Source organism: Burkholderia sp. LMU1-1-1.1, assembly GCF_040675865.1.
Classification (GTDB): domain Bacteria; phylum Pseudomonadota; class Gammaproteobacteria; order Burkholderiales; family Burkholderiaceae_D; genus Rugamonas.
Map to the genome: position 1 here is coordinate 516,509 of NZ_JBEGHG010000001.1, position 57,671 is coordinate 574,179.

General features: G+C 62.7%; 47 protein-coding genes and 1 pseudogene (2 of these 48 running past the window's edge). 29 read left to right on the forward strand and 19 right to left on the reverse strand.

Annotated elements, in window-relative coordinates:
• The 6 genes from nirK to MRBLMU1_RS02080 all read left to right on the forward strand — a co-directional run.
• Positions 1-1,305, forward strand: the 3' portion of a protein-coding gene (nirK, locus tag MRBLMU1_RS02055; protein WP_363496247.1) for a copper-containing nitrite reductase. It extends 171 nt beyond the left edge of the window; only the last 1,305 of its 1,476 coding nucleotides appear in the window; its start codon lies beyond the left edge, outside the window; the stop codon is at positions 1,303-1,305.
• 2 nt (positions 1,306-1,307) lie between these two features.
• Positions 1,308-2,129, forward strand: a complete 822-nt coding sequence (locus MRBLMU1_RS02060; protein WP_363496250.1) for a formylglycine-generating enzyme family protein — start codon at positions 1,308-1,310, stop codon at positions 2,127-2,129.
• The gene (locus tag MRBLMU1_RS02065) at positions 2,126-2,767 is read left to right on the forward strand and encodes an SCO family protein (RefSeq protein ID WP_363496252.1); all 642 of its coding nucleotides are present in this window, start codon (positions 2,126-2,128) and stop codon (positions 2,765-2,767) included. Before MRBLMU1_RS02060 ends, MRBLMU1_RS02065 begins: the two co-directional genes overlap by 4 nt.
• Before the next feature lie 78 nt (positions 2,768-2,845).
• Positions 2,846-4,864 (forward strand): ribonucleoside triphosphate reductase, encoded by a 2,019-nt coding sequence (locus MRBLMU1_RS02070; protein ID WP_363496255.1) that lies wholly within the window; start codon positions 2,846-2,848, stop codon positions 4,862-4,864.
• 128 nt (positions 4,865-4,992) lie between these two features.
• Positions 4,993-5,169: an anaerobic ribonucleoside-triphosphate reductase gene (nrdD, locus tag MRBLMU1_RS02075; RefSeq protein ID WP_363496258.1), complete on the forward strand. Its 177-nt coding sequence runs from the start codon at positions 4,993-4,995 to the stop codon at positions 5,167-5,169.
• A 1-nt stretch (position 5,170) separates the two neighbouring features.
• Complete coding sequence (locus MRBLMU1_RS02080; protein ID WP_363496261.1) at positions 5,171-5,878, forward strand: anaerobic ribonucleoside-triphosphate reductase activating protein; 708 nt, start codon at positions 5,171-5,173, stop codon at positions 5,876-5,878.
• Between the two features lie 153 nt (positions 5,879-6,031).
• Here the strand turns inward: MRBLMU1_RS02080 and ubiT are convergent, their stop codons facing one another.
• The 3 genes from ubiT to ubiU are packed head-to-tail and all read right to left on the reverse strand — an operon-like array spanning position 6,032 to position 8,494.
• Positions 6,032-6,538 (reverse strand): ubiquinone anaerobic biosynthesis accessory factor UbiT, encoded by a 507-nt coding sequence (gene ubiT / locus MRBLMU1_RS02085; RefSeq protein WP_363496264.1) that lies wholly within the window; start codon positions 6,536-6,538, stop codon positions 6,032-6,034.
• On the reverse strand, positions 6,535-7,437 hold the full coding sequence (locus MRBLMU1_RS02090) for a U32 family peptidase (protein ID WP_363496267.1): 903 nt from the start codon (positions 7,435-7,437) through the stop codon (positions 6,535-6,537). The genes ubiT and MRBLMU1_RS02090 overlap by 4 nt, the downstream gene beginning before the upstream one ends.
• Before the next feature lie 22 nt (positions 7,438-7,459).
• On the reverse strand, positions 7,460-8,494 hold the full coding sequence (ubiU, locus tag MRBLMU1_RS02095) for a ubiquinone anaerobic biosynthesis protein UbiU (RefSeq protein WP_363496270.1): 1,035 nt from the start codon (positions 8,492-8,494) through the stop codon (positions 7,460-7,462).
• A 145-nt stretch (positions 8,495-8,639) separates the two neighbouring features.
• On the opposite strand from ubiU, the gene MRBLMU1_RS02100 reads away from it, so the two are divergent.
• From MRBLMU1_RS02100 to MRBLMU1_RS02110, 3 genes are all read left to right on the forward strand, one after another.
• A complete protein-coding gene (locus MRBLMU1_RS02100; RefSeq protein ID WP_363496273.1) occupies positions 8,640-8,891 on the forward strand; it encodes a DUF2249 domain-containing protein in 252 nt (83 codons plus the stop codon).
• On the forward strand, positions 8,888-10,189 hold the full coding sequence (locus MRBLMU1_RS02105) for a permease (RefSeq protein ID WP_363496276.1): 1,302 nt from the start codon (positions 8,888-8,890) through the stop codon (positions 10,187-10,189). The genes MRBLMU1_RS02100 and MRBLMU1_RS02105 overlap by 4 nt, the downstream gene beginning before the upstream one ends.
• Positions 10,190-10,406: 217 nt before the next feature.
• Positions 10,407-10,598, forward strand: a complete 192-nt coding sequence (locus tag MRBLMU1_RS02110; protein WP_363496279.1) for a hypothetical protein — start codon at positions 10,407-10,409, stop codon at positions 10,596-10,598.
• Between the two features lies 1 nt (position 10,599).
• Here the strand turns inward: MRBLMU1_RS02110 and MRBLMU1_RS02115 are convergent, their stop codons facing one another.
• From MRBLMU1_RS02115 to MRBLMU1_RS02130, 4 genes are read right to left on the reverse strand one after another with little or no spacing between them, the layout of a single operon-like run.
• Positions 10,600-12,588, reverse strand: a complete 1,989-nt coding sequence (locus tag MRBLMU1_RS02115; protein WP_363496282.1) for an LTA synthase family protein — start codon at positions 12,586-12,588, stop codon at positions 10,600-10,602.
• A 20-nt stretch (positions 12,589-12,608) separates the two neighbouring features.
• A complete protein-coding gene (locus MRBLMU1_RS02120; protein WP_363496285.1) occupies positions 12,609-13,451 on the reverse strand; it encodes a hypothetical protein in 843 nt (280 codons plus the stop codon).
• Between the two features lie 18 nt (positions 13,452-13,469).
• A complete protein-coding gene (locus tag MRBLMU1_RS02125) occupies positions 13,470-14,255 on the reverse strand; it encodes a hypothetical protein (protein WP_363496288.1) in 786 nt (261 codons plus the stop codon).
• Positions 14,252-15,421, reverse strand: a complete 1,170-nt coding sequence (locus tag MRBLMU1_RS02130; RefSeq protein ID WP_363496291.1) for a sialidase family protein — start codon at positions 15,419-15,421, stop codon at positions 14,252-14,254. The genes MRBLMU1_RS02125 and MRBLMU1_RS02130 overlap by 4 nt, the downstream gene beginning before the upstream one ends.
• A gap of 364 nt (positions 15,422-15,785) precedes the next feature.
• Here MRBLMU1_RS02130 and MRBLMU1_RS02135 point away from each other — a divergent pair, with 364 nt between their 5' ends.
• The 8 genes and pseudogenes from MRBLMU1_RS02135 (at position 15,786) to MRBLMU1_RS02170 (ending at position 23,714) form a co-directional block, all read left to right on the forward strand.
• Positions 15,786-16,526 (forward strand): hypothetical protein, encoded by a 741-nt coding sequence (locus MRBLMU1_RS02135; protein ID WP_363496294.1) that lies wholly within the window; start codon positions 15,786-15,788, stop codon positions 16,524-16,526.
• Between the two features lie 129 nt (positions 16,527-16,655).
• Entirely contained in the window at positions 16,656-19,670 is a 3,015-nt protein-coding gene (locus MRBLMU1_RS02140) for a type VI secretion system Vgr family protein (protein ID WP_363496297.1), read from the forward strand.
• A 21-nt stretch (positions 19,671-19,691) separates the two neighbouring features.
• Complete coding sequence (locus tag MRBLMU1_RS02145) at positions 19,692-20,213, forward strand: hypothetical protein (RefSeq protein ID WP_363496300.1); 522 nt, start codon at positions 19,692-19,694, stop codon at positions 20,211-20,213.
• A 10-nt stretch (positions 20,214-20,223) separates the two neighbouring features.
• Positions 20,224-22,062, forward strand: coding sequence for a LysM peptidoglycan-binding domain-containing M23 family metallopeptidase (locus tag MRBLMU1_RS02150; protein WP_363496303.1), 1,839 nt, complete (start codon positions 20,224-20,226; stop codon positions 22,060-22,062).
• 2 nt (positions 22,063-22,064) lie between these two features.
• Positions 22,065-22,631: a hypothetical protein gene (locus MRBLMU1_RS02155; protein ID WP_363496306.1), complete on the forward strand. Its 567-nt coding sequence runs from the start codon at positions 22,065-22,067 to the stop codon at positions 22,629-22,631.
• Between the two features lie 90 nt (positions 22,632-22,721).
• Positions 22,722-22,934, forward strand: a complete 213-nt coding sequence (locus MRBLMU1_RS02160; RefSeq protein WP_363496309.1) for a contractile injection system protein, VgrG/Pvc8 family — start codon at positions 22,722-22,724, stop codon at positions 22,932-22,934.
• Between the two features lie 45 nt (positions 22,935-22,979).
• Positions 22,980-23,295: pseudogene (locus tag MRBLMU1_RS02165) on the forward strand (transposase).
• A gap of 182 nt (positions 23,296-23,477) precedes the next feature.
• The gene (locus MRBLMU1_RS02170) at positions 23,478-23,714 is read left to right on the forward strand and encodes an integrase core domain-containing protein (RefSeq protein ID WP_363496312.1); all 237 of its coding nucleotides are present in this window, start codon (positions 23,478-23,480) and stop codon (positions 23,712-23,714) included.
• A gap of 240 nt (positions 23,715-23,954) precedes the next feature.
• Here MRBLMU1_RS02170 and MRBLMU1_RS02175 read toward each other — a convergent pair whose 3' ends face one another.
• The 4 genes from MRBLMU1_RS02175 to MRBLMU1_RS02190 are packed head-to-tail and all read right to left on the reverse strand — an operon-like array spanning position 23,955 to position 31,572.
• Positions 23,955-25,040 (reverse strand): T6SS immunity protein Tli4 family protein, encoded by a 1,086-nt coding sequence (locus MRBLMU1_RS02175; protein ID WP_363496315.1) that lies wholly within the window; start codon positions 25,038-25,040, stop codon positions 23,955-23,957.
• Complete coding sequence (locus MRBLMU1_RS02180; protein ID WP_363496318.1) at positions 25,037-27,511, reverse strand: phospholipase D-like domain-containing protein; 2,475 nt, start codon at positions 27,509-27,511, stop codon at positions 25,037-25,039. The genes MRBLMU1_RS02175 and MRBLMU1_RS02180 overlap by 4 nt, the downstream gene beginning before the upstream one ends.
• Entirely contained in the window at positions 27,512-30,766 is a 3,255-nt protein-coding gene (locus MRBLMU1_RS02185) for a type VI secretion system Vgr family protein (protein ID WP_363496321.1), read from the reverse strand.
• Entirely contained in the window at positions 30,763-31,572 is an 810-nt protein-coding gene (locus MRBLMU1_RS02190) for a hypothetical protein (RefSeq protein ID WP_363496324.1), read from the reverse strand. The genes MRBLMU1_RS02185 and MRBLMU1_RS02190 overlap by 4 nt, the downstream gene beginning before the upstream one ends.
• Positions 31,573-31,805: 233 nt before the next feature.
• Between MRBLMU1_RS02190 and MRBLMU1_RS02195 the strand changes: the two genes are divergently transcribed.
• The 7 genes from MRBLMU1_RS02195 to tssA are packed head-to-tail and all read left to right on the forward strand — an operon-like array spanning position 31,806 to position 41,254.
• Positions 31,806-32,651 (forward strand): M15 family metallopeptidase, encoded by an 846-nt coding sequence (locus tag MRBLMU1_RS02195; protein WP_363496327.1) that lies wholly within the window; start codon positions 31,806-31,808, stop codon positions 32,649-32,651.
• A gap of 9 nt (positions 32,652-32,660) precedes the next feature.
• Positions 32,661-32,930, forward strand: coding sequence for a PAAR domain-containing protein (locus tag MRBLMU1_RS02200; protein WP_363496330.1), 270 nt, complete (start codon positions 32,661-32,663; stop codon positions 32,928-32,930).
• Positions 32,931-32,966: 36 nt separating this feature from the next.
• A complete protein-coding gene (locus MRBLMU1_RS02205) occupies positions 32,967-34,403 on the forward strand; it encodes a hypothetical protein (protein WP_363496333.1) in 1,437 nt (478 codons plus the stop codon).
• Positions 34,404-34,452: 49 nt separating this feature from the next.
• Positions 34,453-38,382 carry a type VI secretion system membrane subunit TssM gene (gene tssM / locus MRBLMU1_RS02210; RefSeq protein WP_363496467.1) on the forward strand — a complete coding sequence of 1,310 codons (3,930 nt, stop codon included), beginning with the start codon at positions 34,453-34,455 and terminating at the stop codon, positions 38,380-38,382.
• Positions 38,379-39,362 carry a type VI secretion system-associated protein TagF gene (gene tagF / locus MRBLMU1_RS02215; RefSeq protein ID WP_363496336.1) on the forward strand — a complete coding sequence of 328 codons (984 nt, stop codon included), beginning with the start codon at positions 38,379-38,381 and terminating at the stop codon, positions 39,360-39,362. The genes tssM and tagF overlap by 4 nt, the downstream gene beginning before the upstream one ends.
• Positions 39,363-39,397: 35 nt before the next feature.
• Entirely contained in the window at positions 39,398-40,165 is a 768-nt protein-coding gene (locus MRBLMU1_RS02220; RefSeq protein WP_363496339.1) for an OmpA family protein, read from the forward strand.
• Positions 40,166-40,192: 27 nt separating this feature from the next.
• Positions 40,193-41,254 (forward strand): type VI secretion system protein TssA, encoded by a 1,062-nt coding sequence (gene tssA / locus MRBLMU1_RS02225; RefSeq protein WP_363496342.1) that lies wholly within the window; start codon positions 40,193-40,195, stop codon positions 41,252-41,254.
• 135 nt (positions 41,255-41,389) lie between these two features.
• Here tssA and tssH read toward each other — a convergent pair whose 3' ends face one another.
• From tssH to MRBLMU1_RS02265, 8 genes are all read right to left on the reverse strand, one after another.
• Positions 41,390-44,059 (reverse strand): type VI secretion system ATPase TssH, encoded by a 2,670-nt coding sequence (gene tssH, locus MRBLMU1_RS02230; RefSeq protein ID WP_363496345.1) that lies wholly within the window; start codon positions 44,057-44,059, stop codon positions 41,390-41,392.
• A gap of 48 nt (positions 44,060-44,107) precedes the next feature.
• Entirely contained in the window at positions 44,108-45,190 is a 1,083-nt protein-coding gene (gene tssG / locus MRBLMU1_RS02235) for a type VI secretion system baseplate subunit TssG (protein ID WP_363496348.1), read from the reverse strand.
• A complete protein-coding gene (gene tssF, locus MRBLMU1_RS02240) occupies positions 45,154-46,998 on the reverse strand; it encodes a type VI secretion system baseplate subunit TssF (protein WP_363496351.1) in 1,845 nt (614 codons plus the stop codon). Before tssF ends, tssG begins: the two co-directional genes overlap by 37 nt.
• 1 nt (position 46,999) lies before the next feature.
• Positions 47,000-47,491 carry a type VI secretion system baseplate subunit TssE gene (tssE, locus tag MRBLMU1_RS02245; RefSeq protein ID WP_363496354.1) on the reverse strand — a complete coding sequence of 164 codons (492 nt, stop codon included), beginning with the start codon at positions 47,489-47,491 and terminating at the stop codon, positions 47,000-47,002.
• A 264-nt stretch (positions 47,492-47,755) separates the two neighbouring features.
• Positions 47,756-48,247, reverse strand: coding sequence for an Hcp family type VI secretion system effector (locus MRBLMU1_RS02250; protein WP_363496357.1), 492 nt, complete (start codon positions 48,245-48,247; stop codon positions 47,756-47,758).
• 31 nt (positions 48,248-48,278) lie between these two features.
• Positions 48,279-49,763 carry a type VI secretion system contractile sheath large subunit gene (gene tssC, locus MRBLMU1_RS02255; protein WP_363496360.1) on the reverse strand — a complete coding sequence of 495 codons (1,485 nt, stop codon included), beginning with the start codon at positions 49,761-49,763 and terminating at the stop codon, positions 48,279-48,281.
• Positions 49,764-49,766: 3 nt separating this feature from the next.
• Positions 49,767-50,276 carry a type VI secretion system contractile sheath small subunit gene (tssB, locus tag MRBLMU1_RS02260; protein WP_363496363.1) on the reverse strand — a complete coding sequence of 170 codons (510 nt, stop codon included), beginning with the start codon at positions 50,274-50,276 and terminating at the stop codon, positions 49,767-49,769.
• A gap of 85 nt (positions 50,277-50,361) precedes the next feature.
• Entirely contained in the window at positions 50,362-50,946 is a 585-nt protein-coding gene (locus MRBLMU1_RS02265; RefSeq protein WP_363496366.1) for a tetratricopeptide repeat protein, read from the reverse strand.
• A gap of 270 nt (positions 50,947-51,216) precedes the next feature.
• Here MRBLMU1_RS02265 and tssK point away from each other — a divergent pair, with 270 nt between their 5' ends.
• The 5 genes in view from tssK to MRBLMU1_RS02290 are tightly spaced (at most 56 nt apart) and all read left to right on the forward strand, a layout consistent with a single transcriptional unit that may run on beyond the window.
• Positions 51,217-52,563: a type VI secretion system baseplate subunit TssK gene (tssK, locus tag MRBLMU1_RS02270; protein WP_363496369.1), complete on the forward strand. Its 1,347-nt coding sequence runs from the start codon at positions 51,217-51,219 to the stop codon at positions 52,561-52,563.
• A 10-nt stretch (positions 52,564-52,573) separates the two neighbouring features.
• Entirely contained in the window at positions 52,574-53,356 is a 783-nt protein-coding gene (gene icmH, locus MRBLMU1_RS02275) for a type IVB secretion system protein IcmH/DotU (RefSeq protein WP_363496372.1), read from the forward strand.
• On the forward strand, positions 53,356-57,111 hold the full coding sequence (locus MRBLMU1_RS02280) for a type VI secretion system Vgr family protein (RefSeq protein ID WP_363496375.1): 3,756 nt from the start codon (positions 53,356-53,358) through the stop codon (positions 57,109-57,111). Before icmH ends, MRBLMU1_RS02280 begins: the two co-directional genes overlap by 1 nt.
• 56 nt (positions 57,112-57,167) lie before the next feature.
• Positions 57,168-57,620: a hypothetical protein gene (locus tag MRBLMU1_RS02285; RefSeq protein ID WP_363496378.1), complete on the forward strand. Its 453-nt coding sequence runs from the start codon at positions 57,168-57,170 to the stop codon at positions 57,618-57,620.
• A 50-nt stretch (positions 57,621-57,670) separates the two neighbouring features.
• Position 57,671, forward strand: partial view of an MFS transporter gene (locus MRBLMU1_RS02290; protein WP_363496381.1) — a 1-nt sliver only. Its footprint extends 1,355 nt past the window's final position; just 1 of its 1,356 coding nucleotides falls inside the window; only part of the start codon is in view: it crosses the right edge, with 1 base visible at position 57,671; its stop codon lies beyond the right edge, outside the window.

The window sequence follows — 57,671 nt, forward strand, 5'->3', positions numbered from 1 at the left end:
CCCGCGCGCGTGGTGGTCAACCTGACGGTGGAGGAAGTCGAACGCGAGATCGCGCCGGGCACCCGCTACACCTTCTGGACCTTCGGCGGCACCGTGCCGGGCAAGATGATCCGCGTGCGCGAAGGCGACACCGTCGAGCTGCACCTGCAGAACCTCGCGGACAACAAGCTGCCCCACAATATCGACCTGCACGCGGTCTCCGGCCCCGGAGGCGGCGCCGGCCAAACGCTGATCGCGCCCGGCAACGAGGCCAGCTTCACCTTCAAGGCGCTGGCGCCGGGCCTGTACGTGTACCACTGCGCCACCGCGCCGGTCGGCATGCACGTGGCCAACGGCATGTACGGCATGATCCTGGTCGAGCCGAAAGAAGGCATGACGCCGGTCGACCGCGAATACTACGTGATGCAGGGCGATTTCTACACCAACGGCATCTACCGCGCGCCCGGCCTGCAGAACTTCGACATGCAAAAGGCCATCGACGAGAAGCCGACATATATCCTGTTCAACGGCGCCGACGGCGCGCTGACCGGCGCCAACGCGCTGGCCGCCAAGGCCGACGAAAAGGTGCGCCTGTTCTTCGGCGTCGGCGGGCCGAACATCACGTCGAGCTTCCACGTCATCGGCGCCATCTTCGACCGCGTCTACACCGAGGGCGGCACTCATTTCCAGGAAAACGTGCAGACCACGATGGTGCCGGCCGGCGGCTCGACCATTGTTGAATTCGTGCCCCGCGTGCCCGGCAACCTGACCCTGGTCGACCATTCGCTCACACGCGCCTTCAACAAGGGCGCCATCGGCCTGATGGCGGTCAGTGGACCGGAGCGGCCTGCCATCTACGGCAAAGGCATCAAGACGCCGCTGACCGCCACTGTCGCCGGAACAAGCGCGCCATCGCCGGCGCCGGCCGTCGCAAAAAACGCAGGCAAGGCCGCCACCAGGACGGTCGCAAAGGCCGGCGCCCCCGCCGACGGCGGACACGCCCAGCAAGTGCGCGGCAAGGCCGTCTACGACAGCAGTTGCGCCGCCTGCCACCAGCCCGACGGCAAGGGCGTGGCCGGCGTGTTCCCGCCGCTGGCGGACTCGGACTTCTTCCAGCAACGGCCCTACGAGATGGCGCACATCGTGCTCAACGGGCGCAGCGGCGAGATGGTGGTCAACGGCGAGCACTACAACGGCGTGATGCCACCGCAGGACCTCAGCGACGAGGATATCGCCGCCGTGATCAACTATGTCAGCGTTGATCTGAACAAGGGCAAGGCGGTGCTCACGCCCGCCCAGGTGCGCGACATGCGCAAGAGCCGCTAGCCGTGCGTGCGCGCCTGCTGTCCGCGCTGGCGCCGGCCGTGGCGGCGCTGGCTGCCATCGCCGCGCCCCCGGGTGCCGCCGCCGAAGGTGGCGCCCAATACCTCGCCATCCAGGGCGGCACGCTGCGCAGCGTGCTGCCGGCCGACGGCGTCGCCGCCGACGCCACCGTCGCGCCCTATCTGCTGCGCAGCCGCCTGGTCACCAATGCCGAATTCGCTGCCTTTGTGACACGCCATCCAGCCTGGCGGCGCGACCGGGCGCCGGCGCTGTTCGCCGCCCCCACCTATCTCTCCGGCTGGGGCGCTGCCACCGATCCAGCGCCGCTGGCGGGCGACGCGCCGGTGGTCCGCGTCGGCTGGTATGCCGCCCAGGCCTATTGTGCCAGCGAGCGGGCCCGCCTGCCGCGCTGGTATGAATGGGAGCTGGCGGCGGCCGCCGACGCCACCCGCGCCGACGCGCGCGACGACGCCGCCTGGCTCGCCGGCATACTCAATTGGTACGCCGACGCCGGCAAGTCGGCGCCCGGCACGGTCGCCGGCGGCACGCCCAATTACTACGGCATCCACGACCTGCACGGCCTGGTGTGGGAATGGGTCGAAGATTACGGCGGCCTGTTCGTCAACGCCGACAGCCGCGCCAAAGGGGAACAGAAACTGCTCGACTACTGCGGCGGCGCAGCCGTCTCGCTGGCCGACCGCCGCAATTACGCCATCCTGATGCGCCTGGCGCTGCTGTCCGCCATGGACGGCATGCAGGACGGCGCCAACCTGGGCTTCCGCTGCGCGCGCGACGCCCCTCCATCCAATCACGAAAGCACACCATGAAACATCTAAACTCCCTGCGCCGCGCCATGCTGGCCTCCGCTGTATTGACCGCTCTCGCACTCTCGCCGATCAACGCCACGGTCGCCGCCACGGTGGCCATGCCGATGCCCGGAGCCTCGCTCCACCAACTCGACACCGTCCTCACCGACGGCGCGGGCAAGCACTTCACGCTGCGCGACATGGCCGGTGCGCCGGTGCTGGTGACGATGTTCTACGGCGACTGCCACGCCGCCTGCCCGGTCATCATAGAGAACCTCAAACGCACCGTGGCCGCGCTGGGCACGGATGCCGGGCCGCTGCGTGTCCTCCTCATCAGCCTGGATCCGGAACACGACACTCCGGATTCGCTGGCTATGCTCGCCCGCAAGAACAGACTGGACCCGGCGCGCTTCCGGCTGGCCGTCGCCCGAGACGACAGCGCCACGCGCACGCTGGCGGCCACGCTCAACATCAAGTTCCGCCGCCTGGACAACGGCGAGATCAACCACACCACACGCGTGGCCCTGCTCGACGCGGCAGGGAGCACGCGCGCCACCAGCTCGCGGCTCGACGTGACACCCGACACCACGTTCGTCGGGCAGATCGCCGCGCTGCTGAAATCGACAAAAACGGGGTCAGATCAAGGAATCGCAAAGTAGCGGGAAATTCCATTGACGACCACCACATACGGTATCTATGCTAACCGAACCAACTACATATAGTATCAAGGAGAGAGTGTGGAAGAGGAATTCACAAGCACGACGGTCGCCAAACGCGACGGCGGCGCCCAGCCGTTCAGGCGCGAGAAAATCGAGGCCGCGCTGCTGCTGGCCGGCCGCGCCAGCGGCGAGTTCGACCTGCGCGAAGCGCGCCAGCTGACCGATTGCGCGCTGCTGCACCTGGCCTCCGCGCGCACGCCCGACGCGCTCACGGTCGAACAGATACAGGACACCGTCGAAGACGTGTTGTACGACGCCGGCTACCGCCAGACCTTGCGCCGCTACGTGGTGTACCGCGAGCAGCACGCCACCCTGCGCCAGGACCGGCAGTCGCTGGTCGACGTCGAAACGTCGATCAACGAATACCTGGACCGCCAGGACTGGCGGGTCAACGCCAACGCCAACCAGGGCTACTCGCTCGGGGGCCTGATCCTGAACGTGTCGGGCAAGGTGATCGCCAACTACTGGCTCAACCACGTCTACCCGCCCGAGGTGGGCCAGGCCCACCGCCAGGCCGACCTGCATATCCACGATCTGGATATGCTGGCCGGTTACTGCGCCGGCTGGTCGCTGCGCACGCTACTCAACGAAGGACTGAACGGCGTGCCGGGCAAGGTCGAATCGAGCCCGCCACGCCACATGTCGAGCGCCATCGGACAGATCGTCAACTTCCTCGGCACCTTGCAGAACGAATGGGCGGGGGCGCAGGCCTTCAGCTCCTTCGACACCTACATGGCGCCGTATGTGCGCAAGGACAGCCTGGGCTACGCCGACGTCAAGCAGTACATGCAGGAGCTGATCTACAACCTCAACGTGCCGTCGCGCTGGGGCACGCAGACGCCGTTCACCAACCTGACCTTCGACTGGGTCTGTCCCGAGGATTTGCGCGAACAGATCCCGCACATCGCCGGCGAAGCGATGCCGTTCGCATACGGCGACCTGCAGCAAGAGATGGACATGATCAACCGCGCCTACATCGAGATCATGATGACCGGCGACGCCAGGGGACGCGCGTTCACCTTCCCCATCCCGACCTACAACATCACCGAGGACTTCGCGTGGGACAGTCCCAACGCCGAGCTGCTGTTCGAGATGACGGCGCGCTACGGCCTGCCCTACTTCCAGAACTTCATCAACTCGGAACTGAAGCCGAACATGATACGGTCGATGTGCTGCCGCCTGCAGCTGGACCTGCGCGAACTGCTCAAGCGCGGCAACGGCTTGTTCGGCTCTGCCGAGCAGACCGGATCGCTCGGCGTGGTGACGATCAACTGCGCGCGCCTGGGCTACCTGCATCGGGGCGACGAGACGGCGCTGCTGGAGGCACTGGACCGGCTGCTGGAACTGGGACGCGACAGCCTGGAGATCAAGCGCAAGGTGATCCAGCGGCACATGGACAACGGCCTGTTCCCGTACACCAAGCGCTATCTGGGCACGCTGCGCAACCACTTCTCGACCCTGGGCGTGAACGGCGTGAACGAGATGATCCGCAACTTCGATCCCGACGGACGGCACGACATCACCACGCCGTGGGGCCGCGCCTTCGCGCTGCGGCTGCTCGACCATGTGCGCGCGCGCATGATCGAGTTCCAGGAGCAGACTGGCCATATGTACAACCTGGAGGCGACGCCGGCCGAAGGCACGACCTACCGCTTCGCCAAGGAGGACCGCAAACGCTATCCGGACATCCGCCAGGCCGGCACGGAGCAGATGCCTTACTACACCAACTCGTCGCAGCTGCCGGTGGGTTATACCGACGATCCATTCGAGGCGCTGGAGCAGCAGGACGAGCTGCAGCGCAAATACACCGGCGGCACGGTGCTGCATCTGTATATGACGGAGGCGCTGTCGAGCGCGGATGCCTGCCGCACGCTGGTGCGGCGCGCGCTGGGGCGTTTCGGGCTGCCGTATATCACGGTCACGCCGACGTTCTCGATCTGCCCCAAGCACGGCTACCTGAACGGCAGCCACAAGTTTTGTCCGAAGTGCGACGCCGATTTGTTGGCGCGAAAGCAGCTCAGCCGCTGTGCCACGTAGGGCGGATTAGCGAAGCGTAATCGGCCAATGCGTGCGCCCGCGGCGGCTCATCGATGGCCGATTACGGCGTTCCGCCTAATCCGCCCTACGTGTCTCCCCGTTTTCTCAACCGTCAGAAAGGAATTATTATGAATGATGCAGTCGTCCCGACAGCTCCAGAACTAACCGACGCCGAGCGCCAGCCCTGCGAAATCTGGACCCGCGTGATGGGCTACCACCGCCCGGTCTCCTCCTTCAACACCGGCAAGCAAGGCGAGTTCCACGAACGCACCTACTTCCGCGAAGCGGCCGTCAAGGCGCCCTGACATGGACGGCAGACCGCTCAAGGTGGGCGGCTACACGCCGTTCAGCACCACCGATTATCCCGGCCAGCTGTCGGCGGTGGTGTTCGTGCAGGGCTGCCCGTGGCGCTGCGGTTATTGCCATAACCCGCACCTGCAGGAGCGCACCCGCGACAGTCCGCTGTCGTGGAGCGCGCTGCTAGCGGGGCTGGAACGGCGCGTCGGCCTGCTCGACGCGGTGGTGTTCTGCGGCGGCGAGGCCACGATGGACCCGGCGCTGGGCGGGGCCATCGAGCAGGTGCGCACGCTGGGCTTCAAGGTCGGCCTGGAGACCGCTTGCATCTATCCGGACAGGTTGAGGAAGTTGCTGCCGGCACTGGATTGGGTAGGATTCGACGTCAAGGCGCCGTTCGGCCGCTATGTCGATATCACCGGCGTCGCCGGTAGCGGCGAGCCGGCGCGCGAGAGCGTCGAAGCGATCCTCGCCAGCGGCGTCGACTACGAGTGCCGCACCACGGTGCACCCGGCCCAACTACCACCAGCGGTGCTGGTGGAACTGGCCACAACGCTCGCCGACATGGGTGTCACCAACTACGTGCTGCAAGAGTTCCGCGCCACCGGCTGCGACAACGAAGCGCTGGTGAGCGACGCCATCGCCGGCTATCCCGGCGAGGACACGCTGGCGAAAATCGCGCCGATGTTCCCGCGCTTCGCGATACGCCGCAGCCACTGATGCCCGCCAGCACTAGCTTTCTTCTAAAATCACGTAGGGCGGATTAGCGAAGCGTAATCCGCCATGCATGCGCCGTTGGCGGCTTATAAATGGCGGATTACGGCGTTCCGCCTAATCCGCCCTACGAAATGCGACATACGAAAATCACGAACATCAAACCGTCTTCGCCCGCACCCCAGGCAGCGACCTCACCAACCGCACCAACGCCTGCCTGCCCAACTCCGTCACCGGCACATCGACCGCGTCCAGCGTATTCTTCACCAGCAGCCCAAGCTCCGTATCCCCCTCCATCGACAACCGCCGCGAGAAGAACAGCGTATCCGGGTCCTGTTCGCGCCGCGCCAGCGCGACAAAATCCCGCGCACACGCCCCGATCTCCAGATCCGGCACAGGCCCCGCCCGCAAAGCCGCGAACCCCGTGTCCCGCCAGGTAAAATCAAACCCGACACCCGCATCCCTGACATGCAACCGCAAGTGCTTGCCGCGCAAACTGGCGCGCACGTCGCCGGGCAAATACGGGCGCAGCACCAGGTTAAGCGCCGCCACGCACAGCAGCGATCCGGGCCAGGCCGGCAAACGCCGCCCCAACGCGCCCAGCACGGGCGGCAGGGACGACGGCGCCTGCCCGCCGCCGGCAATATGTGAAGTGCCCGGCGTCATACCGCAGCCTCCGTCAAATGCTCAAGCCCGGGTTTCCCGTACCAATAACCGTTACAAGCCGGCGCCGGCAACAGCGGCGCCATCATGCGCGCGCTGGCCGCCGCCGGCGCCGTGCCACGCCGCACGGCGTCGAACGCGCCGATGATCTTGTCCATGTGCTGAGACTGCGGACTAAGCCGCACCACATCGACGTCCAGCCCACGCAACTGCTCCAACTCGCCCAGCAGGTTGTAGACCAGCGCCGACTGGCTCTGGATGCCATTGAGCACCAGGAAATCCTGCTTCTCGCGGGTGCGCATGACCAGGCCGTCCGGATGCTCGATGCAGCTGAAGCGGCAGTCGTCCTTGGGCAGATTGCGGTTGCGCGCCGTAAAGCAGCGCGCCGAGAACGCCAGCGGCATGCGGCCGAAGCCGAACACCTCGGTCTCGATGCCGGGCGGGCGTTCCCGCTGCATGTGCCGCAAACCGTCGCGGCCCATTTCCAGCGGCATGACCCAGCGCCGCGCACCCAGCCCGGCCAGCAGCGACAACGTCGGCGGATTGTAGATGTTCAGGTGCGGCCCGGCGACGAACGGCGCCTGCCCGGACAGCAGCTGCACCGCACCCATGTCGCTGGCCTCGACGGTAAAGTGGCCGTTGGCCGTCAGCCGGCGCAGCGCCGTGACGTCAGCGCTCGACTCGATCAGCGCCAGGGTCGACATCACCACTTCCTTGCCTTCGGCCTCCAGCATCGCGCCCAGCGCCAGCCAGTCGGCGGCGCGCAGTTCGTGGCGGCGCGAGCAGACCGTCTCGCCCAGGTACACGATGTCCACCGGCGAGGCCGCGACCTCTTCGTAAAACGCCATCACCTTCTCGCGCGGCCAGTAGTACAGCAGCGGTCCCAGGGCCAGTTTGAGCATAGTTTCTCCGTTGTTCATGTCGTCATTTCCAGGCGCGGTGATACGCGCCCAAGGTGTGCTGCTGGCCCTCGGCCAGCGTGTTCAGTTCGGCCATCCAGCCCGGCTTGACGGCGTAGCGCGCGGCGTTGTGCAGGCACTGGTCGAGCGCCTCGCGCCACACGCGCGTGACCTGCGCCACGTAAGCTGGGCTGCGCTGCCGGCCTTCGATCTTGACCGCGCGCACGCCCATCGCCAGCAGTTGCGGCAGCAGTTCCAGGGTGTTCAGGCTGGTCGGTTCCTCGACCGCGTAATAGGTCTCATCGTTGACCTCGAAGCGGCCCTTGCACAAGGTGGGATAGCTGGCGTTCTCCTGCGGCGTGTAGCGGTCGATCAGCACGCCGTTCAGGCGCGATTCCAGGCCGCGCGGGTTTTGCTGCCAGCGCACCGCCTTGGCCGGCGAGCAGACGCCGTGGGTGTTGGGCGACTCGCCGGTCACATATGACGACAGCGCGCAGCGGCCCTCGACCATCACGCACAGGCTGCCGAAGCCGAACACCTCGATCTCGACGTCGGTGTGGTTGACAACATGCTCGACCTGCGCCAGCGACAGCACGCGCGGCAGCACCGCGCGGGCGATGCCGAACTGGCGGTGGTAGAAATTGATCGCCTCGGCGTTGGTGGCCGAGCCCTGCACCGACAGGTGCAGGCGCAGCGCGGGATAGTGGTCGGCGGCGTAGCGCATCAGGCCGGGGTCGGCGAGGATGACGGCGTCGATGCCGGCGGCGGCCGCGCGGTCGATGGCGCCGCGCCAAAGCGCGCTCGTCTCCGGCTGCGGATAGGTGTTCAGTGCCAGCAACACCTTGCGGCCGCGCGCGTGCGCGTAGGCGATGCCCTGGGCGATGGCGGCGTCGTCGAAATTGAGGCCGGCGAAGTTGCGCGCATTGGTGGCGTCACGAAAGCCGAGATAGACGCAATCGGCGCCCAGGTCGACGGCGGCCTTGAGCGCCGGCAGGCTGCCGGCCGGGCACACCAGCTCGATCGGCGGCGCGGCGGAAACGGGGGATTCAGCATGGATCATAAGAAGGGATAAGGCGAAAAAGTCGATGCCGGATGGCGGACGAACTGTATCGCGCCGTCAAGCCCGGAATCCTTGATGTGCATCAAAGAAATTGTGCTTGGGCGGATGGGACAATGCCGTCCAGCACATAACCGAGGACGACAAGATGCACAACGCACACGGCGGCAGCGTACGCCAGCTCGATGTCGGCGGACTGGAACCGCCGCAACCAATGCAGCACATCCTCGAAGCATTGGACACGCTCGGCCCCGACGAGCGGCTGCGCGTGCTGATCGACCGCGATCCGATCCCGCTGTACCAGGTGCTGCGCCGCTACGGCTTCGCGCACCGCACCACGCCGCTCGAGACGCGCTACGAAGTGCTGATATGGCAGGTGCCCGATGGCGGTGACGCGTGAAGGCTGCCGCCGCACCGCGCCGCGCGCTCTCGTTCGACAACAACCCTTCGCTGTCGCTGCCGCTGCGCTACTTTCTCACCGCCCCGCTTTTCGCCGCGCTGGCCGCCGGCCTGCTGATGTGGCAGGGCGAAGCCGCGCTGCTGACGCGCTGGTCGCCGCTGACTTTGGCGCTGACGCATTTGATGGTGCTCGGTTGCCTGAGCATGACGATGATCGGCGCGTTGCTGCAAATGTTGCCGGTGGTGGCCGGCATCACCGTTCCCCACGTGGGCCGGGTCGGCACGGCGGTGCACGTCGGTTTGAGCGCCGGCACGCTGCTGCTCGCCTACGCCTTCTGGTCCGGGCTGCCGGCGCTGTTCGCGCTGGCGATGGCGGCGCTGCTGGCGTCGTTGCTGCTGTTCCTGGGCGCCTGCACGGTTGGCATGTGGCGCCCGCACGCCAGCGGTTCCGGCGCGGTGGTGGCCGGCATCCGGCTGGCGCTGACGGCGCTGGTGCTGACTGCCACGCTGGGCGGCATGCTGGCCGGCGCCTTCGCCTGGCCGAAGGCTGCGCAGTTGCCGCTGATCCCTATGACGGACCTGCACGCGATGTGGGGCCTGCTCGGCTGGGTGGGACTGCTGGTGATCGCTGTTGCCTTCCAGGTTGTGCCGATGTTTATGCTGACCGAGCCCTACCCTTCGTTCTTGACCGGTTCCTACACCACGTGGCTGTTCCTGCTGCTGGCGGGGGCCTCGCTGTCGAGCGGGCTGCCCGGCGCCGGGCTGCTGTTCCACCAGTTGTGCCTGATCTTGCTGGCGGCGGGGTACGCGTTGTTCGCCGGCACCACGCTGTACATGCTGGCGCGCCGCAAGCGGCCACAGGGCGATCCGACCACGCTGTACTGGCGCGTGGCCATGGCCAGCCTGGCGACCGCACTGGGTTTGTGGCTGTGGCCACGGGATGAAGTATCGAACGCCACGCCTTTGGCGCTGGGCGTGCTGCTGATCGCCGGCTTCGCGCTGTCGGCGATCAACGGCATGCTGTACAAGATCGTCCCGTTCCTCGCCTGGTACCACTTGCAGGAGGAGATGGCCGTCAGCGGCCGCAAGCTGCCGGCGGTGCACAAGATCATTCCCGAGCGGCGCGCCAGGTGGCAATTGGCCGGGCACGTAAGCGCACTGCTGCTGTTGCTGGGCGCCTGCTACCAGCCATTGCTGGCGCGGCCGGCGGCGGCGTTGATGTGCCTGGCATGCATCGGGCTGTGGCTCAACCTGTGCATGGCGGCGCGGCTGCGGCAGCGGATGCAGAGCGCCGCCTAGTCCTTTTTGCCGATGGCGCGGCAACGCCGGGCGAAGCGACAATGGCAACCACGACACGGGAATCCAGAAATACCGAGGAACATGTAGGGCGGATTAGGCGGAACGCCGTAATCGGCCATCGATGAGCCGCCGACGGCGCATGCATGGCCGATTACGCTACGCTAATCCACCCTACGTGTTTCAGGAGAATTCAAGCGAACGCAACAGAAGGAAAATTATGGAACAACTGGCACAAGACATCTACGACGGCCCCACGCTAAGCACGACCATCAGCCGCGAAGGCAACCGTATCCACCGGCTGATCGACGACACCATCTACCCGCTGCGCGCCAGCGCGGTGGTGGTGCGCCGCGATCCGATGGTCGCGGCGCTGTTCGGCGCGGTCAAAAAGACCGCGCCGGCGGACTGACTTACTTCTGCAACTTGTAGCGCTGCTCGCGATACAGGATCGACGGCAGCACCACGTGCGACATGGCCTTGTCCACCAGTTGCGGATCGGCCGGTGCCGAACTCGTGGTCAAGGTCTTGGTGGCGGCGTCGTACTTGCCCAGCAACGGCTCCTGGCCCGGACGCAAAATGGTGGCCGACGACCCCTCCAGCCAGGCGAAGTAGTTATCGAACTGGATCAGCGCCCTGCCCGGGGTTTCGCTGTCGCGCGCGAAGTCGCGGCCGATCATCGGGTGCTCGCTCGACACGCCCATCAGCGACAGCATCGTCGGCGCCAGATCGATCTGGCTGGCGATGGTCTTGATGACCTTGGGCTGGATGTCGGCGCCCATGATCAGACCGGGGATGTGGAATTTATTGATCGGCACCAGGCTGTCGCCGTAGACCCGGTTGTCGTGGTCGGCGACAATCAGGAACACGGTGTCCTTCCAATACGCTTCCTTCTTCGCTTGCGCGATGAAGCGCCCCAACGCGTAGTCGGCGTACTTGACGGCGTTGTTCACGGTTTGCTTCTCGGCGTCGTGCAGCTCGATGCGCCCGTCCGGGAACTGGAACGGCTCGTGGTTGGACGAGGTGAAGATCAGGCTGAAGAACGGCTTGTTGGCCGCGTGCAGCGTCTTCAGCCGCTCTAGCGATTTGTCGAACAAGTCCTCGTCGGAGGCGCCCCAACTGCCCTCGAACACCGGCTTCATGTCGCGGCGATCGACCACCTTCTGGAAGCCGTTGCCGGTGAAGAAGCCGCGCATATTGTCGAAGTGCGCTTCGCCGCCGTAGACGAATTCGGTGTGGTAGCCCTTCTGGCCCAGGCCCAGCGCCAGCGTGTAGAAGTTCTGCTGGGCCAGCGACAGCTTGACCACGCTGCGCGCCGGGGTCGGACCGTAACCGGCGACGACCGCCTCGATGCCGCGCACCGAACGCGTGCCGGTGGCGTACAGCTGCTCGAACCACCAGCCTTCCTTCTTCAATTTTTCCAGCTCGGGCGTGACCGGCACGCCACCGAGCGACTCGACGAAGGTGGCGCCCAGGCTCTCCTCGAGCACGATGACCAGGTTGAGCGGGCGCTCGCGCTGGGCGGTGGCGACCTGCTTGTGCAAGGTCGGGAACTCGGTGGAGGTGAACTGCGCATCCTTGAGCCACGGCGCGCTCTTGACGACCTGGAAGACCTTGTCGCGCGGGTACTTGCCGTAGATCTCGGACGAATTGGCTTCCTTGCTCATCGAGTTGAGCGCGTCGAACACCGACCATGGCGAGTTGATGATGAGCGAGTTGACCATCGAATCGCCGGTCAGCGCGAACAATGCCGGGTTGGCAGGACGGTGCGCGGTGGTCGAGCGCACTTGCACGAACACCAGCGCCACCAGCAGCGGCCACACCAGCAGCAACTTCAACGGACGCCAGGTGGTCATGTTGGCCGAGGCGGCCTTGAGCAGCCGGTAAAGTCCCACGCCCAGCAGGATCGTGCAGGCCACGCCCAGCACCAGCGCGATGCGGAAGCCGTTCCACAGGGTGGCGATGACCTCCTGCGGATAGGACAGGTATTCGATGAACAGACGGTTCGGCCGCACGTCGAACTGCATGATGAACTGCGGCGTGGACACTTCCATGAACACGATGAAGATCAGCGCGAACGTGGCCCAGCCGACCGACAACAGGCGCCACAGGCGCTGCGTGCGCTGGTGCGCCAGCAGCGGTGCCAGCACCAGCGGGATGGCGAGGAAGTAGCCGAGCAAGATCAGGTCCGCACGCACGCCCTGCACGAAGATCCGCAGCGGAATGCCGGTGGGGGCCACCCTGCTCCACTGCCAGGCGACCAGGCCGGCGCGCGACAGCGACAGGATGAGCAGCCCGAGCAGCAGTAATTGCAGCAGGCTGGAGAACGGACCGGCCCAGGCGGTCAGCCTTTCGAGTTGCGCCGCGCAGCGGTTCAACAGGCTATTCGAACGTGGTGTCATGACGGTTCCTGTCCGGCGCGTCAGTCGGCGCTGGCGCCGGCGGTGATCGGATGCGAAGCCATGTACTGCGGAGCGCCGGCGCCGGCGCTCATCAGCCAGGCGGTGAACAGCAGGAACACCACCAGCATGGCGAACAGGGTCGACACGCGGCGGCTGTCGGCCGGCTGCTCGAACACCGGACGCTTGCCGTAGCCGACGCCAATGAAATAGGCGCCGAACACGGTGGTCATGTAGTGGACGGCGCCGAACATCTCGCCCAGCTCGCCCTTGCGCGGATGGTCGATGAGCAGATGCGACAGCGCCACCAACGCGATGTAGATCACCGACGCCGACAGCGGCGGCAGGTACAGCCCGAAGCGCTCGACGAAGTCGCGCACGGCCGGACGCTTGCGCGCCAGCAGCGGCAAGATGATGTTATGGGTCAGGCCGACGATGGCGATCACCTTCAGCAGCACGGTCTTGTGCAGGCTGGCGTTGCCGACGGCGAGGTTGTGCAGGTTGGTCTCGGCCTGGCGGTTATGCGACAGGAAGTATTCGGGCGAGGCGATGTGCAGGATGCGCTGGAACCAGCTGATCTCCTCCAGCGCGGCGAGCGCCACCAGCGCCGTCAGGCCGGCGAAGGCAAGCAGCTGCAGGTTGATCTTCGGCGTGCGCTGCCATTGTTCGACGGCCAGGAAGCCGAGCATGCCGGCGGTGACGGTGAAGCACAGGAACTGCATCCATTCGACGATGCCGTCTTCCACCACCAGGCGCCAGATCGCGGTCTGGTCGCCCTTCCACAGGATCGCCAATGCCATCACGAAGATGTTGATGAGGACCCCGACCGCGATCACCGGATGAACATACCACTTGTTCTTTACCATGCACTACTCCATTGCTGATTAAATTTGTTCGTTGCCGGCCGCGTGCGCGAGCACCGGCTCCGGAATCGGTGATGCCTCGGGCTCCGCCAGCGGCGACACCAGTTCGGCACGGCGCGCGGCGCGCTGACGGGCCAACGCCACCACCGTCGAGCCAAGCGCCCACGACCACAGCAGCGGGTCGAGCAGCGCGTCCCACAGGTTGCCGGACGGCAGGCGCAACACCGAAAACAGCAGCACGGCGACCAGCAACGCGGCGGCGCCGGCGATGGCTTGGCCGCGCACGATGGCCACCGCACAGGCGATGGCGACCGCGCAAGCGATCAAGGGCGCGGCGGCGGCGCCGAAGCCGCCGGAATACAGGCCCAGCGCCAGCACGCCGAACGCCTCAAGATACAGCACCAGGCCGGCGACGACCAGCGGCACCGCCAGCGCCGGCGCCATGACCAGGCGAACCGGCCGGCCCTGCCAGCGCGCGTGCAGCGACACCAGGCTGAAGCCGACCAGCAGCGCGCTCGGATATTGGAACACCAGGGTCAGCCAGTAGGCCGGCGACGCCGCGTCGGGCAAGGCCATCAGCACCACCATGACGATGACCACGCCGGGCACGAAGGCGGCGTTGGCCATCGAGCGACGCGGGCGCAGCACGAAGACGGCGGATGACGGCTTGGGAGCCAGCTTGGCCAGCCACGTCGACAGTAGTGCCGGCTTCAGTACCGGCAGGATCGCCAGCAGCATCGCGGCGGCCACCAGCGCCCAGGCCAGGCGTCCGTAGACGATCTGCAGGGCGAGATCAGGCAAGCTCATAACGGATCCTTCCCTGGATGGATTTTCAGGCGGTGGTGCGCGATCGCGCGCCGCTGATAGGTGTAGGTGATATGCAGTTCGTCGCCCACCTGGTACATCGCCGGGTACGAGAATTCGTCGCCGGGCTTGCCGCTGACGATGTCGGTGAGCGGGCGCCAGGTATGGGCGTCGGTCGAGATCGACAGCGACAGCGTGCTGCGCGCCATGTTGTGGTCGGCCGCCGCATTACGCAGCATCAGCAGGCTGCCGTTGGTCAGACGCAGCACGGCCAGCGCGGTGCCGTGGTTGGTCATCGGGGTGGCGTCCATGTCTTCCCAACTGTTGCCGCCGTCGCGGCTGAACGCCTGCTGCACGCGGCGCTCCCCGCCGGCGTCGCGCATCCACGCGCGCACCTCGGTGGCCGACACCGGCACCAGGGTCGGCTGCAGCGATTGCGTGCGGGCGCCGATACGGGTCAGGCGCTGCGGCGTGCCGCTGGCGTCGAACGCCATCAGCATCGGGTATTTGTTGCCAATTTCAAAATAGGCCGGCAACCACCAGCCGCCGTCGGCAAGACCGATGGGCGCCGAGCGCACCAGCACGCTGGTATTGAAGACCGGGGACATCGGCAGCACGCGGCGCACGGTGAAATTGGCGCCCTCGTCGCGCGACTCCAGCTGCACGATGCGCGAGGCGGCCCAGCCGCCCAGGCCGGTGGCCACCACGTACAGGTGGACGGTGCCGTCGGTGGCGGTCCAGGCGACCGGATTGCCGATGCGGCGCACGCCGTGGCCGAGCACGGCCCCGAGCGATTCGCGGCTGGCCACCACCCAGTTATCGCTCCATTTGCCGTTCGACCAGCGCGACGCGTAGACTTTGACGTCCGGGCCGCTCTCGCGGCTACCGGCCCACCAAAACGAAATCAGGTCGCCGCCCGGCAGGCTGGCCAGCGCGCTGGCGTGCGCGGACGGCACGCCCTTGGGCATCGGAATGATGGCGCGGGATAGTTCGGTCAGGGTGGGATCGGCCGGCGCGGTCGTGGCGGTGGTGGCGGCCGGCGTACCGCCGGGCTGCGCGGCGCGCGACCAGCGCCAGGCTTCGGCCGCCACCGAGGTGGTCACGGCCAGGACACATGCCAGTATGATCAGGCTGGCTGCCCGCTGCAAAGGTGGGCGCGAAGCTCCCATTCCGTCTCCAAGAGATCGGGACATGAAGGAAGCACGTGCAATGATCCTCTTGCCCTAAATTAACAACCTTCCGCGCTCGCCTTACGGCGGGCGGTAATGACTACCATTTTTTCGTCACGTATGCTTTGACGAATCCGGTATCGTACATGAAAACACGAAAGAAATGTTAGGGCAAAGCACTTCTGCCGGGGGAGGAGATCGGACGCCCGGGGTACCTGCGGGACTTGTTGCCGCGACTCAATCAAATCGCGCTTGTCAAATAGTAATTTCTGAGTTGTAATGTTGTCTGGATTGCACCCACGGTCGATAAGCGCAGCGGCAACCATCCTCGCGAAACGTATCTCACTCATAAAGAAGACAAGTATTGTTAATTGTGTTTTCACTCTTCTTTATGCTGTTGGGATCTGCGCTTGGCTGGTGGATCATTGATGAGCTGATTCATCCGGATGCTGCAATGCTTTTCTTGTATGGCGCACTCAGCGTGAGCGCCGCGGTGCTGTACGTGCAGGGCTTACTTTCAATAAAAGCCGGTAACCGGCTAGTTCCACGGCTGCTATTACAGGGCGTGTTTTACGTTACGATGGCATGGGCCGCCCTCTGCCTTTTTTTGCCATTGATGTTCTTCCAGGACTTGGGAGGCTATACGAAACTGCTGTTCGCGTGTTTTGTGATCCTATTTTTCTTGAAAAATATTCACGTCTCCCTGCGTAGCGAGAAAGCATTGTGGAGCCGCTATGGTTTTGGAGTATTTACCAATCATCTAGATATAGATAACTCATCCGTCGACTGGGAGAAGGTCGCTCGCTCCATGGATACCCACAGAAATGTCAGGGCGATTGGCATTCCTCATCGTTGGCATTCCGTCATTTCGAAAACAATGTACACGTTCGCAGTGGCCGGGTTGTATGTCGCCGGGCTCTATTCGGTGTTCGCAGTGATGACCTGGGCACTGCCTGGGACAGTTATTGCCGGCGTAATGCTCCAGCATGCGAGCCATTTGTTCTTTCAAGCGTACCGCGTGCGGCTTTGGGAGAGAGAGAATGGCACGACGCTCAAGTCCGCGCCTTTCCGCCATCGAAAAAAGAGAACGCAGTCTTCTCGCTAAGGCTCGCTATTCACCTCCTTCAATCGAATCGCTCTTGTCAAACAGTACTTTCTAGGGTGTAATCTTGCATGGATTATATCTAGCCCGGCGTTGGAGGTACCAGCGCGGCTTATCTGGAGTAGAAGTAACATGTCAGAACCGGTTTCGTCGCAAAACAGCTCGTCCGCCTCCCTGCTTGCCGGTTTCTCGCAAAGCACACGAATACTGAAACTCACCACCCCACTCGGCCCAGACGTGCTGCTGGCCGAGTGCGTGCGCGGCGAGGAAGGCATCGGCACCGGCTTCAGCTTCAAGATCGCCGCGCTCTCGACCGACGCCGCCATTTCGCTCAAGTCGCTGATCGGCCAGCCGGTGCTGCTGGAGTTGATGACGGCCGCCAGCCGCGACCAGTTGCGGCCGTTCCACGGCCACGTCACCGCCATCGACATGGCCGGCGCCAACGGCGGCTTCGCCCGTTACAACCTCACCGTCGAACCCTGGACCGCCTTCCTCGCGCGCGGACGCGACAGCCGCATCTTCCAGGACATGACGGTGTTCGACATCCTCGACACCATTTTTAACGCCTACCAGGGCCAGGGCAAGCTGGCCCCGGCATGGCGCTTCGACATCCTCGACCGCGCCGTCTATCCAAAGCGCAGCATCACCACCCAATACCAGGAAAGCGACCTTGCCTTCGCCTCGCGCCTGATGCACGAGGAAGGCCTGTTCCATTATTTCGAGCACCGCGGCGACGCCGCCAGCCCCGGCCTGGGCGTCCACACCATGGTCATCGCCGACCACAACGGCAGCTTCAAGCCCAACGCCCAGGCCAGCATCGCCTTCAGCCAGCCCGGCGCGACGATGCGGGAGGACACGCTGGACCGCTGGCGCACCGAGCTGCGCCTGCAAACCAACGCCATCGAACTGAGCAGCTGGGACTACCGTTCGCTCGACACGCGTCCGGTGGGCGCCGCCAGCGCGGACGGCGGCGACGGATCTCCGCTGGTCAGCCGCGACGCGCCCGGCGCCTACGCCTACCAGTCACGCGAACAGGGCCAGCGCATCGCCGACAACCAGCTGCAGGCGTTCGAAGCCAGCAAGGAGATCCACGTCGGCGCCGGCACCGTGCGCACGCTCGCGCCCGGCACCACGTTCGCCCTCACCGGCCAGGCCCAGTTCGACCTGGCAAGCAGCGACGACGAGCGCAGCTTCCTGGTGGTGCGAACTGTGCACCTGATGCACAATAATCTCGGTGCCGACCTGAAGTCGAGCCTGATGCAGCGGCTCGGCGAAGGCCTGCTCGACGCGCTGATCGGCAAGGAGGAGAAGACCAGCCTGCACGCGGTGGGCAAGGCCATGGGCGAGCGGCCCTTGTACCGCAACCGCATCGACGCCATCCGCAGCAACATCCCATATCGCTCCAGCGGTACGGACGCGCACGGCCAGTTACTCCATCCGCGCCCGACCATTCATGGCCAGCAAACCGCCATCGTGGTCGGCCCGCCCGGTGCGCCGATCCACACCGACCGCGACCATCGTGTGAAAGTGCAGTTCCACTGGCAGCGCGGCGCGCAAAGCCACAGCCGCCTGGCGCATCCGATGCCCGACGGCCACACCGGCGCGCCCGGCGACGACCAGGCCGGCACGTGGGTGCGCGTGGCCACGCCGATGGCGCCGGTGGCAGGAGCCAACTGGGGTAGCAGCGCCCTGCCCCGCATCGGGCAGGAAGTGCTGATCGATTTCCTGGAAGGTAACATCGACCGTCCGGTGGTGCTCGGCACCGTGTACAACGGGCGCGGCCAAGCCGACGCCCAGCACAATCAGGTGGCCGGCGGCGCCGGCGTGGCGACCGGCAACGCGCCCGCGTGGTTCCCCGGCCAGGCCGGCGGACACGCGCATCCGGCGGCGCTGTCGGGCATCAAGACGCAGGCGATCCAGTCTAGCCAGGGCGGCAGCGGCGCTTACAACCAACTGGTGTTCGATGACAGCCCCGGCCAGTCGCGCCTGGGTCTGCAGCGCCACGCCACCGCGCACCAGGGCACGGCCGAACTGAACCTCGGCCATCTGCTGCATCAGAGCGACAACCAGCGCTTGAAGCCGGCCGGCTTCGGCGCCGAGCTCAAGACCGAGCATAGCATCGCCGTGCGCGCCGGCAAAGGCCTGCTGCTGTCGACCAACGCGCGTGGTGGCGCCAGCGGCAGCCAGATGGATTCCAGCGAAGCGATCACCCAGCTGGAGCAAAGCGTGCAGCTGCAAACGGATCTGGCCGAAACGGCGCAGAAGCATGCTCCGCCGGCAACAGCCAGCCAGACGCCCGCGCCGGCCGGACCGTTGCCGGCCATCGCCCAGCTCACGCACAGCCTGGAGGTATTGGGCGCGGTGGAGTCGGATGTGCCGGCCTACAGCGAGCCGCATCTGCAACTGAGCTCGCCGGCAGGCATCGCGGCGACCACCCCGGTCAACGCCGTACTGGGCGCGTCGGCCACCAGCAGCTTGACGGCGGGCCACGATATCAACGTCGCGTCGCAGCGCAACAGCTACGCCAGCGTCAAGGACGGCATCAAGTTGTTCACCTATGGCAAAGCGACCAACACTAAAAAACCTAATCAGGAACTCGGTATCCGCCTGCACGCGGCCAGCGGTAAGGTGAGCAGCCAGAGCCAGTCCAACGAAACGAAACTGACGGCGGACAAGGCGTTGACGGTCGCCAGCACGACCAAGAGCATCAACATCGCCGGCAAACAGCATGTGATGATGACGGCCCAAGGTGCATATCTCAAGCTTGAAGGAGGCAATATAGAGCTGCACGGCCCCGGTACAATTGCATTTAAGGCGAGCGCAAAAGAATTGACAGGGCCCAAGAGCAGCAGCTTAAGTCTCCCTGAATTCCCCGGCGCGGACGTGGTTTTGAGCAATGAAATTTATCATGCGTATGCCGCTCAATACCAAGTAGCCTCTGGTGAGAAAATGATTCAAAACCAGCCGTACATCCTGACGCTGCCTAGCGGAGACAAGTATTTCGGCCAAACAGACTTGAGCGGAAAAACCATAAAGGTAGGTACAAAAGAAGAAAAAGACGTCAAACTAACGCTTTTAGCTAAGGATGACTGGAGCCAAGAAAACGTCAACGTTTGGCATCAGGAAATGGATAAGAACTGGGAATAGCGATAGAAAGAAGATCACACAATGACAATGAAAACAATGAGAAAAATTAGTTTAGGTTTGAGCATCTTGGCGGCGCTCGGACTAGCCAACGGATGCTCGGCTAGGGCAAAATATGAGAATTTTACCGAAAAACTGACTTGTGGAAAAGCAAACTTCACTATAAAGTCTGAATGTAAAAAAGCCGCAGACAGCATGTCATTGAATGAATGCAAACCTCAAACCCTCGCGATCGAGCATGATAAGTCGATCCGCACTGCCACGCTCCCAGAATTGAACAAGAGCGATTTATCGTCCATCATCGAGAATGGAGGGGATAAAGATGATCTATACGTTATCAAGTGGGGTTGCGGCGATGGCCAATCCGGAAAAGTAGCCCTACTTTATTATTCCATTGGTGGCGGCTCCGCGCCATATTCGGAAGTGTGGGTCCAGTACGACGAAAGCGGACGTATCGTTACTGGAAAGACCGGCGGTCTCGATGAAAAGTCATTGATTAAGACACAAAAAGAAATGAAAAAAGTTCGTTCAATAATGCCAAATTAAAGTTATCAGTATGTCGACGCTATACGAATTATTGCGCTGCAAAAAAGGAGCGGCATACGCCGAGGACAAGATCAAGGATTGGTCTTTTTTGCATACCAAACCAGCCATTGATAAGCCTGCTGGCGCCTTGGCTGGCAACTCAAGGGTACATGGAGATGCGCCGGCGGCAGTACAAGATCGCATCATAGACATGCTCGTGGAGATCGGGGCTCGCTATAAGCTTTCTTACCGGGACATCGCCCACATGCTCCTCATTTGCAAGCTAGAGTCAGGATTCAATCCAGATGCTGCGGCGGGGACGACATCGGCGGCTGGCTTGGGCCAGTATACTGCCGCAACAGTAGAAGAGGCTGCAAAGCCCGCAATCTCCAAAAAGAGACTTGGATTTATACTGGACTTGTCTGGTGACTATGTTTTAGATGCAGAGCGCGGCGCGTATGGAGTTTTGCTGTCATTTATGATAGCAAAGGAAAAAGCCATTAGTAATTTCGGTAAACGTTACGAGAATTACCTATATCTATTCCACCATGAAGGGTGGTACTTTAACCCGACCGAGAAACATATGGCAGCCGAGCGTGCTATCGCCGTGCTGGGCATGATTAAAACAAAGATTGTCCCACACCTCTCCGCGTTAGAACGTTTGCTTGGCGCAAAAACTGATGTCGCCTTTAAACTTATAACAAAGGATGACAAACCCTATATTGACCAACCCTATGCAGCGATTATTCCATCCACTGCCGGCAAGACCAAAGCCCCCAACTCCATTCAGGCGGCAAAAAAACAGGATGCGCAAGTAATAATAGGCAAAACCGATGGACAGGGAAAGACTGATCCATTCGGCGCCGCTTCGCTTTCCGAAGTAATTTTTATTGTATTAAACAAAAATTACAAAGACCTCCTGAATGTAAATAAAAGCAGTGACAAAGACACCTACACAGTCAAGAAAAATGACACGCTTGCCAATATTTCGAAACGAACCGGCGTTTCGGTAGCCGAATTGCAAAAAATAAATGACATTAAAAATCCGAATAAAATTCATGAAGGTCAAGACTTAAAATTACATGATGGCGAATATCTTTGGAGGCGTCCGCCGCTAGCCTTAGTCACCGAATACCTACAACGGTCGCTAAACATGCATGGTGCGGCAGCGGCCGCGATCGTCGAACATAAGCGCAGCCATATCGTGCTTCCAAAAGGTAATGTCAGCCAAAGTCACGCAGGAGATCAGAATATCGTCGCGATCAGAGGTGGTGCGACAGGCCAACAGCTTCAAGAGCGGAAGGAAAAGGTCGACATACCTCACAAAACAGTCGAAAAAGATATCAAGAAAAAAGTTGAGGTACCCGCGACAGCTTCTGGAAAAGAAGTTCGTACCGGCCTGCTGTTCCCCTTGCCGGCTAGGCCGCAACAAACCTATCACGAAAATCCGCGCAAGTTTGGCTCAAACAGAAGTAACAACCGAAAGCATGGCGGCATTGACCTGTATGGGCCGGTCGGAACTGTAGTGCGAGCCATGGCAGACGGCGTAGTCATCCAAGTCTATCCTTTCTATCTTGGTACTTGGGCTGTCGAAGTCGATCATGGTAGTTTTATTGCCCGGTATGGGGAATTGCGGGGAAGTGATATTGCAGTTCAGAAAAAAGAGAAGGTTAACCGTGGCCAAGAGCTGGGACGTGTTGGCAAACTTACCGGTTTGAATTTTTCAATGCTGCATCTTGAACTTTACAGCACGACCGAGAGTCCGACGACAAAAGGGCGGGGGCTTACGCAAAAAGGCAATCCACCATATCAAAGACGTGACGATTTGTTTGACCCAACTGAATCAATTGACAAAGCACTGATGGAGTAAGAATGAGAAATATTATTAGAAAAACAAATACATATATAGGTATTTTTTTATTCGTCCAATTCATATCTGGGTGCGCTCGCGCGGACAACACTAACAAGGCCCCTGTCGCAGCGGCCCAACTAGCTCCAGACAGTGCTGCTGTCGAGATCATCTCAAACCTCGCCGATTTTTCCACTTTTAGGAAAACCAGCGATTTCTTTGACTCGGTCCTTCGCACCCAATGTAAAAAAAAGAATTCAATTAAAGATGAGGACGGCATTTCCAGCAAATATATCTGCGATCCTGCTAGCGGCCTAAAAATTGTAGACATTGACACTCGACAACCCAAAGGTGAGGCTCCATATTTGATGAGTTTACGCCTGACGTTCTCCTATTCAGAATATCCCAAAGTAAAAAAGATTATTCAGAAAAAATTAGGCCGGCCGTCGCGAGACAATAGCACTCTGACCACTTGGAGCTATAAAACTGATAAAGAATTAAATGAATATGGTGATCCTACTGTCGCAATGTCGCGTGACAAAGAACTAAGCGTTTCAGTATTTCAATTAGGTTTGGAACAGGGGCCGTGAACATGCAAGGATTGAATCTATTGTCCCAACACTCTGAACAGTAATACACCTACACGGACACTTGGTGACGACGTGCTACTGGCCTAATGCATGCGCGGCGAGGAAGGCATCGGCACCGGCTTCAGCTTTAAGATCGCCGAACTCTCGACCGACGCCGCCATTTCGCTCAAGTCGCTGATCGGCCAGCCGGTGGTGCTGGAGTTGATGACGGCCGCCAGCCGCGACCAGTTGCGGCCGTTCCACGGCCACGTCACCGCCATCGACATGGCCGGCGCCAACGGCGGCTTCGCCCGTTACATGTAACGACCCACTGAATTCCTGCTCACGTCATAATTGAGGAAATTGACAGTGAGTACAAAGATGGACGAAGAAGTAAAACGCTGGACGGCCAAGCGCAAGAGCGCGCTGGTGCTGGAGATCATCCAAGGTAAAAACGACGATCGCGGAAGCGAGCCGAGCGTACGACCTGGCGCCGTCGGAAGTTGAAGCCTGGGTCGACGATGGCAAGCGTGGGATGGAGAACGCGCTGCGCGCCAACCCGCTCGATGTGAGGGAGCAGTACGAACGCCAGATTAAGGAGTTGCAGGAGGCCTATGGCGAAGCGATGTTGGAGCTGCGCGTACGAAAAAAGCTGCAGTCCCTGTTGGGCGAGGACGAGAAGTGATCGAAACGATCCGCCAGGGACTAAAAGAAGATGGGGGCTCGTATCGGTGAGCAAGCTGTGCAAGTGGCTGGCGGTGCCGCGTCGCACGGCCTACTACAAGCCGACCAAAGCAACGCCGAAGGTCAAGCCAGAGCTGGCCGCGCCCATCAAAGCCATGATCGAGGAATCGCCGTCGGGCCCTGGTGCGTGGCTATGGCCTCAAGCAGGAGTTCATCACGCCGCAGTGTCCGCAGCAAAATGGCATGGTGGAACGGGTAATCCGAACTTTGAAGGAACAATGCACGCACCGGCATCGTTTCGAGACTTTGCGGCACGCCAGCCGCGTGATCGGCGACTGGATTCAGTTTTACAACCACAAGCGTCCACATCAGGCGCTGCGGATGCAAACCCCGGCGGCTACTTTTGCATTAGCCGCGTAAGTTGAGCAGATTTCGCTGGGTCATTACCCAACGGCCAGGATGACCATTGCCTAATTGCCAAAATGGTGACAAGCCCCAAAAGAATCGGCCTCGACCAGAAAGCGTGATCGAAAAAAATAACGGGAAGTAGAGCATTAACTTTGCTTGACATCAACTACTCTCCTCCCAACTGATATTTCTGTTCAGTGACTTCTTAAGCGATGTGTAAAGACGGAAAAAAAAGAATGCAACAGCCAAAAATCACAAAGCGGTTCGGATCTTTATCGTCGAAACTATGTCTTGAGATAATTTTATGAATTCCTCAGCAGTAACCGGAGTTATCCCCTTGGCCTTAGAATTCTCAGACCTTCTGATTACAAAGAAATTGACGTTAGATGCCTGCTTTTCAGCATCGCCATAAGCCGTAGCCATATATCCATAATCGACCACCCCCCCCTTACGGTGTATTCGCACAAACGAAGCCAATCCAGAATTTTTACCGATGGTAACTTTTCGTCCACTGGGAAGACTCCATTCGCTTTCTATTTTTTCGATACCCGGATTATTTTCGTATTGCGTCCAGAATTCGTTAATCCGCTCTCTTGGTGAATCTACCTTCTCCAACTTGTCCGCGAGAGAAACTGTGGCATCGGAATCCTCAATCCAGATAGTAATATCTGGGTGTTGCTTCAGGCGATACATAGCCGAGATCTTTCTGCGGTTCGCATTGCCGCTCGGTTCGACCGCAGCGAAGAAATATGGGAAGCACAGCCCTTGAGATTTAGGCACAAGACCAATTGGACGATAAGAGAGATTTTTCACAAAATCAATCAAATCTTTTTTGTATTTGACAGCTTCACTTTCAGCTACACTCGATTGAAGCCATAACATATGTCCATGTGTGAAGACTGAAGTGGAAAAGCTCCCGCCAACGTGAAAAGCCACACCGCTGGCAGGGCCAATATTCACATCCCCGAACCCTGCACTCTTATCTTTTTTTTCTTGCTTACTTGCAAATTGTCTCGCGGTTGCCTTCATCTTTTCTTGCAACTGGAACATTTGAGTTCTTTGTTTATCATTTAAAATATGACTAGTAAATAATTTCCCATTGTAGTGCATCGAGGAAAATCCAGATTTTTCACCATCTAGAAATTCAAAGGTGGGCTGGATCGAGCCAACATCATGCTCTTTAATTAACATGCCAGCAGAGTTCGCAGCGACTTCGACTTCACTCGGAAAATCAATATTAAGGTTGCCGACGCATTCAGCCACGATGCTCGACGATTCGGCATGGCAAAATAGCGGCGTTAAGACGGCCAGTAATGCAAATCGATGCTTAAATTTCACGTTTGCGCCCTTGACGATACATCTCTATTTTTATTTTCAGCCACAAGAACCTCATCAGGTTCGGTTTCCAGCGGTCCATTATTTCTTTGATTGTTGACGATAATTGCAGTTGGATACTTGATACGTATGTTCTCGCCACGAGTCCATTCAACCGGAAGCGCGGTAATAAAGCCCTTGACTTTATCCAGATTCTTTACGGCTGGATTATACTGTGCGTCTTTCCAGAAATCTTCCTGTGAGGGCAATGGCGCGCCGATATTGCCACTCGACCATTTTGCTCCTTTAGGAAGAGGTGCCTCGTCATCCCAAGTCGGAATAATAGATGCATATGTCTTTTTGCCTGTTTTCTTCTGAATAAAATTTCTAGGTATATAGGCAAATGCAGCCTCAAATAATTCTGCATTTTTTTCGGCTTGTTTCTGAATCAATTTCCAGCTTTCAGGACTACCAGGCGCTTCTATGGCTTGCTTGAGGTCAGCGGCTCGAGAACCAAGGCCGATCCCAAATAGCTTGCTCCAAATCTTTATTCGCAAATCATGCGCAAAAACCCGAATCGGCTGATTGCTACCCTTGCCATTAATATCAGCGCGACCCACATCGTCATCCATCACCATCACAGCCAACTCGGAGTCCCGCTCACCAAGCATACTCCTATCATTAATGTTCGCACTACCAAGAATAGCAAATCTGTCATCCACGATCATTAATTTACTATGTACGTATATCTGCTCAGTCACGTAGTTATTTTTTAATTTCGCCCAGTTTCTCAAATTCAACAGAGTGACATACTCATAGCATTCAGCCAAACTAACGTCTTCATACTGTTTGTTATCCGGATCCTCAATAACTTTAGCAAAATTTGGATCTTTCTTGTCTTTAAGTTCACGCGCCTTGATTAACCGTTTCAATCCATTGATTAGGCTATGGCTACCAAAAACCAAAGTTTGCATCGTGTAGTACACTTGTACTGCTATAGAGGCGTCTAAAACAGAGCCTTCAGGATGTACAGGCAGCGTGACATACAAATGGAATTTTGGTTTTTTTATATCATCAACAATGATTTCCCTAAACCGAGCAAGCAGGGATTTTAAGATAGTATTTTTAGGCAATTGGTCCATCTCGGCCGCATTCCCTTGCGAAGCCATCCTGACCAGCCTCATTGTCATGTCTGTTATTCCCGACGGGCCTGTTTTAATAAACTGTCCAGCAGGAGAGAGAGAAGATACCTCGCCACCGATTTCACCGAAATCTGAAACAAAAAATTGATTTTCTATATAAATAAATCGCCTAGCCTTTGCGATCATATTTTTCATCGCAACATAAATATCCGTCTGTGTTCCCTGCCGTTGCTTCAAGCCATTTTCGTCAATCTCGGTCTTGCAGTGCAGGGCGGACGCACTGCGTAACACCTGAATACTCGCATTTCCGGCGCGCGCATACTCGGCAGCAGGTTTGGGCAATTTCAAATGTTTCTTTGAAATACAATTCCAACGCAGCACAAAATTTCGCAAAAGATCGGAAACCGCCGGCCCCTCAATCTTGCAATGGACATCCTGCCAAGGCATTCGCGGTTGCAAGTTAGGGTCTAACTCAAGATAGACAGGTGTATTTGATGAATACGAGCCGCTGTTGGCCAGCACATCTGTTGTTCCAGCACCTCCATAGCGGACTTGCCATCCACCGGCAACCAGCCTATCATGTTGCGTCTTTTTACTACTATCTATGACTTGGTGACTGTGGGGCGTAACCACAGGTGAAACATCCATCATGCCGGTCATCAAATCAGGATCGACAATTTTTGAGTCGTTTTTTTTAATTTCCGCGACTGGAGGCACGCATGGATTATAACGATTCAAGACCATCCTGCCATCTGCATTAGGGGTCAAATCGTAGTTTGCGTCGTCCATTCGTCCATACGCTAAATCTATACCGCCAACATACGCAAACTGTCGGTCAACGACAACCTGTTTTTGGTGATGACTAAAGTAGGCATTATTCCGCTCTGCCATGGATGAGGACAGCACCACATGCACTTTCTTCGGGAGGCCATCTTTTGCTATTCTTGAATTGATACTTTCTAGCACGACCTTGGTTTGGTCATCATACGTTTGGACTGGCTCCGTATCATTCCAAGGCATAACATAAATATCTACCCCTTTGCGGGCGCATAAATATAGCAAGTCATACAAACGCATTCCATCTTTATTTAATAAGGCGTCCCAATTAACCTGCCACCCGGCGATGCATATCTCAAACTTCGCGTTTTTAAAAACTTCAATCAGATCATTAAAGTAAGCCGCTCCAGTCGTAAAAGGCTTTATTTTATTACCCGATGTTGGAAAAGAAAACACATTCGTTGACGAGCGATCCACCCAAAGCGGCTCAGTGTGCGCCGCGATAGAAGGATTTCCCTCATCATCGACGATCTGATGAATTGTTCTTGTACTTTCTATGCCGGAAGAACCGCTCATTTAAGAATTCCTGTTTATTTTTTTAAGTAACGACACACCCGAAGATATGCCTAGATCTTGCCGCGCGACCTTGGCAAAAAAATCTTCGACATCAGTACCGTTCACAGATAGATAATCATCCGTATAACCCAGTGCATTCAAGCCCTGATAAAAACCATCTGAACTGGACCAATTTTCATTCTGAGATTTAATGACTAATTCACGAGCGTGACTGTTTGCCACCACCCACAGTGCGTTTGGAGTTTTGTTATATTCTTCTTGCAATAATTTTTCTTCGGCCTCTTGCAGCGCTATATTTCCATCATCGTCGCTACAGCCAGATAAGATAATTTCCTCACTGCCCAACGCGGACTTAGGAGATGCTGCACGGACAACGCGCCAATCCGAGTTCGGATACGGCTCAGCCGTCAGTCCGGGCACATCTTGCAACCGCATATCAAATTTTACGAGCCTATCTACAATCGCACTCCGAGGCAGAGCCGGCATTCGGTAGTTCGAGCGCTCGGGCCCGGTAAAGCTTTTTTTCGCGGCGTGAATTGTTATCTTACCCGGACACTGCACCGTGATATTCCCCCCTGCGATCGTGATATTCGCGCCTCCGGCAGTCGATAAGCTGATACTGGTGGCTGCCGCCCAGTCGATGTGCGCGTTGGCACTGATGACGTCGACCTGATCGCGCGCCTGAACGTTGAGAACATTAGCCTGCGCCTGCAGATCGATCGCATCTTTTGCCGCAATCAGCTGCAATCCGACATTATAGTCCCCGGCTTTAACAGCTCCTCCCAGCATGCCGATGGCTTGGCCGCTGTGTACACGCATCTGCCCACCGGTTGCGAACTGTGTGTCCTGCCCGCTCATCAAAGTGATGGTCTCGCCGTTGGCCAGTTGCAGGTTCTGCCCGGCCAACACGCCCAGCCCTGCCTTGGCCGCGATGGCGATGATGGCGCCGCTGGTGTGGGGCAGCTTGTCGTCCCCCGGCGCTACCGGCCTCTCAGGCGCCTCGGCCTTGGCTGCGTCGACACTCTCCTGGCTCAACATGCCCGAGGTGGCGGTTAACATCGCCTTCAACGGCGGCGCCTTGTCGTCGAGCCGGCTGCTATTCGCTTCCGCCGCGCCAAGATGACTGGCATACGCCACCGTCTCATGTGTCTTAGCCGCGCCGCTGAAGGTCTCGCCCAGCATCACAGCCTGCTTAAGCAATGCCATGCCGGCGCTGTTGTCGCCGGCCGGATCGCGCGCGTCGGCGCCATGCATGATCTTGTAGCTCGACACCAGCAATCCAGCCCCAGCCCGTACAGCGCCGTAGCCGTCGGTGCGCAGTTCCGCGCCGGTGCCGCGCAGGCTGCCGCGATAGTTGTCGGCCGCGTGGATCAAGTGCCCGAGGTTCAGCTCGCTGGCCGCGTGGCTGCTCTTGAGCTGGATGCGGCCCTGGTTGTCGGTGTCGTCAAACAGCAGCTGGTTGTAACCGGCGCCGCCGAACTCCTTGCTGCGGATGCCCCATTGCGCGGCGCTGTTGCGGTGGCCGGCGCTGTCGGCGGCGGCGCCGTGCCACAGCGGGCTGTTGCCGCCGGCGACGTTGCCCTGCCCCGAGACGCCATGGTCGTGCGCCGACTGGAACACGGCGGTGTCGCTGTCGCGGTCGCTCTTGCCGCCCGGCGTGGGCGCTTGGCCGCCCTCGCCCTGTCCGTTGTAGAGCGCGCCGACGATGATGGGGCGGTCGATATCGTTTTCGAGGAATTGCACCAGCACCTCTTGCCCGATGCGCGGCAGGAACTGGCTGCCCATGCCGCCGCCGGCCGAGCGCTGCGCCACGCGCACCCAGCAGGTGGCGCTGGCGTCCTGCTGCCAGTGGAAGCGAATGCGCACCCGGCCCAGCTTGTCGCAATAGATTTCGTCGGCGCCGTTGGCGCTGCTACCGCCGTCGACCCCGACCACGATGGCGCTCTGGCTGCCGTGCGCGGTCGGTTTGGGGTGGTGGCGCAGGCCGTTCTCGCCCACCACCGGACGCCACGGCGTGTCGGCCGCGATCGCCTCGAAGTGGTTGGCGTAACCACTGTCGCCGGCTTGGGCGATGACGGCGGCGAAGTCCTCCGGCTGCTCGCGCAGCGATTCCTCCAGCAACTCCGGTATCGGTCCGAACAGTTCTTCGAGGCCCTGCTTGGCCGGAGTCGGCAGGTTGTTCACGCCCACGCTGACCACGCGCAGCACCACGTAGGCCGGGTTGGCCTCGCCGCCCGCCAGCGGACCTTGCGTCAACGTGAAACGGGTGCCGGGGCGCAAGGTGCGCACCGTCGAACGCGCGTCCCACAGGTGCCGGCGCGCTTCGTTGGCCTCCATTTGCAGCAGTGCGTAGCGTTGCGCCTGCCCGCCGTCGGAAAAGAAGTACTGGCCGGGCGTGTCGTAGCTTTCCAGCATCGGCGCGTTGGCGCCGCCGACCGGCTGGTTGGTCGGCACGCTGGCGCTGACGGCGCTCTTGGCCTTGTAGTCGTAGCTCAGAACGGTGCTGAGCGCGGCGCGCAGGCTGCGGTGCGCGCGCAGCGCCTGGATGGTGTCGGCCGATTCGCCCACGCGCGCGCCGTGGAAGCGGATGCCGCCCCCGGCCGCGCTGCTGGCGTCCTCGGGCGTGGCACTGGTTTCGCTGCTATTGGCGAACAGCACCATGGTGTGGCCGTCGTCGGTCTCCTCGAAGCGCCAGGCCAGCCCTTCTTCGGTCAGCAGCCGGGTGATGAAGTCGAAGTCGGACTCGCGGTACTGGCAGCAATAGCTGCGCGCGCCGGCGGCGGCCATGAACGGCGCCGTCTCGTCGCTCCAGCGCCATGCCGCCAGCGGCGCGTGTTCCTGGAACACCGCCTCGACGATCTCGATCACGGTCTTGTCTTGCCATACGCGGCTGTTGCGCACCTGGCCCAGGCGCCATAACCACGGCGTCAGGCGCAGGCGGTAGCGCGCCAGGCCGCCGAAGCTGCCCAGCATCGCCGCTTCGCTGACCAAGCCGCTAAAGCGCGCGCGGGTGCCGTCGGCCAGGCTGGCTTCCAGCGTGGCCGGCTTGCCCAGCAAGGGCGCCAGTTCGAGGTGCGCGTCGGTCGACAGGGCGATGATGTCGCGCGCGCCGATCGCCTGCAAGCCCTCGTCGGCGGCAAAGGCCTCGACCATCAGGGCCGGACCCTCATCGCCGAAGCTGAGCGCGTACAGCCGGGTGGCGCTGGTGAATTCCGCCAGCGCGCCGACCACTTGGTCCACCAAGGAAAAACTCATTTCACCACCTTGCAGTCGCCAGTCTTGGTTCGGCCTTCGCAAATACGCTCGCGGCATTCGGCAGCCTTACTCTTACCGAATTTCTTGCACTGGGCCAGCTGTTCTTTCAGGCTGAGTCGGGGTTTCTTGGGCGCCTCGGCCCTGTCGGCGGCCTGCGCGTGCGCCACCAGCGCCGACAGCAAGGCGATATCGCTTTCCTGTTCCGGCGTGGTCGCCGGTTCGCTCGGGGCCTTCTTGACTTCCTTGGCCGCCGGCTTCGGCTTGGGCTTGGGCACCGGTTTGGCCGCGCTTTTCGCTGGCGCGGGCGCGCCGGCCGACGGCGTCTCCAGCGCCTTGCTGAGCACATCGTGGCCAGGCTTGGCCGCCGGTTCGCCGCCGGCGTTGAGCATTTCGCTCAGGCTTTCCTGCTTGACCGGCGCCTGCTGGGCGGCCCGGTCGTCGTTGATGACGGCCGCCGGCGCGGCGGACGCCAGCACCTCGTCGGCCGACACCTCGGCCGGAACGGCCGGCGTGGCAGCGGCCGGGGCCGGCGGCAGGTCCTTGCTGGCCGCCGCGACCGACGTCATCACCTCATTGTGCGCGTTCTCGCGCGTCACATACGCACCGATGCCCACCACCACCCCCAACAAGGCCACGCCCAGTCCCACCCACGCCAGGCGCCCACGGCCACGCTTGGCTGCCGGCTTGCCTGCGCCACTGCCGGACTCAAGCGTGGACAATATGCGGTTGCGGTCCGCCTCTTCCTGCTGCGCCGGGGTCAACAAACTCGGCCGGGAAGGTTTGGGACTCTCATCTTTTCGTTGCAAAATACGAACTCCTGTCAGTTATTGCAATACTTTACTATATTCAACAGCGATGCGACGCATGTTAGAACGTTAACTGAACGCGCACGGAACATGCGCACAATTGAATGGAATAGTCATGCCATTATCAGACTAGTAAGATATACTCTCAAGCAATAATTAATCTGGCAGTAAAGAAAGTTTGTACAAGTGGCCGCCGCAGGGCGCCGATTAACGTGGTGAGGGTTGAGGTAGTCGTGTTTTTACTGGCGGTGGTGCTTTATTTTCTGCTGGCTTGCCTGATCAGCTGGCTAGCGCTGTTCCCGGCCGGCCGCGCCTTTGTGCTGGAGCGGGCGGCGCGAGCCGAAGCCGCGCTGCAGCGGCGCTTCGCCGGCCTGAAGCGGCGGCAAGCGGTCGGCGCCGAGGTGTTGCTGCAATCGGGCGCGGCCACGGCCCAGGGCTTGGCCGCGTTCGCCAAGCGCCATTACCTGTTGTGTTTGGCCGGGCTCCTGCTGCTCAGCCTGCCACCGACCTTGGCCTTCCTGGCGAGCGGCAAGAACATGCTGGCTGCCTACGACGTCTCTACCCGCGAGGTAAACTCCCAGGTGGCCGGACTGTTGCAGGGCGAGGAGCTGGTGCCGCCGGTTGCGCTGCCGCCGACCGTGTTCGCCACGGCGGAAATCGAGCGCGAGCGCCCGATGCTCGTCTCGGCCAGCCGCAACTGGTCGCTGATGGATGCGGAATATACCCAGCGCTTGTTGACGGTATTTAAGATAATGAAAGAGCAACACGGTTATGATATGGCGATCCTGGAGGGCTACCGCAGTCCCGAGCGCCAGAACATGCTGGCGGGCATGGGCAGCAACGTCACCAACGCGGCCGCCTTCCAGAGCTGGCACCAGTATGGCCTGGCCGCCGACTGCGCCTTCCTGCGCGACGGCAAGCTGGTGATCTCGGAAAAAGATCCGTGGGCCATGCGCGGATACGAACTGTACGGCCAAGTGGCCGAGTCGGTCGGCCTGACCTGGGGCGGCCGCTGGAAAATGATGGACTTCGGGCACACCGAGTTGCGCGTGCCCGGCGTGATGAAACGAAAAGGATAGGGAGACAAGATGGCTGGTCCGGTGATACGGTTGGGAGACAAGACGTCGCACGGCGGCGTGGTGCTGAGCGCCTCGCCGCTGAGCGAGAGCGGCGGCATCGCGATCGCCCGCGTCGGAGACAAGGTCAGCTGCCCCAAACGCGGCCACGAACCGTGCGTGATCGCCAGCGGCGACCCGACCATGATCGTCGACGGCAAGGCGGTCGCCCGCCACGGCGACAAGACCAGTTGCGGCGCCACCCTGATCGCCACCCAGCAAGCCACCACGGACCAGGTCTAGACGCATGGGACGTACACAAATGGATGGACGCCACTGATGCGCCCCTGGTTGAGCCGTAGCCTCATCGTCGCCGCCGCCTTCGCCGCCTGCTGGCTGGGCGCGGTATGGTATTGGCGCGAGACGCGCCGCATGCCCGGCACCGACGACTTGCTGATCTACTTGCTGCTGTTGCCGCTGCTGTTGGTGCTGCTGGTGTGGGGTGGAAGCAAGCTGCTGGCCGCCGCCGGCGCCGCTTCCGCCGCCGCCAAGGCAGCCGCCGGCGCGGCCGCTGACACCGCCACGCAAACGGCACCCGCCACAGCCCCCGCCGCCACGCTGACCGTGCTGGCCGGCGCGCTGCGCATGCCGCACGGCGACAGCGCCGCGCAATTGGCCGACGCGCTGTTGTCGCGCAAAGCCAATCTGACCCTCGATCCGGAGTTGCTCAATGATAGCGGCTACCCCATCCTCAGCGGCAGGGTCGACAACGTCGACGTCGCGGCGCAACAAGACGCGATGGACGAATGGCTGCGCGCCCACCACCTGGACACCGATTTCAGCGACGAGCAATGGCGCGCGCTGGCGCTCGGCAGCGAAGTCGCCACCGATCTGGCCGCCGAACTGGGCCAGCACCCGGCCCTGCCGCCCTACGTGGAGGCGGCCAACGCCGGCAAACCTTTGCCGCCACTGCCACCCCTGCATGTGATCGGCTTGCTGCCGGCCGAATGGACCGACGCCCAGCGTGCGGCCGCGACCGGCTGGCTGCGCCATCTCGTGGCCCGCTACGGCTGGCCGGTGGCGCGCCTGGCGCCGCCGCTGCTGGCCGTCCACGGCCAAGCACCGCTGACGCTGATCAGCCAGTTGGCGAACCAGGCGCGGCAGGAGGAACAGCCCTTGCTGTGCCTGGTGCTGGCGTGCGGCTCGCGCATCGGCGAGGCCAGCGTGCAGGACTGGGCCGACCACGGCATCCTGTTCGACAGCGACCATCCGCAAGGCCGCATCCCGGGTGAAGGCGCGGCCGGCCTGCTGCTGGCCGACGCCGCCCAGGGTGTCCTGTTCGAGGACGACCGCGCCCCGTTGATGTATCCCGCCAGCGGCGCGCTGCGCGCCGCCTCGGCCGACACCAAGTCGCGCGGCGACATCAACCTGTTGGCCGAGCTGACCGCGCAAGCGATCGGCACGGCCGGCGTCGATGCCGCCAACATCGCCATACTGGCCGCTGACAGCGACCAGCGCGTCACCCGCATGACCGAATTGCTGGCCATGGCCAGCGCCACCCTGCCCGAGCTCGATCCGGGCGAGCAGTTGCTGACCGTCGGCGCCGCCTGCGGCGACGCCGGCGCCGTCTCGACCCTGGCCGCGCTGGTGCTGGCGCAGCAGCAGGTGCGCGACGGCAAAGGCCCGGCGCTGTGCGTGACCAATCTCGATCCATTCCACCGCGGCGCCGTGCTGCTGACGGCGCAAGCCGCCCCGACAGCGACGGCCACGGCATGAACCATTTCACTCAACCCAAGTACGCCTTAGCCCCTTTAGCCCCACTATGATGCAACGATTCTGGCACTTTCTCACCGCTCGCTTCAGCCTGGCCGTGATCGGCTTCGCGGCCTTTGCCGCCGCGCTGCTGATCGCCGCCGCCGTCTTCGAGATTTCCTTTAAATGGGTATTGATCGTGCTTCTGGCCGCGCTGCTGCTCTACGGCGCCGTCTGGCTGTTCAAGCGCCACCGGCGCCAGCGTTCCGGCGCCGCCTTCGGCGGCATGCTCGAGCAGCAGACCGGCGCGTCCAAGGCCGACGCCGCCCAGCGCGAGGAAAACGAGGCGCTGCGCAAGCGCATGATGGAGGCCATCGGCACCATCAAGACCTCCAAGCTGGGCCAGCTCTCGGGCGACGCCGCGCTGTATGAGTTGCCGTGGTATATGGTGATCGGCAACCCGGCCGCCGGCAAAAGCACGGCGATCGCCAGCTCGGGCCTGCAGTTCCCCTTCGCCGACAGCAAGATCGTCCAGGGCGTCGGCGGGACCCGCAACTGCGACTGGTTCTTCACCACCGACGGCATCCTGCTCGACACGGCCGGCCGCTACTCGGTCGGCGAGGAAGACCGCGCCGAATGGCTGGGCTTCCTCGGCCTGCTGAAAAAGTACCGCAAGCGCGCGCCGATCAACGGCATCATCATCGCCGTCAGCGTCGCCGAACTGACCGGCAGCCGTCCCGAGTTCGCCATCAACCTGGCCAAGAACCTGCGCCAGCGCGTGCAGGAGCTGACCGAGAAGCTCGAAGTGCACGCGCCGGTCTACGTGGTGTTCACCAAGGCCGACCTGATCACCGGTTTCAACGAGTTCTTCCAGGACGCCGAACGCGGCGAGCGCGATAAAGTATGGGGCGCCACCCTGCCCTACAGCCAGACCAACTCCAAGCAGGACGTGCTGGAACAGTTCGACCAGCGCTTCGACGAGCTCTACGACGGCCTCAAGGACCTGAGCCTGGCCAACATGGCCTTGCAGTGGCGCGAACGCATGCCGCCGGGCGTGTTCACCTTCCCGCTGGAGTTCAGCTCGATCAAGGGACCGCTGCGCACCTTCATCGCCACCCTGTTCGAGGAAAACCCGTTCCAGTTCAAGCCGGTGTTCCGCGGCTTCTACTTCACCAGCGCGCTGCAGGAAGGCGAATCCGTTTCGGCCTCGTCCGAGCGCGTCGCCCACCGTTTCGATTTGCAGATGCTGCCGGCGGCCCAGTCCGAGGTGCACGACCAGCACGGCTACTTCCTGCTCAACCTGTTCCGCAAGGTGATCTTCGCCGACAAGGACCTGGTGGCGCAGTACGCCAGCCCGGCCAAGACGCGCATGCGCTACGCCACCTTCTTCGGCGCCATGGCGCTGGTCGGCCTGGCGCTGGGCGGCTGGAGCTGGTCCTACCTGGCCAACCGCCAGCTGGTCAACAACGTCCAGGCCGATCTGGCGCAGGCGGTCAAGGTGCAGGAAAAACGCCTGGACCTGGCGTCGCGCTTCGAGGCGCTGGAAATCCTGCAAGACCGCATCGAACAGCTCGAATCGTACCGCACCGACCGTCCGTTGTCGCTGGGCTTGGGCCTGTACCAGGGCGAGTTCCTGGAGCGCAAGCTGCGTGAGGAATACTTCTCCGGCCTGAAGGAAGTGATGCTCAAACCGGTCGGCCAGTCGATCGAAGCCTTCCTGGGCGAAGTCAACAGCGGCGCCGACAAGCTCGAGCCGATGTCGCGTCCGCCGCAGTCGGGTGCGGTCAACGCCGCCGCCGCGCCGGCGGCCGGCGCCCTCCCTGCGGCCCCGGGCGCGGTCGTTCCCGCCGTGGCCCCCGGCGCCGCACCGGGCGCGCTGCCCGGCACGGTGGCCCTGTCGCCGGCCGCCGCCGTCAACTTCGGCGCGCTGCAATTCAAGGACGCCAACCCGGCCAACGTCGAGGACGCCTACAACGCGCTCAAGACCTATCTGATGTTGACCGACAAGTCGCGCGCCGAAGCCAGCCACCTGAACGACCAGCTGACCCGCTTCTGGCGCGTATGGCTCGACAGCAATCGCGGCACCATGCCGCGCGAGCAGATGATCCGCAGCGCTGAGCGCATGATCTCGTTCTACCTGAGCCAGATGAGCGATCCGTCGTGGCCGACCATCGAACCCAAGCTGGCCCTGGTCGACCAGAGCCGCGACAATCTGCGCAAAGTGGTGCGCGGCCTGCCGGCGCGCGAACGTGTCTACGCCGACGTCAAGGCGCGCGCCGCCACCCGCTTCCCGTCGATGACGGTGGCCCGCATCGTCGGCGAGCAGGACAAGGAGCTGGTGGTCGGCAGCTACGCCATCCCGGGCACCTTCACGCGCGAAGCCTGGGACAAGTTCATCCAGGAAGCTTTCCGCGACGCCGCCAACCGCGAGCTGCAAAGCTCGGATTGGGTGCTGAAGACCGCCGCCAAGGACGACTTGACCTTGGAAGGCAGCCCGGAACAGATCCAGAAGGCGCTGCTTGAACTGTACAAGAACGACTACGCCAAGGAATGGCAGAAGTTCATCCAGGGCGTGAGCATCCGCGAACTGAACGGCTTCGACCAGGCCGCCAGCGCCATGAACCGCTTGGGCGACCCGCAGTCATCGCCGATCGACAAGCTGATCAAAACGGTCTACGAGCAAACCTCTTGGGACAACCCGTCGCTGATCGACGCCGGCCTGCAGCGCGCGCAGCGCGGCGTGGTCGAGTGGTTCAAGCAAACCATCCTGCGCCAGAAGCCGTCGGGCATCGACGTCAACATCAACACCAGCGCCGCCGCCGGCAGTGCGCCGATCCCGATGGGACCGGTCGGACGCGAGTTCTCCGGCGTCGCCAAGCTGGTGGTCAGCAAGGACAAGGGCGCGACCCTGATCGGCGGCTACATGGACGCGCTGTCCAAGCTGCGCGGCCGCTTCAACCAGATCAAGAACCAGGGCGACACCGGCCCCGGCGCCAAGCAGTTCATGCAGCAGACGCTCGACGGCGCCGGCTCCGAGCTGGCCGAGGCGCTCAAGTATGTCGACGAGCAGATGCTGGTCGGCATGACCGACCAGCAACGGCAAGCGATCCGTCCGCTGCTGGTGCGTCCGCTGATGCAAACCTTCGCCGTCATCGTGCGCCCGACCGAGACCGAGATCAACAAGGTCTGGACCGCGCAGGTGCTGGAACCGTTCAACCGCAGCCTGGCGCTCAAGTATCCGTTCGCGCCGGAATCGCGGGTGGAAGCCACCGACGCCGAGATCGGCCAGATGTTCGGCCCGGACGGCGCCATCGCGAAATACTTCAACACCACCATCGGACCGTTGGTGGTGCGTCGCGGCGACACCCTCAGCGCCAAGACCTGGGCCAACATGGGCATCAACCTGGCGCCCGGCGTGATCGCCAGCTTCCCGAGCTGGGTCGCGCCGCTGTCGGCCGGCGGCGTGGCCGCCCAGGCCGGCGCGGCCGAGTCGCAGACGCGCTTCGACGTGCAGGCGCTGGGCGCGACTGGCGCCACCGAGTTCACCATCGAGATCGACGGCCAGGCGCTGCGCTGGCGCGGCCAGCCGCAGCCGTTCGTACACATGGTGTGGCCGAATCCGCAAGGCACGCCGGGCTCGCGCATCACCGCCATCACGCCCGAGGGCCGCACCGTGGTGCTGCTCAACGAGCCGGGCCACTTCGGCCTGAAGAAGATGATCGACGCCGCCAAGCGCACCCGCAAGGACAGCGGCGTGTTCGAACTGAGCTGGGACAACAGCAACGTCGTCGTGCGCGCCAACCTGAAGATCGTGGGCACCACGCAGGCGGCCCCGGCCGCCGCGCCGCCACCCGGCTCCGCCGCAGGCTTCCGCCGCATGCGCCTGCCCGAAATCATCACCGCGCCGGCGCCCGTCGCCGCACCTGCCGCCCCTGCCGCTGCCGCCACCCCGGCGGCAGCCGCGCCGGCGGCGGCGCCGGCCGCACCAAGGAGCCAGCCATGAGCCGCGCCACCCCGATCTCCATCGGTTACTTCGGCAAGATTCCCAGCCGGGGCGACTTCGTCAAGGCCAGCGAGAATCCGGCCCTGATCAACATCCTCGACGCCTGGCTGGCACAGGCGATGGACCTGCTGAGCGCCGACACGCGCTGGAAGCTGACCTACGACGCCCTGGCGCCGCTGCATTTCGCCTTCATCGGCCCGCGCCGTGGACGCGCGATCGCCGGCCACATCGTCGCCAGCAGCGACCAGTCCAAGCGGCGCTTCCCGTTCCTCATGATGAGCACGATGGACGTGGAAGACCCGGCCGGCTTCGTGCCCAACAGCCCGTTGGTGCTGTCGCGCCTGTGGAACCGGTTCGAATCGCTCAGCGCCGGCGTGCTGGCCGCGCCCGAGCCGGCCGGCGCGCTGCAGGCGGCCGCCGCCAGCACCATCGACGTGGACTTGCGCAGCGCCGCCTACGAGGCGGCCTTCAACGATTTCCTCGACCTGCAAACGGTCGGCGGACTGGATGCCATGCTGGCGCAGACCGGCTTCCCCGGTTCGGTGCGGCAAGTGCTGCTCGCGCTCGGCTTGCTGCTGCAGCCGGTCATGGCCAGCAGCTCGAGCCGGCTGGAGAAAAGCCTGGTGCTGCCGCTGCCGTCGGACCCGATGTACCGCAACCTGGTGGGCGCGTTCTGGATGCACCTGATCACGCCGTTCCTGATGCGCGCCGACTTCGAGCTGTCGCTGTTCACCACCCGCCTGGGCGGGCGTCCGGCGCTGGTGCTGGGCTTTAGCGGCGCCTCGGCGCTGACCCTGCAAGCGATCATGGACCCGCAGGCCGGCCTCGAACACCATATCGCCTTCGACGAGCTCGACTGGGTCGAGGAGCAGGTCGACGCCGACTACGCGATCAAAAAGGTCTCGACCTACCTGGCCCAGCCCAACCTTTCACTCAAATCGGCCTGCGACTCCGTGCGCGCTGCCTTTATCGGAACTTGATCATGCGTTTTATCCGGACAGCTGTATTTATTAGTATGACCGCGAGCCTCGCCGCCGGCCTGGCCGGCACGGCCGCCGCCCAGGCGGTGCCGGCGGCGGCCACGCCGCAGCCCGGCCAGGTGCTGGCCAGCGGCACCGTCCCCGACGAGGCCACCAAGGCCGGCGTGCTGGCGCGCCTGCGCGAAGTCTACGGCGCCGACAAGGTGGTCGACCAGATCGCCGTCGGCCAGGTGGCGCAGCCGGCCAACTGGAACGCCTACGTGCAAAAGCTGATCACGCCCAACCTCAAGCAGATCAGCCGCGGCCAGCTCAAGATCGACGGCAGCACCGTCAGCGTGCGCGGAGAGGTGGCCAACGAGGCGCAGCGGCAGAAGATCGCCAGCGACTTCGCCACCAGCCTCAATCCGACCTATGTGGTCAACAACGGGCTGCGCGTCTCGGCCGCCGAGCAGAATATCCTCGACAACACGCTGGGCAACCGCATCGTCGAATTTGAAAGCGGCAAGGCGACGTTGACGCCGACCGGCCAGGCCATCCTCGACCAGATGGGCGCGGCGATGCAGAAGCTGCAAGGCCGCAAGGTGGAAATCATCGGCCACACCGACAACCAGGGCCTCAAGGCCAGCAACCAGAACCTGAGCCAGGCGCGCGCCGAGGCGGTCAAGACCTATTTGACCGGCAAGGGCCTGAACGGCGACATGCTGACCGCGTCGGGCCAGGGTTCGGACCGTCCGATCGCCAGCAACGACACGCCGGACGGCCGCGCGCGCAACCGCCGCATCGAGTTCCGCATCGCCCAGTAAACGGCACACTACATTCAAAGGTAACGTATGTTTTCAGCAGAACAATTGCTCGGCCCGATCAGCCCTGGCGCGCCCAGCGGCGAAGACTTGTCGTTCTCGCCGGACCTGGACGCCATCGCCCAGGCGCGCCGTTTCGACGACCCCTCGCTCGACCAGGGCGAATGGGTGACCGAGCTGAAGGAAGCGGACTGGGACTTCGTGGTGCGCCGCTGCGCCTCCCTGTTGCAGGAAAAGAGCAAGGACCTGCGGCTTGCCGTGTGGCTGACAGAGGCCGGCGCCAAGACGGTCGGCCTGCGCGCGCTGGGTGAAGGTTTCAAGGTATTGGCGGGGCTGTGCCGAGACTTCTGGGACCAGGGCTTGTATCCGGAATCGGATGGCGACGACCATGACCAGCGTATCGGCAACCTGAGCTGGATACTGGGACGCGTGCCTGCGCTGCTGCGCGAGATTCCGCTGACCGAGGGACGTGGCAGCGCGTATTCGACGATCGATTTCGAGACGGCGCGCAAGCTGGCCGCCGCCAACAACGGCAACAGTTCGTCGGGCAATCCGGGCGCCAAGCTGGCGGAGATGGAAACGGCGCGCAGGAATAATTCGGCGCAGTTCGTCACGGCGTTCGCCGCCGATGCGCAGATGTGTCTGGATGCGTTGAAGGAGCTGGAACAGGTGGCCGACGAGCGACTAGGCGTGGATAGCCCCGGGTTCTCGGCGGCGCGCGACGCCTTGCAGACGTTGCAGCGGATGATGCCGGCGCCGGTTGCCGGTGGCGCAGTGGCGGAGACGGAGTTGGCGGACAACGCTTATGTGGGCTCGGCGGCGGTCGATTTCACGCACGATGGCGGCCAGGTGGCGCCGCCGCCGTCGGGTCCGCCGGGAGCGATCCAGACGCGGGCGCAGGCGTTGGCGCAGTTGCGGGCCGTGGCGGCGTTCTTCCGCCGCACGGAGCCGCACAGCCCGGTATCGTATTTCGCCGACAAGGCGGCCGACGCCGGCGAATTGAGCTTGCACGATTGGCTGCGGACAGTGGTCAAGGACCCGAGTTCGATGGCGCACATCGAGGAGTTGTTGGGTGTAAAACCCGCAGAATAAATCCGGGACCGCGCCAAAGCCGCAGAGACACGTAGGGCGGATTAGCGAAGCGTAATCGGCCATGCATGAGCCGCCAGCGACGCATGCATGGCCGATTACGGCGTTCCGCCTAATCCGCCCTACGTGTTTTCGATGTCACTTGATGGTGTACTTGAACTGCCCCTTCTTGTCCGCGCTGACCTTGATCTTGGAGATCGTGGCGCCCTCGGCCATCTTGGCCAGCACCGATTCGGCAACCTCCGGCAACAAACTCCCGTTCAAAATATTATCGACATTACGCGCGCCCGAATCCACCTCGGTGCAACGCGCCAGCACCGCCTCGACCAGCGCCTCGTCGTACGTCAACTCCGCCTTGTGGTTCTCGGCAATCCGCCGCGCGATCTTACCCAGCTTGAGCTCGATGATCTTCACCAGCACATCATCGGCGATCGGATAGTACGGAATCACCTTCAAACGCCCCAGGAAAGCCGGCTTGAACACCTTCATCAGATGAGGACGAATCGCCTGCTCCAGCTGCTCCGGCGTCGGCATGTCCTTAGGCTCCTTGTTCAGGCAAGCCTGCATCATCGTGCTCGACGCCACGTTCGACGTCAAAATGATGATGGTGTTCTTGAAGTCGATCTCGCGGCCCTCGGCATCATCCATCACGCCCTTGTCGAACACCTGGAAGAACAGCTCCATCACATCCGGATGCGCCTTCTCGACCTCGTCGAGCAGCACCACGCTGTACGGATTGCGGCGCACGGCCTCGGTCAGCACGCCGCCCTCGCCATAACCCACATAACCCGGTGGCGAACCCTTCAGGCCGGACACGCTGTGCGCCTCCTGGTACTCGCTCATGTTGATGGTGATCAGCTTGCGCTCGCCGCCGTACAGCACATCGGCCAGCGCCAGCGCGGTCTCGGTCTTGCCGATACCCGACGGCCCCACGAACAGGAACACGCCCTTCGGCTTGTTCGGATCGTCCAGGTTGGCGCGCGAGGTACGCACGCGTTGCGCCACCGCCTCGATCGCATGCGGCTGGCCCAGCACGCGCTCCTCCAGCATTTCGTTCAGCTTGAGCACGGTCTTGATCTCGTCCTTGACCATCTTGCCCAGCGGGATGCCGGTCCATCCGGCCACGATCTCGGCCACCACATGGCCGTCGACCTGCACCGGCACCATCGGCGCCTCGCCCTGCAGCGCCTTCAATTCCTTGATCAGCGCCTGCACACCGGCCGCCGCGTTCTTGGCCGGGGCTTTCTCGGCGCCGGCTGTTTCCAGTTCCAGGCGCGCCGCCTTGATCTTCTCGGTCAGGCCCTTCTCCAGCTCCCAGCGCGCGGCCAGTGTGCCGTGTTCGTCGCTGGCCTTGGCGCGCTCCGAGCGCAGCTCGGTCAGGCGCGCCGCATGGCTGCCGCCGCCGCTTTCCTCACGCGCCAGCGATGCGATCTCGGCATCGATGCGGTCCAGCTTTTTGACCAGGTTCTCGATCAGGGCCGGCGTCGCGTTCTGGCCCAGGGCCACCTTCGCGCAGGCGGTGTCGAGCACGCTGATGGCCTTGTCGGGCAGTTGGCGGCCCATGATGTAGCGGTGCGACAGGCGCACCGCCTCGGTGATGGCCTCGTCGTAGACGCGCACGTTGAAGTGTTTTTCCATCAGAGGCGCCATGCCGCGCAACATGGCGCAAGCCAGTTCCTCGCTCGGCTCCTCGATCTTGACGACCTGGAAGCGGCGCGCCAGCGCGGCGTCTTTTTCGAAGTACTTCTTGTACTCGCCCCAGGTGGTGGCGGCGATGGTGCGCAGCTCGCCACGCGCCAGCGCAGGCTTCAACAGGTTGGCGGCGTCGTTCTGGCCAGCCGTGCCGCCGGCGCCGATCATCGTGTGCGCCTCGTCGATGAACAGGATGATGGCGTGCGGGCTTTTCTTGACTTCGTCGATGACGTTCTTCAGGCGGTTCTCGAACTCGCCCTTGACGCTGGCGCCGGCTTGCAGCAAGCCCATGTCCAAGGTGTGGATCTCCACGCCTTTGAGGATATCGGGCACGTCGTCCTGCGAGATGCGCAGCGCCAGGCCCTCGACCACGGCGGTCTTGCCGACGCCGGCCTCGCCGGTCAGGATAGGATTGTTCTGGCGGCGGCGCATCAGGATGTCGATGGCCTGGCGGATTTCCATGTCGCGCCCGATCACCGGGTCGACCTTGCCGTCGCGCGCGCGCTGCGTCAGGTTGGTGGTGAACTGGTCCAGCGCCGGCGTCTTCGACGCGGCCTGGCCGGCCAGCTCGCCGACCGGGTCGCCGCCTGCATCCTGCTCGCCGGCCGGCGCGCCCTCGCCCGCCGCGACCGCTTCCTGCGAACCCTCGGTCAGCTTGTCGAGCCTGTGTTTGATCTCGTCGACATTGAATTTATTGAACAGTTTGGAGCCGCGATAGGCCAGCTGCGCCAGTTCGCTGTCGGTCAGCAATGCCTGCAGCAGGTGGCCGCTGCGGATGCTGCTCTGGCGTCCGGCCTGGATGTCGAGCGAGGCGATCAGCCAGGCGTTTTCGAACAGCTTCGGCAGGCGCGCCGAGAACACCGGCGTGCGCGTGTTGCCGGTCTTCAGGCGCGACACCTCCGCTTGCAGGTCCGCCTCCAGCATCGGGATGCTGATGCCGCTCTTGCGGGCGATGACGACGAAGTCGCTCTTCGGCTGTTCCAGCAGCGCCAGGAACAAGTGCTCGAGATCGACCTCGAATTGGCCGAGGCCGACGCAAATGCTGGCGGCGCGCGTGGCGGCGGTGCGGCTGGTGTCGTTCAGCTTGCCGATCAACGTCTTCAGGTTAATGCTCATAGCGCGGTTTTCCTTGTTCGATTAAATAGGTTCGGGTTTGCGGAAACATTACAGGGTATGGATTTCATAGCGCACATCGGCGCGGTCGCGCCGCTCGTCGCCGGTGATGAGGAAACTGTCCCAGCCCAGGCGGCCGCCGGCGCGCTCGTCGCTCAGGGTCACACCCTCGACGTCGGCCGCGCGCAGCACCAGCTGCACCTCGTATTCGAGCGACATGCCGGTAAACATGGTCAGCATCTTCTCCAGCGCCTTGGCGGCCTTGCCACCAGGCAGGAAGGAATCGAAGCTGGCGCGCGGCAGCGGGCCGACCGTGAGCAGCATACGCAGGTCGCGCTGCCACACCCGCTGGCCGACCAGCGCGCTGGTGCCCAGCTGGGCGTTGGCGCCGCCCAGCGCGCTCTGCTGGCCGGGCGGCACGTCGTACCAGGCGCCGATGAATTGGGTCACCGTCACGCGCTGGCCGAAGTACTCGCTCAGCACGTGGCCGATCGACACCGACGACGCCGGCCGGTGCCGCATGGCGGCGGCGAAATAGCCGATCGATTCGTCGAGCACGCCCTCGCCGTGGTCGGACAGGCGGTGCTTGAGCGAGTCGTTGCCGATGCCGGCCAGGGACAGCAACAACGGCAGGAAGCGGTCCTTGCCGTCGATCTGGTACTTCAGCTCCAGCCGGTACTTGCGCCACGATTCATAGAACAGCGCCAGCGCGCGGTTGGAAAAGGTGTCCAGGAAGGCGCGCGGACCTTCGTCTTTTTCGTACAGCGCGTGCGCGGCCACCCGCTCGGTGTAGTGCGCCGGCAAGGCGCCGGCCGTGCCGAGAAAGCCCATGAAGGCGGGCGTGATGCGGATGTATTTCAGCTCACCGTTGCGCAGCGCCTCGCCCAGCGCTTGGCTGTCGCGGCCGATCTCGCGCGGCTCGGGCTGCATCGCCTCGAGCTGGCTGGCCGGAAAATTGAGCGACAGCGAGTTCTGGAAGCGCAGGAAGCTGGCCACCGCCTGGTCGTGCGGCAGGCCGTTGCGCTTGAGCCAGAGCTCGAGCATGCGCACCGCCTGGAAGAACTGGAAGCGGTACGGCTGCGCGAACAGGCGCTCGATTACACTAGGTTCAAATCGCCGCTTCGTGGTGTGCATCGCAACAGCTCCTCCCCTGATTTCCTGGATATGACCACTAGTTGAGTGAAGCTGTTGGCGTGCACGTACAGGCCGAGGAAGCGTTCGACGATATGGGTGAAGGCGTGGATGCCGCTACCGACGAAGGCTTCCTCGTCGATGGTGATGCTGACCTCGGTCCCGCGCACCAGGCAGGCGAACGGATTGCCCGGCAGCCAGTGGTTGGCGGCCTTGCTGGCGATCGCGTGGATGCCGCGGATCTGGCGCTGCGAGGTCGGCGAACGCGGCAAGTCGTACAGGGTCAGCATTTCCTGGAAGGCGTCGACGCCGCTGCCGGCCAGCGACAGGTGGTTGAGCGACAGGTGCGAGATCAGGCGCCAGTGGGCGCCACGGCCGCGCTCGAAGCGGTGCGAGTCGGTCGGCCGCCGCAGGAAGGTGATGCTGCGCACGCTCGATCCGCCTTCGAGGAACAGGTCGCCGCCGCGCATGCCGTAGGTCAGGGACGCCGGCAGGTCGCGGTTGGTGCAGGTCAGTTCCAGGCTCAGGGTATCGGTCTCGATGGCGGCAGGATCGAAGTCGATGTCGACGATCGAGATTTCCGTCTCGTAGCCGGGGCTCTTGCGGGCGATGACCTCGTCGCGCCGCATGACCCAGTAGTGGCCGTTCTTTTCCGGCGTCTCGCCGTGGCGCAGCGAATAAAACGGCCGGAACTCGATGACCGATTCGCCCTGCGGCGTCTGCCGCACCAGCTTGACCGAGTCGATCGATTGCACCTCGAAGGCGTAGGCGCGGCGGGCGTCGGCCAGCACCGGATAGCTGGCGGTGGTATGGGTGACGCGGATCGGCTCGCCGCGCTGGCGGAACAGGTTGACCACCGGCGTGCACCCGAGCAACAGGTTGTTGGTCGACATCGTGCCCAGCATGCGCGCGGTGTTGGAATCGGTGCGCAGGCCGCTCATGCCCAGATGCAGCGTGAAACGCTTGCAGCCGGCCGGCAGCGCCGCGCCGATCGCCGACAGGTCGATGTCGATGAAATTGAATTTTTCCGGGAAGCAGAAGTACTCGGTCAGCAACCGGTAGGCCGGATGCGAGCGGGCCGAGAACGGGATCAGCGATTCGTCCTCGCCGAAACCGGCCGGCCACACCGGCACCGCCGCCAGCGGGGTCCAGCGGCCGTTTTGCTCCGGCTCGACCCAGGCCTTGACGGTGCGCAGGAACAGCGCGTCGCGCAGCGCGGCGCAGAACGACGGTTCGCCGTCGATGAACACGCGCAGCATCTTGATGCCCAGCTGCGACAGCGTGACCTGGGCGGAGGTCGTTTCGATGGTGATGCTGACGCCGGAGCTGACATTGGGCGGCAACATCACCGCCTCGGGCGCGTCGATGATGGCGGCGAACGCCGCGTGCGACAGCGCGATCGGCGCCACCGTCACCGGATAGGCGGTGCGGAAGGTGCACGCGACGCCCTTGACGGGACGCGTGTCGAGCTCGGTGCCCCGGGCGATCTCGGTGGCCGTCGTCAGCTGCGCGGCGGCGGCGCTGTAGTCCATGCGCGCGATCGAGCACGACGGGAACGGCCGCAGGTAGTGCGGATACAGCACCTCGAACAGCGCCTCGGTGAATTCGGGGTAGTCGTCGTCGAGCCGCTTGGAGATGCGCGAGTTGAGCAGCGCGAACGACTGGATCATGCGCTCGATGTGCGGGTCTTCGCAGACCTCGCCGCCCATCAACAGGCGGCCGGCGATTTTAGGATAGCGCTCGGAGAATTCGCGCGAATAGCGGCGCAGAAAACCCAGCTCCCGTTCGTAGTACGGTAACAGTTCTTCCAAGTCAGACTCCCGGCGACGCCAGACGGCGCGCCTTGCTAATGGTGTAATGCAGGCTGGACGGCTGCAGGACGGCGTCGAAGTTGACCGGCTCTTGCGCCGCGTGCACCACCAGCAGCGCGGTGATGGCGAAATTGAGGCGGTTGATCGTGCCCTCCTGGATCTCGAGCGAGGCGCGCACGTTGCGCAGGCGCGGCTCGTGGCGGGCGATGGCCTTTTCCAGGCAGGCGCAGATGTAGGCGCGGTCGTCGGCGCTCGACAGGCTGAGGCCGGCAAAGTCGTTCAAGCCGTAGGTCAGGATCGAGCGGCCGCATTCGGGGAATTTTTTCATCAGCTCCTCGCTGATGACGGTGCGCGTGTTGAGCAGCGCTTCGAGGTCGCGGGCGACGGTGTCCTTCAAGTCCTCGATCGACATCCTGGAGACGGTGGCGCTGGTGGCGCCGTGGACGGGCGCGTCCATCAGACGGTCGAACAGTCCCGGCGAAAAACCCTTCATGTGCATCCTGAATATCAAAAACTCATAGTCGGAGATAAATGCGGCGTCCGCCGCCGCGTCGGGCGGCGGCGGTTGCCACGATAAATCCAGCTTCGCGCCGGTCCCTACCCGTTCGCGGCGGCATGAAGCCGCCACAAGGGGACCGGCGCGATGGCGAACGGGGCGCGGCGGGCGTCATGGCGCGCGCGCGTCGTCCCGTTCGCCGGCGTCAACTCCGCGGCGTCCCGACGCCGCCACGGAATTCACGGCATATATTCGAGCAGCTTAGGCCGTCTTGTTGGCCGACAGATCCCAACCGCCCGAGGTGTTGCCGCCCGAACCGCCGCCGACTTTCTGTTGGGTGTACTTCCACTTGACCTTCGAGTACTTGATCGACACGTTCTCGGACAGGATGTCGCCTGGTTGCACTTGCGGTGCGACGCTGCTGATCAGGACGTTTTCCAGTTCGATTTCGAAGTACTTGATGCGCTCGCCCTGGCCGTCGGCGCGCAGGAACTCGAACTTCGCCTTCGGAATGGTTTTACCGGAGGAGCAATTCTGCAGCAGCAACGGGGTGGCCAGGTCGGCGAGCTTGGAGATCACGATGTCCTTGTGCTCGGTGCGCTCGGCGGTGTGGCCGCCGGCCGACGACGCGGTCGCCGATTTTGGTTGCAGCACTTCCCACTGGACCGATTTGCACTCGATCCAATCTTTGTGCGCACTGTCGGCGGATTCGCCTTTGATGCCGTCGATTTGCAGATATACGTCGATTGCCATGGTATTCCTTTCGGTTTTAGATTAAAAAAAGTTAAGACTTGGTCGATTGCGGCAGCTCCGCGACCAGACGGAGTGAAACGGACAGCTCGTCGAGCTGGAAATGCGGGCGCAGGAACGACACGGCGCGGTACACGCCCGGACGCCCCGGCACTTCGGAGACTTGCACCGACGCCTCGCGCAGCGGGAACTGGGCCTTCTGTTCCTGGCTAGCGTTGTCGTCGAGCAGCACGTATTGGGTCAACCAACGGTTGAGGAAGTCCTCGACGTTGGAGGCGGCGGCGAAGCTGCCGATCTTGTCGCGCATCATCGCCTTCATGTAGTGGGCGATGCGCGAGACGGCGAAGATGTATTGCAGCTGGGCCGACAGCACGGCGTTGGCGTTGGCCGAGTCGGTGTTGTACTTCTTGGCCTTTTGCGTCGATTGGGCGCCGAAGAAGGCGGCGTAGTCGGTGTTCTTGCAGTGCACCAGCGAAATGAAGCCGAGGTCGCTCAATTCCTTCTCGCGGCGGTCGGTGATGGCGATCTCGGTCGGGCACTTGAGCGCCACTTCGCCCTCGTCGGTCTTGAAGGTGTGGGTCGGCAGGTCCTCGACCAGGCCGCCGCCTTCGACGCCGCGGATGGCGGCGCACCAGCCGTAGTCCTCGAACGCGTTGGTCAGCTTGGTGCCGAAGGCGTACGCCGCGTTGCACCACAAGTATTTCTGGTGGTCGGTGCCGTCGACGTCCTCGACGAAATTGAAGCCCTCGACGGTCATGCCGTCGGCCGGGTTGAACGGCTGGCGGCCCAGGAAGCGCGGCAACGTCAGGCCGACGTAGCGCGAATCCTCGGACTCGCGGAACGATTTCCATTTGGCGTACTCGACGGTGTCGAACACCTTCGACAGGTCGCGCGGCTTGCCCAGGTCGCTATAGGTCTCCAGGCCGAACAGCTCCGGCGACGCGGCCGAGATGAACGGCGCGTGCGAGGCGGCGGCCACGTGCGACATCTGCTCGATGAAGTACATGTCCTCGGGCTGGCGGGTGATCTCGAAATCGCCGATCAGCGAGCCGAACGGGGCGCCGCCGAACGTGCCGAACTCTTCCTCGTAGACCTTCTTGAACATGGTCGACTGGTCGAACTCGAGCGCGCTCTGGAAATCCTTGACCAGTTCCTTCTTGGTCGCGTTGAGCATCTTGATCTTCAGGTTCTGCCCGGTCGACGAATTCTTGACCAGGTAGTTCAGACCGGTCCAGCTCGATTCGAGCTTCTGGAATTCCGGCGCGTGCATGATGGCGCTGAGCTGTTTCGAGATCAGGCTATCGAGCTCGGCCACGCGGGCGTCGATGGTGGCGGCCAGGTTGTCCGACACCACGACGGTGCCTTCCATGACCTGGCTCACCAGTTCGGAAATGATGTCCTTGGCGCGCGCGTGCTCGACGCTGGACTTGGCGACCTTGCTCTGCTCAACGATTTGATCGAGCAGGGCCAGCTCGGTGGTGGCCGCGCCGGCGGCCGTGGAGGAGGTTTGGACGGACATGGCTCAATCTTTCTTCGGGGTGGTTTGCTGGCCCAGTTCGGCCAGCTTCTCGGTGCTGTGCAGGACGTCGTTGAGGATGTCTTCGAGCTTGTCGTTGCCGGCCAGCTTGTTGCGCAGGTCGGCCAGCTTGGTGCGCGCCTCGAGCAGCTTGCGCAGCGGCTCGACCTGCCCGACCACGGATTCCGGGCGGAAATCGTCCATCGACTTGAACTTCAGGTCGACGGCGAACTCGCCGCCGCCCTCGCCCAGCTCGTTGGCCACGCGGAAGGCGGCGCGCGGCTCGACGCCCTTGAGCACCTCGTCGAAGTTGTCGCGGTCGATGTTGACGAACTTGCGCTCCTTCAAGCGCTTCTGTTCGACTTCGGAGTTGCCGCCGAAATCGCCCACCACGCCCATCACGAACGGTAGTTCCTTGTTCTCGATCGCGTCGCCGATCTCGACGTCATAGGTCATCTGGACCCGTGGCGGACGCACCTTCTGCAGGCGCTTCTGAACACTCTCTTTTTTCGACATGACATCCCCATTTCAAAAATAAACAGCGGCGTCGCGGCGACGCCACCGGGTGGAATTGCTGAATTACTGACCGTTTCGACCCTGATTACTTCAGCGCGTCGAAGGGGTCGGCCTTCGGTTCGCGGGCCGGCTGCTTGCCGCCCTTTTTATTCGTTGCCGTGTTGCGTGGCGGCGGCGCGGCGGGCTTGGCCGGCGGCACCAGCACCTGCTCGCCCAGGCTCTCGCGCAGCAGCTTGGCCAGGTCCTGCGACTCGGTGCGCAGCGAACCGGACAGATTGTTCTGACGGCTCAGGTCGGACAGCGCGCGGGTCGACAGGCGCAGGCCGCTGATGGCGATGATGCTGTTGGCCAGCTGGTCGTTGGGGTCGCGCACCAGGATTTCCTGGGCGTTGACGATGGCCTCGCCGTACTGGCCAGCCTCGTACTTGGTCTGCGCCATGCGGGTCCACGGGTCCTTGTCCGCCGGGTAGGCGGCGGCGGCCTGCTTCCACAGCGCGATCGCCGCTTCCTTCTGGCCGGCGCTGTCGGCGGCGGCGGCCTTGCCCATGACTTCGGCGATGGTCGGCACCGCCTCGGGCACTTTGACCACCGGCGCGGTGGTGCAGGCGCTCAGGGCCAGGATGCAGGCGGCACCGCCCAACAGGCGGCGAAGGTGGATGGATGTACTCATGTGTTCCTCAAAAGTCAGGTGTGTTGAACGCGGGAACAGTTGCCATAAACTGTTGCCAATTTCTCATTTTTCGGCAGAATATCATAAATTTAATTATTTACCTCGTACAATACGAACTCAACCGTACGGCGTTACCGAAAAGAAAGATTATAAAGCTTAGCACGTTACGTAGAAGAAACACTCACAGTACGCCAGAAAATGTTATTGTTCTGGCAGTTGTGATTGGGCATTATTTTTTTGGTTCGCAGGCATGAGGCGATAAGGCATTCGATGAGCATCACGGGAAAACTTTTATGGGGTGAAGGACTGTTTTTGCGTCCCCAGCATTTTCAGCAGCAGGACCGCTACCACGAGCAGCGGCTGCACGACAGTGTCAAGGCGCTGCATCCATACGCCTGGGGCGTGAGCCAGTTGCAACTGGACCGCGACGCGCTGCACAACAACACCCTGCGCCTGCTCGACCTGGCGCTGGTGTTCCAGGACGGCGAGATCTACCAGGCGCCCGGCGCCGACGAGCTGCCGGCCGAGATCGACCTGAGCAACATCCCGCAATCGCAGCAGGCGCTGACCTTCTACGCCGCCCTGCCCGCGTTCAAGCACTTCGGCGGCAACTTCGCGCCCGAAGGCCAGCCCAGCAACGCCGCCCGCTACGCCCAGAGCAACCTGGACACGCCCGACCTGTACACCCAGGCCGCGCAAGCGCAGCTGACCTACCTGAAGAAGACGCTGCGCCTGGTGTCGGAATCGGAGCCGCGCGACTCCTACGTCAGCCTGCCGCTGCTGCGCCTGCGCCGGCTGTCGACCGGCGGCTTCGAACAAGACCCGTCATTCATCCCGCCCAGTCTGTCGATCCGCAGCGCGCCGCTGCTGTTCCTGCAACTGCGCCGCCTGCTCGACGCGCTGCAGGCCAAGGTCAACGCGCTGTACGGCCACCACCGCGAGCCGAGCAAGCACGTGATCGAATTCCGCTCCGGCGACATGTCCTCGTTCTGGCTGCTGCACACGGCCAGCTCGGCCTACGCGTCGCTGAGCCATTATTTCCACCACCCGACCTTGCATCCGGAGCGGCTCTACGAGCAGCTGCTGGGCCTGTCGGGCGCGTTGATGACCTTCTCCAAGGGCATCTCGCTGAGCGACCTGCCGCAGTACGACCACCTCGACCCCGGTCCCGGCTTCGCCCGCCTGCACGGCATCATCCGCGAGCTGCTCGACACCGTCATCTCGTCGAAATACTTCGCCATCGCGCTCAACGAGGTCAAACCGTCGTACCACCACGGCATGCTCGACTCGGGCAAGATCGACGCCCAGACCACCTTCTACCTGGGCGTGTCGGCCGATTTGCCTGGTGTCGAGATGGTCGACGTGGTGCCGCTGCGCTTCAAGATCGGCGCCCCGGACGACGTCGAGAAATTCGTGCTCTCGGCCATGCCCGGCGTGCGCCTGACGCACGCGCCGCAAGTGCCGGCGGCCGTGCCGGTGCGCCCCGACACCTATTATTTCGCCCTCGAAGCCAAAGGTCAGATGTACGAGCGCATGCTGCAGGCGCAATCGATCTCGATCTACGTTCCGTCCGGCATGCGCGACCTGAAACTGGACCTCGTCGCCGTCACTTCCTGAAGACCAACCCATGACTACTAGCGCCCCTCCTTCCCTGATCCCCGGCGGCCAGCCGGCCTTCTCGCCGGCCATCGCCGCCGGCCCGGGCACCGAACACACGCTGATGGACCTGATGTACGACGGTTTCTACGCCCTGTTCATGCTCAAGAACGGCAACGGCCCGCAGGCCAACGCCGACTTCATCAACAAGATGACGCAGTTCCTCGACGACTTCAGCCGTGGCGCCAAGAAGCAAGGCGCCTCGGCCGACGACATCGACAACGCCAAGTACGCCTTCTGCGCGGCGGTCGACGAGATCATCCTGCGCTCGCCGTACGGCATCCGCGACGCCTGGGAGCGCCGCCCGCTGCAACTGGTGCTGTTCGGCGACCAGCTGGCCGGCGAGAACTTCTTCAACCGCCTCGAAAACCTGCGCGCGCGCGGCAGCGCCCACCTGCAGGCGCTCGAGGTGTTCCATATGTGCCTGCTGCTGGGTTTCCAGGGCCGCTACATCATCGAGGGCTCGGAAAAGCTGGCCTACCTGACGGCGCGCCTGGGCGACGAGATCGCCCACATGAAGGGCAAGAAATCGGGCTTCGCGCCGCACGCGGAACGGCCCGACCAGATCATCCACAAGCTGCGCAACGACGTCCCGCTGTGGGTGCTGTGCTCGGTGTTCGCGCTGATCGGCGCGCTCGGCTACATCGGCCTGCGCAGCATGCTCAGCCATAGCACCGAAACCAGCATGAGCGCCTACAACGACGTGGTCAAGCTCGCACCCAAGCAGGCCAACCTGACCATCACGTTGCCGTGATGAGCATGCCCGACCTGCCGGGCTCGTCCTTGGTGGACGGGCTGTTCGGAACCGGACTGAGCCAGCACGCGCGCCTGATCACGCTGGCCAGCGCGCAGGACTCCACCTTGCCCGAATCGCTGATGCCGGAGCGCTTCACCGGCCGCGAAGCGGTCAACGAACTGTTCCGTTTCGACATCGACGCGCTCAGTACCTCGACCGACCTCGAGCTGGCCGACTTCATCGGCGAGGAAATCACGCTCAAATTGCTGCAAGCCGACGGCACGCGCCGCGCCTGGCACGGCATCTGCACCGACGCCGCCTGGCTGGGCGCCGACGGCGGCCTGGCGCGCTACCGTCTGCGGCTCGAACCGGGCCTGGCCCTGCTCGGACTGCGCCGCGACAGCTACATCTTCCAGGACAAGAACGCGCAAGACCTGCTCACCGAACTGCTGGCCGACTACAAGCAGGTGCGGTTCGAGTTCGACATCACGCAAACCCTGGTGGCGCGGCCGATCTGGACGCAATACCGCGAAAGCGACCTCGAATTCCTGCAGCGCGTGCTGGCATCCGAAGGCCTGAGCTGGCGCTTCGAACACGACCAAGAAGAAGGCGCGGCCGATTCGAGCGGCGGTCAGAAGCAAGCCAAACACAAGGTCGTCTTCTTCGACAGCAAGGCCGTCGCGCCGGAAACGGTGGGTGGCGCCGCGTTGCGCTTCCACGGCGTGCGCGCCACCGACAGCGACGACGCCATCGACGAATTCAACGCGCTGCGCCGTGTGCAAGCGAACGCGGTGACCATCAGCAGCTGGGACCCGACGCAACTGGTGGCCCCGGCGGCCGAGCAGACGACCAGCCTCGACATCGGCGAACTGCCGGCGCTGTCGATCTACGACGGCAGCGCCGAGCGGCGCCACGCCGACAGCGCCGCCGCCGACCCGCACAGCCGGCTGATGCTGCAAGCGCTCGAGCTCGACAACAAACTGTTCGAAGGCCAGGGATCGGTGCGCCGCCTGGCGGCCGGCCACGGCTTCCAGCTGACCCAACACGAGCTCTACGCCGACGGCGCCAACAAATTCACCGCGCTGTGGGTCGAGCACGAGGGACGCAACAACGTCGAACCGGCCCTTGGCGGCCTGGGCAAGCTGATCGGCGCGGCCAAGGCCGGCCTCGCCACGCTGGCCAAGTTCGCCGGCTCGCAACTGGAGGCGGGCACCTACCGCAACCGCTTCGCCTGCGTGCGCGACACCGTCGCCATCGTGCCGCGCGCGGCCGCCGAGCGCTTCAACGGCGCCTCGCTGGGACCGCAAACGGCGCTGGTGGTCGGCCTGCCCGACGCCATCAACACCACCACGCGCGAACATCAGGTGCGCATCCAGTTCGCCTGGCAGCGCGGTGCCGGCGCCAACGCCGGCGGCCTGCCGCACAACACCGACGACAAGGGCAACGCCCCCGGCAACGACGGCTCCGGCACCTGGGTGCGCGTGGCCGAGGCGCTGGCCGGCCCCAACTGGGGCTCGCAGTTCACGCCGCGCATCGGCACCGAGGTGCTGGTCGACTTCATCGAAGGCGACATGGACCGGCCGCTGGTGGTCGCTCAGCTGTACACCGGCGCCGACACGCCTCCCTACTCGGCCGGCGTCGACACCGACATCAACCACGCCGGGGTCATCTCCGGCATGCACAGCAATAATTTCGACGGCGGCGGCTACAACCAGTGGGTGGTCGACGACACGCCCGGCCAGCTGCGCACGCGCCTGGCCACGTCGAGCGCCGCCACGCAGCTGAACCTGGGCTACCTGGTGCAGCAGACGCCGGGCTCCGCACAACGCGGCAACTATCGCGGCCAGGGGTTCGAACTGCGCACCGACGCCTGGGGCGTGTTGCGCTCCGGCGAAGGCATGCTGATCTCGGCCACCGCGCGCGCGCAACAAGGCGCCGGCGTCGCCTCGACCCAGCTCGACAGCGCGGAGGCCACCGGCCTGCTGCGCGCCGCCTCCGAACTGAGCAAGAACCTGGCCGACGCCGCCACGCAGCAGAAGGCGCTCGTCAGCAAGGACGCCAACCAGGCGCAGATCGATTTCATCACGCAAATCGATCCGGAGCAAAAAGGGAAATTTGAGGGAGCCGTCGGCGGACATGATCCATTGAAGGCCAAGGCGGGCGCGCGCGATCTGGACAGCGCCGCGCCGGTGGAGAAGTTCGGCGAGCCGGTGGTGCTGATGGAAGCGCCGGCGAGCATCAACTGGGCCACGCCGGCATCCACCGTGCTGTTCGCCGGCGGACAGCTGCAATGGACCACTCAGGCCGATATGCACATGGCGGCTGGCTTCACGGTGGCGTCGGTGTCGGCCAACGCGACCGGATTGTTCACGCACGCCGGCGGCATCCAGGCGATCGCGGCCAACGGGCCGGTGTCGCTGCAGGCGCATACGGATCAGCTGGAGATTCTGGCCGACAAGGCGATCACGATCGTGTCGGTCAACGATGTCATCGAGGTCAAGGCCAAAGAGAAAATCGTACTGCAAGCGGGGCAATCGTCGGTGACCTTGGAAGGTGGCAACATCACCTTCGCCTGCCCGGGCAACTTCACCGTCAAGGGCGGCCAGCACATCTTCGATGGCGGCGCCAGTGCGGCGGCGGCCGCCACGTCGTTGCCGGACACCCGCGTCAAGCTGTTCGACGAAGGCTTCGTCCTGAAGGACCGCGATACCGGCGAGCTGATGCCGCGCCAGCCTTACCGCATCAAGCGCGAGGACGGCACCTACGAAACCGGCATGACCGACGAGAAAGGGCTGACCCACGTAGTGGCAGCCGCCGCCACCGAGGCGCTAGTGATCGAATTGCTGAAGATGGGGGACAGGTCGCCCGCATCCGGCCGCAGCGTGCCCGGGTCGCCCGGCATGCCGCCCGCCAAGCCCGAATTCAAGCCCGCCGGCACCTCCACCACCACGCCGATCGAGATCAAGGGGCGCAAGGAAGTCAAGGTCAAGCTACCGGCCTGCTGGATCGAGGACTACGAAAAAGAGATTGCCGGGCCGTCGTGGGGCCGTTACTCGCAACCCCTGCAGGCCGATGGCACGCCGCACGATTATGAAGGCACGATCTGGTTTAAACTATATGTGCCTGTCAAGTCGAACAAGCCCGTGGTGGTCGAAGTGCGCATCAAGTGCATTACGGTACTGGACGCCGTGGGCGAGGCGCTGGAAGCTCAGGACAAGGGAACACCCGCCGCAGAAAAGCGCGCGCAGCAGCGTGCAAAGGTCGTGGAGCTGGTCAAACAAAATGCCGAGCGCGGCATCACCGGCCATTGGAACAACAAGTTCAAGATAGAGATCACGGATCCACAATGCGGCACCAAGCTGCTGCCTATCGTGTACAAGCCGGTCTGGGTAGAGTCTGGTGAGCACTACATCATGAAGGTCCACAAGAAATTTGACCGGGAGCAGGTATTCGAAAATGTGGTCGACGTGTCGCTGGGAACGACCGACTGGACACACGCGCACGAATTCGGCCATTGCTGTGGTCTGCCCGACGAGTACTCCTACACCGACGGCGTGGACGAGACGGTAAAGTATTTCAAGCCAGACGGCACGCTGAGCGAGGCTATCTCCGCGCCATCCGACGGCAAAGACCCGAACGCGGCGGACGCCACCATCATGGCGGCATATGGCTGCACCATAGTCAAACCCCGTCACGCCTGGAACATTGCCATCGAAGTTCAGGAACTGTTGCGGGCCAAGATAGGCAGGAAAATCACATGCGATATTATTTAAGATTAATTCTGATGGCATGCGCGCTAACCGCGCCGTTGTCATCGCTGGGAGCAACCATGGAACAGCCAACATTCTCGATCGCCGTCGCCTGCACGGGCAACCCTTCCTGTATCTTCACGGGCAACGACATGCCGCTCGAAATCACTGTGAAAAACAGTCAGCCATACACGATCGGTTTCCCGCGTCGCTATATTCAAGCGCGCGGTCCGGCGATGAAACTGGTCGACCGCGAGACCGGTGCGGCTAAAACCTTGAAAACCGAGTTGGCTGATCACGCCCTGATGAAGGACTACACCATGCTGCAGCCGGGCGAGACGCTAACGCTGACGACCCTGATCAGAGGGGCTGAAATTACCGCGCTGCGTCCAAAATACGTCGATCTCGTCGCGGAATTTGGCATTACGACGAACATCAAGGTCCCCGACAGCGAGGAGCCCGTACGGGCGCGCGGCGCCGGCCAGCTTAAAATCATCGGCAAGGACACGCTGGAACGCGACCAGGCGCGCTAGCGCCAGCAATCCACAGGCATCAAACGCGGCTACGGACGGGGCGAACCTACA

What these genes read in the sequence shown, in the direction of transcription:
- MRBLMU1_RS02065 (WP_363496252.1), top strand. Translation starts at nt 2,126, where the DNA reads ATGAAACATCTAAACTCCCTGCGCCGCGCCATGCTGGCCTCCGCTGTA.
- nrdD (WP_363496258.1), top strand. Translation starts at nt 4,993, where the DNA reads ATGAATGATGCAGTCGTCCCGACAGCTCCAGAACTAACCGACGCCGAG.
- MRBLMU1_RS02080 (WP_363496261.1), top strand. Translation starts at nt 5,171, where the DNA reads ATGGACGGCAGACCGCTCAAGGTGGGCGGCTACACGCCGTTCAGCACC.
- ubiT (WP_363496264.1), bottom strand. Translation starts at nt 6,538, where the DNA reads ATGACGCCGGGCACTTCACATATTGCCGGCGGCGGGCAGGCGCCGTCG.
- MRBLMU1_RS02090 (WP_363496267.1), bottom strand. Translation starts at nt 7,437, where the DNA reads ATGCTCAAACTGGCCCTGGGACCGCTGCTGTACTACTGGCCGCGCGAG.
- ubiU (WP_363496270.1), bottom strand. Translation starts at nt 8,494, where the DNA reads ATGATCCATGCTGAATCCCCCGTTTCCGCCGCGCCGCCGATCGAGCTG.
- MRBLMU1_RS02100 (WP_363496273.1), top strand. Translation starts at nt 8,640, where the DNA reads ATGCACAACGCACACGGCGGCAGCGTACGCCAGCTCGATGTCGGCGGA.
- MRBLMU1_RS02110 (WP_363496279.1), top strand. Translation starts at nt 10,407, where the DNA reads ATGGAACAACTGGCACAAGACATCTACGACGGCCCCACGCTAAGCACG.
- MRBLMU1_RS02115 (WP_363496282.1), bottom strand. Translation starts at nt 12,588, where the DNA reads ATGACACCACGTTCGAATAGCCTGTTGAACCGCTGCGCGGCGCAACTC.
- MRBLMU1_RS02120 (WP_363496285.1), bottom strand. Translation starts at nt 13,451, where the DNA reads ATGGTAAAGAACAAGTGGTATGTTCATCCGGTGATCGCGGTCGGGGTC.
- MRBLMU1_RS02125 (WP_363496288.1), bottom strand. Translation starts at nt 14,255, where the DNA reads ATGAGCTTGCCTGATCTCGCCCTGCAGATCGTCTACGGACGCCTGGCC.
- MRBLMU1_RS02130 (WP_363496291.1), bottom strand. Translation starts at nt 15,421, where the DNA reads ATGGGAGCTTCGCGCCCACCTTTGCAGCGGGCAGCCAGCCTGATCATA.
- MRBLMU1_RS02140 (WP_363496297.1), top strand. Translation starts at nt 16,656, where the DNA reads ATGTCAGAACCGGTTTCGTCGCAAAACAGCTCGTCCGCCTCCCTGCTT.
- MRBLMU1_RS02145 (WP_363496300.1), top strand. Translation starts at nt 19,692, where the DNA reads ATGACAATGAAAACAATGAGAAAAATTAGTTTAGGTTTGAGCATCTTG.
- MRBLMU1_RS02150 (WP_363496303.1), top strand. Translation starts at nt 20,224, where the DNA reads ATGTCGACGCTATACGAATTATTGCGCTGCAAAAAAGGAGCGGCATAC.
- MRBLMU1_RS02155 (WP_363496306.1), top strand. Translation starts at nt 22,065, where the DNA reads ATGAGAAATATTATTAGAAAAACAAATACATATATAGGTATTTTTTTA.
- MRBLMU1_RS02160 (WP_363496309.1), top strand. Translation starts at nt 22,722, where the DNA reads ATGCGCGGCGAGGAAGGCATCGGCACCGGCTTCAGCTTTAAGATCGCC.
- MRBLMU1_RS02180 (WP_363496318.1), bottom strand. Translation starts at nt 27,511, where the DNA reads ATGAGCGGTTCTTCCGGCATAGAAAGTACAAGAACAATTCATCAGATC.
- MRBLMU1_RS02185 (WP_363496321.1), bottom strand. Translation starts at nt 30,766, where the DNA reads ATGAGTTTTTCCTTGGTGGACCAAGTGGTCGGCGCGCTGGCGGAATTC.
- MRBLMU1_RS02200 (WP_363496330.1), top strand. Translation starts at nt 32,661, where the DNA reads ATGGCTGGTCCGGTGATACGGTTGGGAGACAAGACGTCGCACGGCGGC.
- MRBLMU1_RS02205 (WP_363496333.1), top strand. Translation starts at nt 32,967, where the DNA reads ATGCGCCCCTGGTTGAGCCGTAGCCTCATCGTCGCCGCCGCCTTCGCC.
- tssM (WP_363496467.1), top strand. Translation starts at nt 34,453, where the DNA reads ATGCAACGATTCTGGCACTTTCTCACCGCTCGCTTCAGCCTGGCCGTG.
- tagF (WP_363496336.1), top strand. Translation starts at nt 38,379, where the DNA reads ATGAGCCGCGCCACCCCGATCTCCATCGGTTACTTCGGCAAGATTCCC.
- MRBLMU1_RS02220 (WP_363496339.1), top strand. Translation starts at nt 39,398, where the DNA reads ATGACCGCGAGCCTCGCCGCCGGCCTGGCCGGCACGGCCGCCGCCCAG.
- tssA (WP_363496342.1), top strand. Translation starts at nt 40,193, where the DNA reads ATGTTTTCAGCAGAACAATTGCTCGGCCCGATCAGCCCTGGCGCGCCC.
- tssH (WP_363496345.1), bottom strand. Translation starts at nt 44,059, where the DNA reads ATGAGCATTAACCTGAAGACGTTGATCGGCAAGCTGAACGACACCAGC.
- tssG (WP_363496348.1), bottom strand. Translation starts at nt 45,190, where the DNA reads ATGCACACCACGAAGCGGCGATTTGAACCTAGTGTAATCGAGCGCCTG.
- tssE (WP_363496354.1), bottom strand. Translation starts at nt 47,491, where the DNA reads ATGAAGGGTTTTTCGCCGGGACTGTTCGACCGTCTGATGGACGCGCCC.
- MRBLMU1_RS02250 (WP_363496357.1), bottom strand. Translation starts at nt 48,247, where the DNA reads ATGGCAATCGACGTATATCTGCAAATCGACGGCATCAAAGGCGAATCC.
- tssC (WP_363496360.1), bottom strand. Translation starts at nt 49,763, where the DNA reads ATGTCCGTCCAAACCTCCTCCACGGCCGCCGGCGCGGCCACCACCGAG.
- tssB (WP_363496363.1), bottom strand. Translation starts at nt 50,276, where the DNA reads ATGTCGAAAAAAGAGAGTGTTCAGAAGCGCCTGCAGAAGGTGCGTCCG.
- MRBLMU1_RS02265 (WP_363496366.1), bottom strand. Translation starts at nt 50,946, where the DNA reads ATGAGTACATCCATCCACCTTCGCCGCCTGTTGGGCGGTGCCGCCTGC.
- tssK (WP_363496369.1), top strand. Translation starts at nt 51,217, where the DNA reads ATGAGCATCACGGGAAAACTTTTATGGGGTGAAGGACTGTTTTTGCGT.
- icmH (WP_363496372.1), top strand. Translation starts at nt 52,574, where the DNA reads ATGACTACTAGCGCCCCTCCTTCCCTGATCCCCGGCGGCCAGCCGGCC.
- MRBLMU1_RS02280 (WP_363496375.1), top strand. Translation starts at nt 53,356, where the DNA reads ATGAGCATGCCCGACCTGCCGGGCTCGTCCTTGGTGGACGGGCTGTTC.
- MRBLMU1_RS02285 (WP_363496378.1), top strand. Translation starts at nt 57,168, where the DNA reads ATGGAACAGCCAACATTCTCGATCGCCGTCGCCTGCACGGGCAACCCT.